Source organism: Georgenia sp. EYE_87 (assembly GCF_023148685.1).
Lineage (GTDB): Bacteria > Actinomycetota > Actinomycetes > Actinomycetales > Actinomycetaceae > Georgenia.
On the sequence record NZ_JAHXNL010000009.1, the window covers coordinates 1 to 57,671 of the forward strand.

Below are 57,671 nucleotides of genomic sequence, written 5' to 3' on the forward strand. Positions count from 1 at the left end.
GTCGGCTCGAGCACCTGCGCGGCTCCGCCCTGGGGTTCCGCAACCTGACGAACTACATCGCCAGAGCACTCCTGGAGACCGGCGGATTCAGACCCCGACTACACCCTCAATTCTGAAGAGCCGGTAAACCCGGCCCTCGGACGTGGTTACGACCGCGTCGCCCGGCTTCATACGGCTGAGAAATGCGAAGAGTTCGGTGAGCTTGGCTCGCCGTTGGTGGTAGCTCAGGTGGGAGTAGTCGGCCTCCACTGCCGTGCGGAGCTCGTCGTAGCCGCTTCCCCCTTCGAGAGGCCGGAGGTGCGCCGCTGCGAGGCTGACGAAACTTTCGCTCAGCCACATCGGCACGACATTGACGCCGGAGACGGCCGAGCCGCGCACAAGCCATGCCCGCGCTCCGGTACTTGCATCGGCCCCGAGCGCGTCGCGAAGTTCGTCCGCCGGTATCCGCTGCTCAGCGGACGCCCGTCCCGCGATGTCGAACTCAATGCCCTCGGCCGCAAGAACCTCGCGGGGGTCGTCCGTGCGGCCTGCCTCATGCCACTGGAAGTCGGCGAGGATGGTTCCCTCCTCGCCGAGCACGCGATAGTGGTGCGGGACGTTGACCGTTGCGAGGAACTCCCTGATCTCCGCGCTTCCGACGTCAATGAGGTCGGCGAGGTCCTCGTCGCTGCTCCACGATCCCTCGGCGATGAGCTCGACGGCGTCCTGGACCGTCTGCCAGCCGGGCTGGGCCCATCGTTCCTCTGTCTTGCGGGACCTGGCGAATGCCCGGTAACGGCGGGACGTCACCTGATATACGTCGGCGGCGTGCTCGCGAAGTCCCGTCCGACCTTCGTCCGTGATGCGCCAGCCGGCGTCGGACTTTTCGATCCATCCGATCGCCCGGAGCCAGCCCGAGGCGAACCGGACGTAGGTGTCAACGCGCGGTCTGCCGCTCTTGTTGAGGCTGCGCTCAAATTCGGTGAGCTCCACACGCTTGGCCACCTCGGCGAGGACCTGACCAGCAGGCACCGGCGCGTTCGCCTCGGCAAGAATCTCCAAGGCGGTGCGGAGCAGCAGGTCACGACGAAACTCCCTCACAGTGACTTCCTTCCCCACGGGAACCTTGCCCGCGTCATGGACCACGTTTCCCGTCATCGTGCTCAGGCGGTCGCGGAAGGTGCCATCGACCGGATACTCGCGGGCGCCGTCGGGCCCGACCCTGATCTGGTCTCGTGGCGCGGTCCGTGTCCCGGCGGCGGGTCCAGCTGGGTCCGATAGGCCGTTCCCGAGTCAACGGCCTCCTGCATGGCGTCGTAGCGCTCAAGGACGAGCCGCTTCGTGCGAAATTCGCCGTGGTCGCGTTCGTCGTACTTGCGCACCACGAAGAAGGAGTCGAGCACGTGCTCAACCTCGGGTCGGTCGAGTCCGTAGATGTGGAACATGGCGGCGTCGAGCTCGGCTTTGAGCACCTCGCGACGGTTTGGAATCCACCGGAAGGGTGGTCCGTCGTCGCCCAGGTCATGGGCGTATGGGGCGATCCGATAGGAGGTGTAGGTCAGTTCGAGAACCCGAGGCTTGATGAAGTCTGCGAGGGCCGCGCTCGGATCCCAGGGAGCGGCGCTGGCGAAGGTCTTCGGTGCGGGGCACGCCAGTTGCTCCATGATCCCGTACGTCATGTGAGTCCCGCTCAACTTCTGCCTCGCAACGTAGTCACACACCAACGACGACCAGGTCGCTTGGAGCAGCGGCGCACCATCCGGATTGGCAGGAAACGCGATCGGAAACACGTGCCCGACCGCGGAGCGGGGCAGCACGGAGGGCACGAAAGTTCGTTCGTTGCTGGCGTTGGTGATGTCGCGCCAGCCGAGAAACCATTCTCGGTCCCAATGGTCACCAACGGCAATGGTGACTGCCTCGTCTGGAAGCCAATATCGGGTGAGGGTCTCGACCGCTGGGCTGTCGTGGGCTTCTAGGCTAATTTTCGGGAGAGTGCCTTTGTTGAGGTGTGCTTGGGTGGCGTCCGCGTAGGTGGAGTAGCGGTGGTCGTAGTGGAAGAGCAGCTTGGCTTCGTAGAGGGGTAACCAGCGGCGCTCCCCGTCGTTCCATGCCCAGCCGTCGAACTGGGCGTCCTCGGCTGCGAGCTGGTCGGCGGTGCTGAAGATCTCGGAGTCGTTAGCCATGTCGAAAAGGCGGGTGAAAGCGAGCCCCCAGGGGTTGCCGCTGGGGTCGCCGTCGCGGATCAGGACGGGCTGCCGGCGATAGATTCCGAGGGTGATCTCCGCATCCGCTCGGGACCGGAAGACCGGCAGGGTGCCGGTGTTGGGGTTGAGGAGCAGAACCTCCTCTGGTGCGAGTTCGAACCGGCGTTGTGGCACGTCCTCGATGAAGCGGGTGTAGAAGGCGAATCGCACGCGGTCGACTCGGCTTCCGCCGGTGATGCTCGTGACCGCGAAACGGAACTGGTTGTGCACGCTGGGGAAGATTTTGGCTTCGTTCTCGAAGTCGTAGAAGGCGGCGAGCCGTCCTTGGGAGAGGGTCTCGGCGAAGAACCGGGCGGTGGTGGCGTCGGTCGCGAGGCCGGTGGGGGTGATGATGCCCATGCGTCCGTCGGGCCGGATGGTGGTGCGCATGGTCTCGGCGAAGACGCTGTAGGTGTTGACGTCGCCGCGGCCGGTCAGCGGGTAGTGGCCGGAGTTGCGCAGGAAGTGGCTCTGGCCCTCTGAAGTTCGCAATGTCTGCTGAAACTCGGCGAGAAGTGCAGGACTCCGCTCGGCGAGACCCTTGATGAGCTTCTTGCGGGAGGCAGCGTTGCCAGCCGCCGCGATCTGCGGATCGCGGGAGGCGAAGAACTCCTTCTCCTGGATCTTCACCCGTTCCCAGGGTGGGTTGCCGATGACGCACGCGAATCCGCCGTGCCAGCCGGTGTCCGTGTCGGGTGCGCCGCCGTCGGGGACCGAGAAGATGTCGGGAAACTCGAGGTGCCAGTGGAAGAAGCGATACGCGGCGGCGAGGGTATCGACCGCACCGATAACTTCGGGCCGAAGATCGTGGATTGGAGTGGTGAGCGTCTGGTGGGTGATGGCTGCTGTACCGGCGGATTTGTGCTGGACGAAGGCTGCGCACCAGGCGTCGGTGGTAAAGCGGGCCTGTCGCATGCCGGGGGATGACTCCAGGGCAGCGAATCTGCTGGCCTGGAGGTGGACGTCGCCGAGCGAGAGTGCCCGGTTCGCCGTGATCCGGGCGGCTTCTGCACTCAGGGCTTGGTTGCCGGGGTCGATCTGCTGGACGTCGAAGAGGTCGCCTTGGCCCGTGGCGTCACGTTCGGTGGCGTTTCGCTTGCGGAGGGCGGTGGCGTACTTCTTGTCGTCGCCCTCGATGGGGGTGAAGGCGATGTCCGGGATGCCCGCGGCTAGGAGGGCCGGCGTGGTGGCGAGGAGGGAGTTGCCGACCTTGATGTGAGCGTCGAGGAAGCTCAGCGGGTGGCCGGGGCGGAGGGCTTCGATCCAGAGGCTCACCTTGGCGAGCTCGGCGGCCATGGGATTGAGGTCGACGCCGTAGATACATTGCGCGATGACGTCGTGGAGAGCCTCTTTGAGGTGCGTGGGGCTCGGATCGGTGTCGGCACCGCGGACGGTGGCGAGGCGTTGGGCGATGCGCCGTGCCGCCGCGACGAGGAAGTGGCCGGAGCCACAGGCGGGGTCGCAGACAGTGAGGTTCAGGAGCGCTTCCTCGGGGTTATCCGACCTCTCGGCAGAGTCGAGCAGGGGGTCGAGGGTTGTGTCGAGGACGAGGTCGATCAGTCCCGCGGGCGTGTAGTACGAGCCGCTGGTCTTGCGGTCGTTGCCGGCGAGATTCTCCAAGGTGAAGGTGCGCTCGACGGCGTCGACCCGGGGGATGAGCTCGAGGAGGGACTCGTAGATGCTGCCGAGCTCTTCGGCGCCGAGGTGGCGGTAGTCGACCATCCGCCGGGGCTGACCCTTGGGCTGGACCACAGCGAGGCGACGAATGGCGGTCAGCAGGGACTCGTTCGCCAGAGAGAGGTCGCTCGCTACGTCGGCCGGGCCGCGTTCGAAGAGCCCACCCAGGGCAGGCAGACCGAGTGCGGGAAGTCCTCCTTCGCGGCCGAGGCCATCCATGACGATGGTCAGCGCCTGCCAGAGGTCACCGTGGCGCGTGCCGCGCCGCCGGGTGGCAAGGCGGCGTAGCCGGGCGGTGGCGAAGTAGTCCCGGTAGCGGCTCCGGGCCAGCGGTTCGGCGTGCGGGTCGAGGAGGGCGTCCCGGTCCTCGGCCACGAAGAGGAAGAGGAGGCGGTAGACCAGGCGGAGCAGCGCCCTGTGGTAGTCCTCCAGGCGCAGCTCGCCAGAGCTCAGTCGATGGACCAGAGCGCCGTTGTCGGGGTGGCGCAGGAATCCTGTGCCCAGTGCCTCGATGGCGTCCTGGACCCCGTCGCGGAGCAGACCCAGGGCCCGGGTGCCGGACTCGACCGCGGCCGTGCGCCATCGCTCGAGCCAGCACTCCGACGCAGGTGCGCCTTCCGACAGCGGTTCGACCCGTGACTGGTGGACCAGCATGTAGAGGACCACGAAGTCGGAGAAGACCTCGCCGTCGAACATGGCCTCGAGATCGAACTCGAGATAGCTCTGCCCGACGAGCGAGGTCGAGTCCCGGAGCAGCCGGAGGGTGCGCCCGTTGGACAGCACCCCCCACAGGTAATCGTCGCTCCGGTTGAGGAGTTCTTGGACAAGGGCGTGGGGTGCGCGGCCAGCCGCGCCGGGCACGCCAGGAGTACGCCGGTCCAGGTCGACGCCCCACCCGAGAAGGTGGATGGGCGTGCGTTCCCAGAGGTGGGAGACAGGGTATGCGGTGTCCGCGGCGCTGAGACCGCCCGCTGGTGCGGTGGGCAGACGGCCGTAGCCGAGCTCACGGAAGAGCAGGGCGAGCCACTTCTCTCTGGTGAGGCCGACCGCCGGATCGGTCGCCGACAACTTCTTGCGGGCCGCAGTGAATGAGGCCCAGGTGCCGGTGAGGTAGGACCAGGCGCGGTTGGCGGCCTCACGTACCGACTCCCCGTCACCGAGGTGGTAGTCGCCGGCGCGGAGCCCCGGCAGGTCGGAGTCGCCGGCCAGGACGCGAGCGAGAAGGTCGGGCGGTAGAAGGCCGCCCACCGACCGGATGGTGGTGAAGGCGGTGCTCACGAGGCACCTCCGCCGGCGGTAGGCAGGTAGATGTAGACGCCGAGGATGTCGGTCGGCTTCTGTGCGGTGACGACGAGTCCTCGACGTGCGGCGCCGGCCCCTGCGCGGACGCGACGGTGGCTCTGGAGCAGCGTCGCGGCGAGGTCGTCGGCCGTGGCGTTGAGGTGATCTTCGACGGCGGGGAGGGTGTCGATGACGCGTTCGGCGAGCGTGGCGGCCTGGTCGGCGGGCATGTTGGCTCCTGGAGTCGCCGCGAGAAGGCTGCTCACCGCGGCGTCGTCGAGCCATGCGGCGTGGTCGGGTGGGCCTTGGAACGCCAGCAGCTGGGCGTCCTCCGCGACGAGGGGTCTGGTTCCGGTTGCGGTGGGGATCTGCAGATGGAATCGGAACCTGACAAGCAGCAGCGTGGTGCGGGTAGTGACGGCGGTCGTGCGCATCACGCCCGCGCGGGTGGCGGGTCGGGAGTCGGGATCGCTCGCGCGGTCGAGGGCTGAGTCGAGCACGTGCCGGGCGAGAGCCTCAACAGTGGGGTCGGTGCGGGACAGGAGGGCGTGGCCACGCTTGACCGGGAGCTGAGCATGGAAAGGCAGCGGCTCGGCGTGGCCGAGAGGGAGTGCATCGCGGACGCCTGCAGTCAGGGTGGTGGTCACGGCGGTGAATCCGTCCTTGGTCGGAGTGACGGAGGCGCCGAGCGCGCGTAGCACCTCATCAGTGAAGGCGGCGACGTCGTCGTGCGTGCCGAGCGCGGCGCGTACGGCCGCGACCTCGGCGGCGACCTCGCCGGGGTGGATGCTCCGCTGCGCGTACCGGGTGCGGGACCGCTTCTCCTTCTCGGCTGCCGACTCCCAGTCGCGGTGGAGGTGCTCGATCTTCTCGGTCAGTCCGAGGTCGAGGGTGAGCTGCTGGGGGTCCTGTCCGCGCAGCAGCAACCCCTCCAGGAGGGCCTGGATGACGCCGTCGGACTGGTCGGGGACCGGGACTGAGACACCGGTCGCCTTGGTGATCGCGCGGTGCTTGCGGATGAGGGTGTCCAGGACGATGCCGTCGATGCGGTTGTCGGTGCCGTAGATCGTCACCGCGCGCACGATGTTGGCCCGCTGGCCGAACCGGTCGACCCGGCCTTCGCGTTGCTCGTGCCGCGTGGGGTTCCATGCGAGGTCATAGTGGACGACCGCCTGGAAGGCATCTTGAAGGTTGACGCCCTCGGAGAGGCAGTCGGTGGCGACAAGGACGTGCCGGGCGTCGGTGGCGGTGAGGTCTCGGATGCGCTGCTCGCGCTCGCTCGGGGGGAGCGTGCCGGTCACGGACGCGATGTCGACACCCTTGCCCAGCGCCCCAGAGAGATGCTCAGCGACGTACTCGGCGGTGTCGATGTAGCGACAGAAGACGATCGGGTCGTACCCGTCGGCCAGCAGCGCCTTGACCTCCTTGGTCAGGGTGGCCAACTTGCGGTCCTGAGCCGGGCCGGCCAGGGCCTCGGCCTCCCGGGCGAGGGTGAGGAGGCGGCGATGGCGCGGGTCGCTGGTGCTGGCCTCGCCGGTGGTGTCCGCGCCCGGGATGGCGTCGAGGGACTCCAGGGCCTCGTCGTCCGCGGTGTCCAGGATGCCCGCGCGCCCCAGCGCGTCGGCCTCGGCGACGTCGACCGCCTCGGCGGAGGCGGCGCGAGTTCGCAGGGTGGCGGCGGCAGCGTGCGGTGAAGAGGCGATGGTGCGCAGCAGGGCCAGGGCCGACCACCAACGGACCCGCTGGTGGACCGTGCCGCCCGCGGTGTCGCGGACCTGCTCGCGGGCATAGGCGAGGACCTTCTCGAACAGCGCTTGGTACGCCGGTGAGAGCGCGTAGGGAGCCTCACGGCTCTCCCGGTCGGCCGGGAACGCGGTCTCCTCGTCGAGGAAGGTACGGATGTCGGCGCGGCGACGTTGGACGAAATGTTTGGCGAGGAGTTCCCGGTCCGACTGGCGTTCGAGGTCGAGGCTGGCCAGAGCGGGGTTGAGCAGGCCGACAAGGTTGCGGAAGCCGGCGTCCTTGCCCGAATGGGGGGTGGCGGTGACCAGCACCAGGTGTCGGTCGGGGTCCTTGGCGAGGCCCTGGAGCAGCTCGTAGCGCTGGTGTCGGGTGCGCCCGCTGCCGCCGTCGTCGGCCACCGCGGTGTGCGCCTCGTCGACGATGACGAGCTCGGGACAGCGGTTGAGGAACTCGTGGCGTCGCTGGGGGGACTTGATGAAGTCCGTGGAGACCACCACGAAGGGGTACTTGTCGAACAACGACTCGTCCATCATCAGCCCTCGCTCGAGGGATCGGACGGTGGAGGTGAGAACGAGCTCGGCGTCGATGTTGAACTTCTCGCGCAGCTCGTGCTGCCACTGCTCGGCCAGGGCTGGGCTGCACAGCACAGCCAGGCGCTGCACGGCGCCCTGCGCGAGCAGTTCGGCGGCGATGAGGCCGGCTTCAACGGTCTTGCCGATGCCCACGTCGTCGGCGACGAGCAGGCGCACCACGTCCTGGCGCAGTGCCAGCATCAGCGGGACGTACTGGTAGGCGCGCGGTTCGACGGCCAGACCGGCAACCGAGCGGAACGGTCCCGCGGAGGAGCGGAACCCAATCCGCAGTGCCGTGCGCAGCAGCGCGGCGCTGGTCGCGTCGCCCAGATCTGACGGACTCGGTGGTGGGAATGTGGCCGGGGTGACCGCCTCGATCGCTGGGAATACCCCCGCGATGTCGTCGCGTCCTCCCCCCAGCGGTCTCAGGACGAGGAAATCGGGGACGCTGTCGGGGAGCACCACCCATTCCCTGCCTCGTGTGCGCACGAGCGAGCCGGCGGCGTATGTCGTCGTCACGGTGTGGGGTTCTCCCTGCTGGTGCCGAAGATCGATGGATGCTTGGTGACGACGGCGTGCCACGCGGTTTTGTCGTATCCGACCCGGACGACCATCCATCCGGCGTCGATCAGTCGCTCCTCGGCCTCGCGGTCGCGTTCGGCGACTGCGGCCGAGTCGTGCACCGGTCCGTCGACGAAGACCGCGACCGGACTGCCGGTCAGGTCGTAGATGAAATCAGGCCGCGCACTTGCCTCCGGGATCCGGACCTGGGCACGGTCCGGAAGCCGGAGTCCGCGTTCGTCGAGCCAGTCGAGAAATCTGCGCTCGAGCCCGGAGTCGGCGAGGTTGGCGAGCTGATCGCGCTGCTCTGCCCGGGTGCGTCCGCCGGCGCCGGTGGTCGTCGTCGAAGTCGCCATGGTGAGGAGGAGGTCACGAATGGTGTGGCGGTCGATCTGGGCGTGGTCGAGCTGGTTGTTGTAGGAGAGCAGGCACTCGTAGCAGGCGTGCTCGCACCGTTCCCGGGCGCCGTCGGCGTGCCCGAGGTCGGCTCCGGTCTCGGGGTCGAAGTGGGCGATCATCAGCGCTTTGCGGGCGACCCTGGCCATCGCGTCTGGTTCCGTGACGAGGCGGCGCAGCGCGCCGGCGCCACCCTCGGCGGACTCGGTCAGCAGCAGCCGTCCGCGGTGCGCGTCGTCGGGCAGCTCCTGACTCTCCAGCTCCGAATCCTCGAGCTGGAAGAGCGCCTCGGCACCGCGTTCGAGGGCGTAGCGCAGAGTCGTGGCGACTGCATCGTCCACGCTCTGCGCCAGGCGCATGACGAGAATGTTGCGGCGGTCCTCGACGTAGGGGATGACCTTGGCCTTGCGTGCGACATCTTCTGCGGCGTCGAGTGACTCGGTGTCGACGGTCGTGTCGGTGGCCTGCTTCTCCGAGAGCCACTTTCCTTCGCCGAGGTCGAGCCAGAATCCGCGGTCGTGCGGGTTCTTGCGGCGGCGGCGTCCGACGTTGGCGATGCGGATCATGGCGCTGTCACCGTACGTCAGATTGGCGAGCGGGCCGTCCGACGTGTCCGCGGTGAGGGCCTCGACGCGGCCGGGCCGGTCCCCGTGATCGTGAAAGCGGTAGGAAACCTCGAGCTCGAATCCTGAGCGGCGCCGTTCCTCCTCGTCGCTGGAGATCCGTTCGCGTCGCCGGGTGAACACGGTCTGCAGGCGCAGCAGGCCGTAGGTCTTGCCGCCCAGCGGCTCACCGCAGGAGTCGCAGACATCGGTGCCGACGCCGACCGGATGGTGGTAGCCGCAGGCGCCGCACCGGCGAGCGTCCTCGGTGACCGTGCCGGTGGCATCACCGGGGCTGCGGGGAAGCTGGACCCGGACGACCTCGTAGCGGGCACCCTCGTGATAGATCAGGGCACCGGGGCCGAACTCACTGATGGCGAGGAACCGGGGTCGCTGGATGTAGTCGCCGTCCCGAGGACCACGGCCTGCCCGCCCGCCGGGAATGTACGCGGCGAGCGGCAGCCGCGGGAAGGAGTACCCAGGCAGGAAGCCCTCGGAGGCGAGGTACCGGTAGGAGTAGAAGTCAGTCTGGCCCAGCTCGCTGTCTTCGTTACGTAGCAGCACGAGCTGGCTTCGCGCGTCGCCCGCGCGTCGCGCAGCGACATCCCGGAGCCTGCCCGGGGCCTTCGGGTCCACCGCAAGCTTGCTCTGGTCGTTGTACTCGGCCATGGCGGCGCGGTACAGGCTGCGCCACCGGTCCAGGGCCTCGTCCAGGCTCTGCGGTGCCCGGGCCACCTGGTCAGCCACCCAGCCGTCGTACCACCATGACACCGCCTCACCAGACGCAGCCCACGTTCGCCGCAACTCGTCGAGCACGTGCTCGGCACGGTGGGTGGCCCGGCGGCGCGCGCTCTCCTCGGTCAGCGCCCGCCAGATCTCCGGCAGGATCGTCAGCGTGGGGTTCTCCCCAACGGCGTCGACCACGTCGGTGAGGCGCGAGCGCATCGACTGGTCCGTCTCGGCCAGCCAGATGGCGTGGACATGGGAACGCACCAGATCCTCGTTCCCCAGGTCAAGGCGTGGCGCGACGACCGACCCGGCCACCATCTCGCGAGAGTGGCGGAAGTAGTAGCTGTCGTGTGCGTTGCCGGTCGCGCAGTATGTGACCACGAGCGCTGGCTGCCCGCTGCGCCCCGCGCGTCCAGAGCGCTGGGCATAGTTGGCCGGCGTAGGCGGCACGTTCCGCAGGCCGACGGCGTTGAGACTCGCGATGTCCACACCGAGTTCCATCGTGGGCGAGCAGTACAGCAGCGGCAGCGTGCCGGCGCGGAAGTCCAACTCGCGGGACTGCCGCTCATCCTGGGGCACCTGGGCCGTGTGCTCCTTCGCCCGCAGCCCTGAGAGGTTTACGCCGAGGTCGCTGTACAGGCTCCTGAAGAACGGGTTCACGCGCGAGACGTTCTCGGCGTCCAGGCTCTTGCGGAGTGGGTCCTCGGCGCCCTTGGTGCCATCACCGGCGAGCCACCGTAGCGCCGAGGCCTTCACCCGGTAGCCCTTCTCACCGTTCTCGGTCTCGACCACGGCGGTCAGGAGTCCCGTGGTATCGAGGACTCGGAAGAAGTCGCCGATGATCTGCTGGGCGTCGTCAACGGTGAGTTTCGCTCCCACCCCGACGTCAGAGCGGCGCAGATAGCGGCCGAAGGCGGACCTGCCGGAAACGTTGAGGTCTCCGCGGTACCCCCCGACCTTGCCGGACCGGGCAAAGGCGGTGCCCACCTGGGCGACCCGCTCGCCGTCGGCGATGGTCCATGCCCCGACCAGGTGCTGCCGCGATTCTCTGACCAGCTGATCGAAGCCCGCCTGGGTCAACGACGGCACGTCGATCGCCAGTGCGCGCCGCATCTCGTCGAGCAGGATGTGCGCGAGCTCCTCGCGCAGCTGAGGGCGGGCGTCCTGGAGGGCGGGATGTGCCCCTTCCCAGGACTCACTGTCGGCGGCGATCTCCGCGAGGTCGGCGTAGCGGACCTTGAGCAAGCCGGTCTGCTCAAGATTGGGCATCGTCACGCGCCAGCCGCGCTGGAGGTCGGTGTAGAGCCGGTACTCCACCACCTCTCGCAGCGCCCGCTCGGCAAGTTCCTTGGCGGAGAACTTCGCTGCAGGGTTGGCGGCGTAGTCCGCCGTCGTCAGGCCGAGCGCCGCGGTGACTCGGCTGCCGACGATCTCGTGGGTGAGGCCTCCGGGAGCGCTGACCATCGCAGCGTGCAGCGCGCCCCGGAGCTGAGCGACCTGGACGAAGTCGTTGAAATGCCCGGCCTGGAGCGAAGCGTCCTGGCGGTTGTCCACGAACGTGAGGAGTTTGCGCGCAGCGGGGTCGAGTGCGTCGGGGCCGAGCGCCTTGAGGGACCGGACGATGCTGGCGCTGACCACGGTGACCGCGGACGAGCGCCCCTCCTGGTCGAGCGTGGCCAACTTGGCGAAGTCACTGCCGCGGACCTGCTCATAGGACACCCGGCACCGCATGCAGAACGCGAAGGGAGTCGAGATGAACCAGGCCTGCAATCCATGCCCCGGCTCGGCCAGGGATCCGTCTGGCTCGAGCCAGACTTCGGCTGGGAGGTACTTCTCCTTTGACTTGATGACTTCGCTCTCGCCCGAGTCAGTCACGGTGAGCCAGTGGTCCGGCACGCGTGCCTCGCTCACAGGGTCGTGAGGCCAAGGCAGGTCGCTGGAGATGTAGAGGTACCCGGTCACGGCGTCACCGCCCGACGCGTCTCGGTCCTGGCGGGGGACGAACGTGACGTCGCCGTTGCGGGAGGTGCGAGAGACCACCAGGTACTCCTGACCGCACTCTCGGCAGAAGCCCAGAGGGAGCAGTGCCTTCTCCGGGTGGCCGGGGACACGGACCTGGTAGGCGTCGGTGATGTGGCGGGCGTCCTCCGGCTCGAGCGAGACGTAGACAGTGTCGCCCTTGGAGAGGAACTGGTGCAGACGGAAGGCGAACATTGGTCGGCCGGTCTGCGGGTCCGTCGCCTCCGAGCCTTCCCCGAGCAGAGCGCGGATGGCGGCGGCGGCCATGCCCTCGTCGGTGCCGACTATGGCGGCGAGCTCCTTGGCTGCCCGGGGGACGGTGGTGGGCTTCCTCCGGATCAGCCGATCGGTCCCCTGCTCGACGTCGAGGCCGAAGGTTGTCTCGATCCAGGCCGCCAGTGGGTCGACCGCCAGCTCGGCGTAAGTCCGAGAGTGCCCGAGCCCATGGGCAAGTGCGACCTCGACCGACAGTGCCAGCGAATCCGCTGCGACCCTAGTCAGTTCGGTGGCACGACGCAGGGACTCCCCGATGACCCGGTCGGGAGTGACCTCGGCACCGAAGAGCCGCGATGCGACGTCCGCGACCACTCGCTGCTGGTCCGCAACGGTGCCACCTGAGGCCATTGTCGCCGAGGTCCCCACCGCCTGGAGGTTGGGAGACTCGCACACGTCGCGCAGGCGACGTACCAAGAGCGCCACATCAGCCCCTTGGCGACCGCGGTAGGTGTGCAGCTCGTCCAGCACGAGAAATCGCAAGCCTTTTGCTGCCCTGATGAGGTGCGCTCGCTCATCCGGACGCGTCAGCACCAGCTCGAGCATCACATAGTTGGTGAGCAGGATGTCCGGCGGGTCTGCCAGGATCGCGCGGCGATCGTCACTGCTCTCCTGACCGGTGTAACGGGCGAAGGTCACCGGCTCTCCGCCGGTTGAGTAGCCATATCGCAGGAACTTCTCGAGTTCGTGGCGTTGGGAGTTCGCCAGCGCGTTCATCGGGTAGACGATGATCGCCTTCACTCCGGGTGTGCGCTGCCCGCCGTTGGCCGCACGCTCGCGGAGCACGCTGTCCACGATCGGCACGATGTACGCAAGGCTCTTGCCCGACCCCGTGCCGGTGGTCAGGACGTAAGACTTGCCGCTGCGGGCAGTCTCGATCGCCTCGCGCTGGTGTCGGTGGAGGGTCAGCGGCCTGGTGCCTGGGTCCGTGGGGGCCTCCTTGACCCGGAAGATCCGTTCGCACTCAGCTTCGAGAAGTCCCTCAGTAACAAGTTCGGGGATCGTGCCGCCTGTCTCAAAGCTTGGGTTGAGGCTGAGCCAGGGGTCCGGCCATTGCACACCGTCCTCAAGCTGGCTATCTACAAATCGCCTAATTCGGGGATCCCGCACATCAACGAACCCCGAAGTGAAGGCTCGATAGTCGGAGATCAGCTCACGATGTACTTGAAAAACGTCCACGTTCTCCCCGCCTGGCGCCTCGTTCGGCCGAAGCCTCGACTGCCAGGTTAGCCGGAACGACGCACTTCACGCGGCGCTTCCGACGGAACTCGCCCGTTTTGTTCCGAACCTCAGCGAGCCTCAGGTGCTCTGCGCGCGCGTCGCCGCGATCCCCTCTGCAGAACGTGCTGCCACGGAAGCGTTGAACCGGTGCGTGAGTCTCAATGCTCGCTCGTCTCGGATTGTGCGTCTCCGCGAATGCTGGCCTACCGCTGGCCCGCGACGTCACTAACCTGTGGCCGGTGACTCTTCGTCTACAGGTTCACATACTCGGAAGTATGTGACGTCGACTTTCGATAACCGGCCGGCCGCGAACTCGTTGCGACACCGGGCGGGCTGTAATTCCTGGCGGCGGCGCACGGTCCGCAGCACCACTTCTAACCAGTGCCGTTCGTCGGCTACGCAACGAACTACCGCAGACCAGCGGCTTTCGGCGGTGTGCACGGCGACGGTCTAGAGGGAACTGTGCTCCTACCCTCGCGGCGTTGAGGCAGCAGCCCGGCGGTTATGGGCCGATTCCGAGACAGTAGCCGATAGATTTGCAGCAACCGGGACAGGACGATGATGTGGGGGTCGGTTGTGGTCAAGGCGGTCGAGACGAGTCTGCGCGAGCTGCTCGAGGGATCGAAGCAGTACCAGGTGCCGTTGTACCAACGGACGTTCTCATGGAAGCGGGCCAACTTCGACAGGCTGTGGGACGACGTCAGTCAGCTCGTGGAGGACCGCCAGGGCAACGGAGCTGGAACGACTCACTTCATGGGTTCTTTGGTGCTGGCCCCGACGCCGAGTGTGGGGCCGGCCGGTGTCTCCCGGTACCTGGTAGTCGACGGACAGCAGCGGCTGACGACACTGACACTGCTCCTCGCCGCGATCCGTGACCATCGGGCAGAGACCGAGTCTGCCGAGCACCGAGACCGCCTGAATGAGCAGTATCTGATCAACAAGTGGCGCGAGGGTGTGGATCGGCCGAAGGTCCTACCGACGCAGGCCGACCGAGCGTCGTACCGAGCCTGCGTCGAGGGCGGCCACGATGAGGGCTGGGCAGACGGGGTGGGCGAGGCGTACCGATACTTTCGAGGACGACTGGCCGACCACGACGATCCGGACGACGACCACGACATCGCTCGCATGGAGGAGGCGGTCCTGTCGGGTCTGACGTTGGTATCGGTGACGACCAGCCATGACGACAACGTCCACCGCATTTTCGAGTCTCTGAACAACACTGGCCTGCGGCTGACCCAGGGCGATCTTCTACGGAACTACCTTTTTATGCGGCTGCCTACCCGCGGAGACGTGGTGTACGAGACGCAGTGGATGCCGCTGCAGGAAAGGTTGACCAACGAGCAACTCGAGTTGCTGTTCTGGCTCGACGTCGTCCAGACCGATGAGACCGTCAACCAACGCGACACCTATCAGGCCCAGGTCGCACGCATGGATCGTCTGCTCACCGAGGAGGAGATCGAGGCCGAGGTAGCGCGGTTCAACCGTCTGAGCGGACTCGTCGAGCGGATCCTCAACCCAGCGAAAGAGCAGGACCCGCAGGTACGGGAACGACTGACCCGGCTCAGTTCGTGGGGGACCACGACCGTCTACCCGCTGCTGCTGCACCTGCTTGACCGGCGGGAACGTGGCCTGGCCAGCAGTGAGGAGATCGCCTCGGCCATGCTGTACGCGGAAAGCTATCTTGTCCGTCGTGTGTTGATCGGGCGGGCGACTGCCAACCTAAACCGAATCCTGCTTCGCGCGGTCCCGGAGATCGCGGGCGCGGGTCCTGCCGACCAGGCGCTTCGAACCTTCCTGTCGACGGGGCGTAAGTTTTTCGCCACCGACGACCAGGTCCGTGCCGCGGTGAAGTCGACGGCGTTCTACTACTCAGGTCGCGCCTCCCAGCGCAAGCTACTGCTGACATGGATCGAGCAGACCTTCGCCAACAATGAACCCGTCGACCCGGAGAAGTGCACTATCGAGCATGTGATGCCTCAGACGATCACCTCCGCGTGGCGGCAGATGCTCCGTCCGGATGTCGCACCGGACGAGTCGCTGGGTGAAGTCTACGACAGCCTCGTGCACACCCTCGGCAACCTAACCCTAACCGGGTACAACTCCGCCCTGGGCAATAAGCCGTTCAGCGGTAAGCGGGAGGCGTACCGGAAGAGCGGTTTCAAGATGAATCAGGAGATTGCGAACCAGCAGGTGTGGTCCCGCCCCCAGATTCTGGCCAGGGCGGACAGGCTCGCCGAGCGTATCGTGGCGTACTGGCCGGGTCCGGATCCCACGGCCGTGCAGGAACCCATGACCGAGGCCTGGGGATTGATGAATCGCGCTCTGGCCGAGCTGCCCGCCGGGACGTGGACCTCGTACAGCGCGGTTGCCCAGCTCATTGGCAGTCACCAGGTGCCGGTCGGGCAGCGGATCGCCAACCATCCCGTACCCAACGGGCACCGGGTGCTCCAGGCCGCTGGCACCACGTCGCCGGGGTTCCGCTGGCTTGACGGGGATGAGCGCACAGAGACTCAGCGCGAGGCGTTGGAGGCCGAAGGAGTGAGCTTCGACGAAGCTGGGCGGGCCGACCCTGCCCAGCGAGTCGACGCCGACGAGCTCGCCGTCCTGGCCGGGGTAGAGCTGCTCGGTGAGGAGCTGTTGTCGCAGCCCGACGACGGCACTGGACGTTCGGAGTCCTTCCTCACCCAACTCGCCGAGAACCACTCCGAATCAACGGTCCATGGCGTGATCGCGGTGATGGACACCTGGGTTGGTCTCGGCGGGCGGTTGCAGTACGGCGAGTTCGCGGAGACGACCTGCTTCCTCATCCTCGACACCCCAGCCGGAGTGACCTGGCCCGCCGCGATCTACCCGAAGGGAAAGTTCGAGGTCGTGTTCCAGTACCTCAAGGACCGCCCACCCTTCGATGAACTCGGCAACCGCCGTGAGTTGGCGAAGCGGCTCAACGCGGTCGAGGGCGTAGAACTGCCGGAGGGCAAGCTGGCGATGCGGCCCGGTTTCACTCTCGACGTGCTCGGGACGACGAATCTGAGGCAGCGGGTGATCGAGGCGCTGGAGTGGTTCGTGGCGACGCAGCGCGAGACCGAGCAGCCAGAGGTCAACGTCCCGGTGTGACCCCCTGCGGTCACTGATCGGTGCGCTACTCCACCCCGCGGGGCGTGGTGGTCGGGCGGAGGTCCGGGGCGCGTCGCCGGGACGGAGCTGATGGATCGTCACCCACCTAACGCTCTGCCCCTTGTGCCGGACTGGGCCGCAGGCAGGCGCTGGCTCGTCGAGGTCGCCCCGCACCGGCTCTCGACTCCGGCCAGGCCTTCTGTCGACCTGGCGCACCACCCAACCACCCGGAAGAGCCGGATGGTGCATCGCGCCCGCCCCAGCCGAAGGCCCGCAGCGTCGCGGAGCGGGACTTCCTCGCACTTTGCGAGGGCGCACACGCCGGGCTGGTCGAGGCCTCCGCAGCCGGCATGGTCCGGGTAGTGGCGAAGCGGTCGAGCTCGTCGCACTTGTCGGTGACCAGGTCGTCGACGCCGCTGGGCGTCGCCCCGGCCCCGGCCGGTTCGGCGAGTGCGACCTGGCTGCGAACTTCGACCACCACGCTGCCAGCGCGACGTCCGCGGAACTTCGTCATCGCCGCCGCCGTCCGAAGCCCTCACGCCGGTGACTGCGGCGCCTGAGAATGGCGTACCTGCGCGCCGCGTCCACCGAGGCTTCGGCGACGGCGAAGGCACAACGCTGGGACACCACCGGGCGGTGGATGTAACTAGACGGGCCACCTATAGGAAGGCGTCGGAGCTCTCCGTCTCCGACGTCGCCCCCCGCTCATCCACGGGCACCATGAAAATCGTCAGGTCCTGAGGCGCGAGGCGTCGCGACAGGTCCACGCGAACTGCCGTCGCACCTTCTGCCTCCTGAAGGCGGACGGTGGAACTCTTAGCCTCTGCCGCATGTGCGTGCGCCGCGCGCGGCAGCCACGCGGTCACGTGACTGGCGTAGTGGCGATTCTGAGTCCGGGCCACAGTTCCGAAGGCGTCCAGCGCGAAGGTGGTGTCACTCGTCGCGATCGCGGCGAAGTAATCGAGCTCCTCCTGCCACTGCCCGTCCGAGTGCGCCCCGGCCCGCCGCACTTTCCTCATCGGCAGCTGCAGGTCGCCGTCGGCGGCGAGCTCCCGGAGACGCTCGGCTCGTCGATCGGAGAGCAGCTCCCGGGCTTTGCCGGATCGCCACAGCGTGACGAGTTGGCCTCGAGGCGAGAGCTCTGTCGCAGCCGCGTCGACATCGACATCGAGGTAGCCGGTGGACGCCATGAGCAATGCGTCGTTCGCAAAGGCCTCGTACGCCTCGTCGAACGCCTGCTGAGCCCAGCCTTCTTGGTAGATCGCTTCGTACCCGTGGACAAGGAGTAGCGGGGGCAGCTCCACGTGCTCCCGCTCCTGCCGCGCCACCGCCATAGCCGCAGGGAACTTGCCGACGACCTCGTCCGACAAATCGTCGAACTGTCGCGCGGGCGGTTGCCACGGGCGGTGCAGGACCTCGGCGATGACGGTAGTCCAGTCCCGCCAGCCCTGGTACAGGACGCTGAGCCGGGCATGCTCCTTCGCCTCCCACAGGTACCGAGCGGCCCGGTTGCGCTGCTCCGCGAGAGCGTTCGCCACCTGCCACTCATACTTGCGGAACGCCTTGTAGAACGCGTGGTTGAAGCCGATGAGCAGGGCCAGCGTGACGAGGACGATCCCGCCGGCCCACATCGCGGTGTCCTGCCAGTCGCGGTTCTCCTGCTCGCTGACGACCAGCACCAGAAAGCCCAGCGCCAGCGCGCTGAGGATCGAGGTGAGCCACCAGCGCCGCAGGAGGCGCTTCTTCGCGGCGGTTAGCTCCTCAGTCGCCGGCGCCGTGACGTCGCGGTGCTCTCGATACGACTGCCGGCCGGCTGCATACTCACCCAACCTCCGAGAGACATCGTCGCCCACCTGCCACAGGACGCTGGTGGACACGTCCGTGAACCACCCATGGAAGGCCGCGAGCGCCGCCTCTGCCTCGTCGACTCTTGCCTCGGCCGCCTGCAGTAGCTCCAGAATGTCCCTTTGTTCCGCCTCCCAACGGGCATGGGCCTCCGCATCAGTGGCATCGGCCGCGGCCCCCGACGGCTGCAGGCGCTCCATGTCGTCGAGACGGCGACGCAGCTCCGCTGCCTCCGTTAGGAGCGCATTGAGGGACGCCTCAAGGTCCTCGAGGTACGCCCGCATGGCGGGCGGGTCCGTCGCCTCGATGAGGTCCCCGCTCCGGGTCTCGTAGGCGGCACCTGGAGGAGGCGCGACGTGCTGGGGCGCCAGTACCTCGCGCCGCCCGAGCTGACGCGGCGCATCCATGTCGTCCATCTCGCCGCCGTCGGCGAGGGCGAAGCACAGGTGGCGGAGCTTGCTCCACGTCGTCGGGGCAGGAGGTGCCCCTCGGGTCGCCTCGTAGGTGATCGATTCCTCCAGCCTCGCCCTCTCCGCCTCGAGGATCCCCTCACTGATGTCCGTCATCCGGCCGACGGCGCGGGGTCCGACGGTGACGATGGTCCCCGCCCCCGCGCCGACCAGGCGCTCGGTCGCGATTCGGTCGGCAGTGTCGCGGCCCCGGCTGAAAGACCACGCTGCGACGGCGGCTACGGTGCGGAGGCTGAAGCGGGCGGCACGTGCGAACGCGCCGGTGGTCTGCTCACGCTGGTGTCCGGGCTCGTCGAGGTCGACGGCCGGCGACGGCGCCCACTCGGGCGCCGTCAACAGCGTGCGGGTGGCGCGGTCGATGACGACGCCGGGTTCGGCCGCAGGGTTCGCCCACGTCACGACCTTGCCCGGGCCGCCCGGGGTTAGGGTGCCGGGGTCGAGCACCCTGCGGGTGATGACATCCAGGACGTCCTCGCCCACCACGGTCCGGATGGCGATTCGCGCGACGAGCACATCCTCCGGGCGGGTGGAGGAGTCCGAGGTCACCCGGTCGAAGACCCCCTCGCTCACGCCGCGCACCAAACCGGCCACTGCCGACACCGCGGCCGCGGCATGGCCCGCGTAATTCGTCGCCGGTCGCACGAGCACGGACGAGCGGTCGAGATCCGGTCGGTCTTCCGGGGAGATGACGACGTTCGCCTCCCAGGCGGGCAGGAGGATCCGGCGGTCGACGCCGGCCACGTCGCTGGCCGGGACGAGGAGGAGCGTTCTGTGCAGCCGGGTCTGTTCCTTACCCGAGGGATGGCGCGGCAGAGCAGACCGGATCATGTCGGCAACATGGGCTCCGACGGCGGAGACCGCGGGGTCGGCCTCGTCGCCTGCGGCCGCCAGCTGGGCAACAACTACGCGGATCGCCTGGAGCCGGAACCTGCCCAGGTGGGCGAACAGGTCGACCTGCTCCTCGCCGTCGGCCGTGACGACCGAGGCGAAGACCTGTGCCGGCTGGGACTCGGTGTGCACGTCGGCCGGGCGCACCCACAAAGAGAACCCCGTAATCCCCGCTCGGGTCCAGTCTCCGACAAGGGATCGAACCGCCGTGGCGGCAGAGGTGTCGCCCGTGACGACGACGCTGATCGAGCGCATCAGAGGAACGCCCTATCAGCGTCGGGGCGGTAGTCGACGACCACGCGATGCAGGTCGCGCAGCACGGCCCGCATGAGGTGGCGCAAGTCGAAGGACCCTGGGTATCCAAGCACGTCATGGCGCGCCTCGAGCGCCTTGAAGTGGCGGTCGAACGCGTCAGCCACACCCTCGATCCGCTGCCGGGCGGCCGCTTGCCGTTCCGTGACGGTGCGGGCATCCCGGCCCGCGTCCTGGGCGCGCTGGCCGGTCTCGATCCATTCTTTGAGCTCGCGCGGGAGTGAGCCCGACTCGCTCGTGCCGAGGTCCAGCAGACGGAGGTACGGCCTCATCGGCTCGAGCGATTCCTGGGTATTGACCCGCAGCAGGGCGAGCACGAGCGACTCGAGCACCGCCGGCAGAGCCTCCGGCCCCTCGCTCGTGCCGACCAACAAGGGGTCGTCGAAGGTTGCGAAGCCGGCGGGGCCGCCGCTGCTCGCCGGCACGTACAGCGCCAACGGCGGCTGCTGCTTGACCTGCTCGAGCAAGCCTGCGACGAACCACCCCTTGACGGCGGCGGCAAGCGTCTCCGGGTGGAGGGGGAGCGACTCCTGCAACGAGCGCGCCCGGCGCCACCGCCAGAATTCCTCCCGGCCTTCCACCGAAGCCTTCCGGGCGCCCCAGTCGCTCGCGATGGGGCGCATGAGACTGTCGAAGACGACCGGTTCGTACGGCTCGCCGAGCACCGTGAAGATGTCGATGAACCCTGCCTCGGAGTCGGAGAACGACTGCTCGACCTTCGGCCCGTACTGGCCGCGGCCCTGGAGGGTGCGCACGAAGGACTCGCGTGCCGCCGAACGCTCCGGCAGCGGGATTTCGCTGAAGTTCTGCTGGTAGGTGACGCTCGAGCCCCCGTGAACCCGGGTGAGCACCGCCGCGTTGATGCTCACAAGTGGCGCGCCGGCGTTCAGCGCCGCCAGCAGCTGGCCTTCGAACGTGCGTAGCCGGTCCGCTCGTTCGCTCGGAGACGTCGACTCCTCGGCGAGGTACCCTCGCAGACCTTCGTCGAGGTAGTTGCCGATCGCGGTCCCAGGCCGCGTCGCCCATCCGGTCGCGCGCCTGAGGATCGCCGACGAGGAGCTCGCCACGCTGATCGTCGCCCGGGTCGCGGACTGCATCGCGCTGTTGTGCAGCCGGGTGTCGGCGGGCACCCAGGGCTGATCGATCGTGACCAGCTGTTGGCGTTCGCCGTCGGCCGCCCCGAGGAGCAGCTGCCGCTCGGCGGTCGCCCGCGAGACGAGTGGTGTCTCACCCGCGACCGTGCGGGCGATGACGTCCCTGAGGATCTGCGGGAAGGTGTCGACGCTCTCCAGGAGAAACTCGTTGGGCGCGGGCTTGAGGCGACCGGGGACGATGTCACCCGTCGGCCACGTCGAGATGACGGAGCCGCGCCCGTCGAGGCCACCGGTCCGCTCGACGGCGAGGCCGTCCACGGCGTGTTCGACCGCCTCGGTGAGCGGCTCCAGGAAGTTGCTGCGCAAGTCCGGGATCAGGAGGACCGCAAGGTCGCGGACCTCGGCCTCTTGCTCCCACTCGAGGGTCTGGACGGCGCGGTCGACCGCGCTCTCGATCTCGTCCTCCGTCACGCTCCGCCCCGTGCCCAGGACACCCGAGATCTCGTCCTCGAGGTTCGCCGCCCAACGCCGACGGTGCTCGGCCTCCGAGCGCAGCTCCTCACCAACCTCGTCGACCTCCTTGACGAGTCGTCGGAGCATCACCGTGGCAACGCGACCGCCATGTTTCGCAATGGCGTCCGCGAGGGCGTCCGCCACCTTGCGCTGAATCTCCGCCACCCACGCGACCGCCTGCCGCTCCCTCGCAGCCCGCTGGTCCGCTGAGAAGCGGGACCGGCGATCCAGGACCTCGTTGCGCACCCGTATCCGCGCCTCGTCGGTCGTGAAGCCCTTGGCCGGCGCGGACGCGCGCACCGCAGCGAGCACCTCCGCGCCCAGCGCGCGGCCGGCAGCTGTCAGCGCGGCTTGGTCCTGCAGCGCGTCGATGATGTTGTTGCAGTCCTCCCCGCGCTCGTCGAGCCCGGTCTGCACGAGGAAGGCGCCGAACGCGTCGCTCGCCTGCTCCTGGATGAGCTGCATCGAGGGGCGCTCGTCGTCGCGGGCGCGCAGCCGCTCGTGACGCTCGAGGACCACCTCGACGACAGAGCGTGCAAGGTGCTCCGAGGCGTAGCTTCGGAACCTGTCCCGTCCCAGGCCTACGCGTGACGACCCGAGCGCCGTGAACGGAGTCTCGGTGCCGCTCGGGTGGAGGCGCAGGTGGTCCGTGACTGCACCGGCGGTCGCCGCCCACTGGGCGTGGAGGTATCCGGCCATGCTGTCCTGGAGCGCCGCACTCGACACCCAGGAGGCGATCGACCGGCCCATTGCCCGGTAGACGTCGTTTTGCGTCTTGTAGGTGACGGCCTCGTTACGCGCGCCCACGAGGAACGGGTAGCGCGGACCGAGCCGACGGCTGGCCCCGGTGGAGATTCCTGCGGCCTGGAAGAGCTCGCTGGTGCTCTCGGTCGGACCCTGGGTGTTCCAGTACCCGCTCATCAGCTCGGCGAGGGCGGCGAGCGAGTTCGCGCGGACACCCCGGCGAAGCGACTCCTCGATGTCGTCGAACACGTCAGGGCAGTAGAGGATGCCGACACTCTCGGAGGCCCACTTGTCCGGCAGTGCGCGGATGACGTCGCACACGTCCAGGACGGCTCCCGACCCGCTACCGCCTGCGATGGAGGAGACGACCACGACCTCCGGAGCCGGCGCGGTCGTGCGAGCCTTCCCGCCGAACTTCTCGGTGAGCCGCTGCAGCTCGCCGGTCACCTCGGCGCCTGTCATCCGTCGTCGGGCTTCGCGCACGGCGTTGTCGATACGGCTGAGCTGGGACAGCGATATGACGCGACCCAGGGCGCGGAACTGCCCGGCGCCCTTGCTCGCGGGGACGTTCACCCGGTCGCGATCGGGCCGCCAACCCCCCAAGGCGTCACGTGCGTGCGTGCCGGCGGTCTGCAGCAGCGCGTCGTCCACCGTCCGGTAGTCGATCCCCGAGCCGATGAGGCCCTGGTAGTCGCGCTCAGGCAGCTGACCGGGCAGGTCGGGGTCGTTGCCGTCCGCCGTCGTGGGGACGTCGATGTGCAAGAACTGCCAGGCATCGGGGATGCCCCCCGTCCAACCGACCTGATCCAGGCGGCGCTCGAGATCATCGCGGACGACTCGCAGTGTCTTTCCACCGGACCCGCCGACTCCGACCAGAAGGAAGGGACGAAGCATGAAGAAACCTCAGTTCAGTGATTGGGGTTAAGGACAGGAGTGGGTCAGCGGCGCGGGGGAGGGGGTGGCGGGGTTCCGCGACCGGGTGGCGGGTCCGACGGGAATGTCGTCCCACCACGGTGGCTCCGCTCCGAAGGAGGTGCGACGCCCTCACGGGGCTTTCGAGGAGGGGGCGGGCCTGCGGGGCCGCGTGGACCCCTGGGCGGGGGAGGGGATGACGCGGGCGAGCCCGAACGCGGCGGCGGGGGGCCCTGCGTTTGGCCGCCGGAATTGTCTTCCAGAGCTGCCGCACGGGGCGGCGGAGCGACGGCACCCACCGCACCGTCGCTGCGGTCGCGGGACCCTCGCGGCGTCCTCTTCGGAGCGGACGACGCAACCTCCGCCCACGCGTTGCGAGCGCGGGTGACTTCCCGGTCCCACGTGACGCGGCCGAACTCTGCCAACCGGTGGGGCAGCAGGCTCGCGACGCTGTCCCGTCCTGGGTCGACCACCATGACAAGAGTGCCGCGCAACTCGTCTTCGCTGTGGTGCGGTTCCGGCCGCTCCGTGACAACGACGAAGCCGGCGCTCCCAGGCAGCTCGGTCCGCCGGACCACGGGGTTGCGGTGCTCCTTGATGACGTGCGTCATAGGCACGCGCCCTGGGGACTCGACCAGGGCTTGCGGCTCAGCGAGCGGGTTCCACGGGTAGTGCACGCGGTGAGTGACGGGGCCGGCCTTGAACGTGCGGTGCTTCCCCTTGACGGACAGCTGACGGAACTCCTCGGACGACAGCAGTGCAGTCGCTCCGTCGGTGCGCTCGATTCCACGCGGAGTGATCCGGACCGGTACTTCGGCGAACTTCGTCTCGGTGCCGAGGTTGAAGCGGCCGAGCCAGCGGCGCGCGAGGACGGCGCTCGCGTACGCGAGGGCCAGGGCGACGGCCGTGAACGCAGCTACCAGCCACAGTTGTTCCGCGACGTCGACGGGGCGCACCATCGTGGCAGTGACGCGCACCTGCGCCTCGATCGGTTCTCCGCCGTCGACTCCGTGCAGCGTTACGGGCAGCGTCCCACTCACCCGCCCATCTGCCACGTCCTGCGCCGCGAACTCGACGGTCACGTCGCGCGAGGCGCCGGCCTCTATATCCACGCAGTCGGCGTCGGCGGTGAGCGTGACGGTTCCCGCCCGCTCGGGCGCGGAGACGACCCCCGGGGCGAAGCAAGCACGCGTCGGACCACGGTCGGAGCCGGTCAACGTCACCACGGTCTGCGCCGAAGTCGCGCCGTCGAGGCGTCCGAGGTTGAGCTCCGCGGGGGTCAGGCCCGGGAACGACGGGGGGAATTGGGTAACCAGGAGGTCCTGCACGGCGACGGGACCGAGTCCGAGCCCACTCGGAGTGGTCACGGCGGTCGCTCGTCCGCTTATCGCCACAGAGGACGCTGCCGCGTCGGCAGGGACGGCAATCTCCCCGGCCCAGCCGTCGCTGTCGGCCCGGAAAATCGCGGGCTCGCCGTCGATGGTCACCTCTATGGCGACCGACTCGTAGAGGTTCAGCGGGATGGGTGAGCCGTTGGGCGTCCGCGGGGTGATCCGCACGGGACTCACCTCACCGATGACGACGTCATTCGGTGCTTCGACGGTCAGCGTCACGCCCCAGAAGTGGTAGAGGTCGATCACGGTGGTCGCCGTCGGATCGGTGATGAGCGTCCACGTCCCTGTGAGCGAACCCACCTCCCGCACGTCGATAGTGGTGAGGCTGCCGTTCACCAGGACGCTGGATACGGCGCTGCCGACCTGAACCGTTGGTGCCTTGAGGACAGCTGTAGAACCGTCAGGTGCCACGAGTTGCATCGGCGCCGCGCCCTCCGCGCTCTGCGCCACTACGCGAAAGCCTCCGACGCCGGCGTCCACCGGGATGGCGAGCCGGCCGTCGACGCAGTCGTCGTTGGGGCAGACATAGGTGGCCGTTGACTGGCCGCCCTCGAGCAGTGCTCCCATCTGTGCGAAAAGCCGTGCGAGAGCGCCGGCGTCGTCCGCGTTGAGGAAGGCGCCGTTCGTGACGTCGGCGGCGACGGGAACGGAACCGCAGGCCTCGGCGCCCCCACTCCCTTCCGCGATCGCCTGCAAGCGGTCACGATCGAGCGGGGTGACGGCACCCGCGCCCTCGAGCGTCATGAGTCCCATTGCGATGATGGCGACATCGTCTGCGCGCAGGCCGTCGACGATGCCGCCGGGCTCGCACAGCTCAACGCGAGCGGATTCGGTGGCAGGGCGGTCGCCACGGCCGTCGACGTCCAATTTGCCGTCGGTCAGCCAGAGGATGAGCTTGCACGACGTGCCGCCCACCTCGGTGGCTCTGTCATCGAGTGACTTCTGGGCGTCGGCGAGTGCACGTCGGTAATCGGTGAGGCGTGCGCCGTCACGGGCGGGCAGCTCGTTCCGCGCCGCGGCGCGCAAGCTCTCAAGGTGCGCGCCGTCCGTGGAACCCCAGTCGACGAGCGTGGTGGTCCGCTCGCCGAAGACGGCCAGGCTTGCCTGAACGTCGAGCTCGCCGCGGCTGTTGGCAGTGAGTCGTTCGAGCGAGTCGAGCGCGGTGACGATCGCATCAACCCGGAGGTCGTTCGGGTCGGTACTGCGCAGGCTCAGCGACTCGTCGACGACGATGGCGGCGAGTAGATGTTCGGAATCCGCGGCGCACGCGGCGACCTCTGAGAAGCTCTGGGAACCCGCCGGTGACAACTCGTCGACCGCCGCGGCCGGGGTGGCTGCTAGAAAGCTTGCGGCGAGGAGACTTGTGAGAGCGGCCCACGCCCACGGGACGTGGTTCACCACTTTGCCAGTTCCGTCGCGACAAGGTAGCCGCAGTAGAGGCCCACCACCAGGCCGCACACTGCAATCAGCTGGCCGGTCCGGTCCAGTCGCGGATTCCTTCGGAAGGACTTGCTGCGCCGGAGCGAATTGATCGACCGGTACAGCGTTAGCAGGAACACCGAGACGACCGCGCCCAGTAGATATCCGGCGATCGCTAGCTGCCAGGGGCCGTCATTGAGGGATACATGCCATGCAAGGGCCGCGGCTCCGGCCAAGGCAACACCCTGAGCCACAACCGGCCAAGGGGTGGGCGTGGTGGTCGATTGCCCACTCGCCATCAGAGTGCCGATCCGTGGGTTTGACCGGATTCGGGTGAAGTGGTCGTATGCAAATTGCTTCCCCCGAACGCGCCAGTGAGATGTTTCGTGTGGAGTCTAGCGGCGGCACAGGTAACGTGGGATGCATTCCGCCGCAGATAAATCGAAGTCGCGGCATCCGCCCAAACCGGCAGGAATTGATGCGCCCCAGCGACTCCCGTCCGCCGCCTCCTCGGTCTCCGCGCCTGACTTCGCCAGAAGCGGCTCCGGGCTGGCGCCGAGTCCAGCTCCCTGATGGTCCCGCACCGCCGCCCCGGCGCGTTGCCGCCCAAGGACGGCCAGACACGACGCATCACCGCACCCATCGTCCGGCAAAACGGCTGTGGGTCGGCGGCGCCGTGAGTGGTGCAGTCGTCACGGCGATCGTCGGCCTTGCCGTCGCAGTGGGGCACGGCAGTGCGCCCGATCACGAGAGGGTCGGGGCTGCTCCCACGGTTAGCGCAGTGGCAACGCCCCGGCACCCAGAGGCCACTGATACGGAGGCGGACCGTGCGGAGCCGAACCTCAGCGGTCCTTCTACACCGCCGGTCGGCCCGACCGAGCCCGCGCCAACGGCAGCCGACGGAGTCGACGGCCGTTCCAGCGCGCTCGACGCCGTTGCGCAATTACCGGTCAGCGGGCGAGCGCCCATGACCAGCTACGAGAGGGACCTTTTCGCATATCGGGAGGTGGACCACGACCGCAACGGGTGTGATGTTCGGAACGACGTGCTCCGACGCGACTTGACCGACGTCGTGATCCGCGAGAACTCGAACGGCTGCACGGTCAAGCGGGGAACTTTGGCCGACCCGTACACCGGTGCCGATATCGAATTCATCCGAGGAGTGGGTTCCTCGTCCGAGGTGCAGATTGACCATGTCGTGGCGCTTGGTAACGCATGGGCGATGGGCGCCCAGCAGTGGGATGAAGCCACTCGCCACAGATTCGGCAACGACCCCCTCAACCTGCTCGCTGTAGACGGCCAGTCAAACCAGGAGAAAGGCGCTGGTGACCTCGCGACGTGGCTGCCATCCAACGGGGCCTTTCGGTGCGAGTACGCGGCGCGTCAGGTCAGCGTGAAGATGGCATACGGGTTGCGGGTCACGGTCGCGGAGAGGGACGCGATGGAGCGGATCCTCAGCACCTGCCCCGGCGAGCCATTGCTGACCTCAGAGGACACCAAGACTCCATGAGCTGACACGCGGGCACCGCTCGGCGACGTCGCCATTTGGCCACTTCGCTGGTACCTGCGCTCACGGCACGTCAATTGTCATGCGCCGAGCTTTGCAGTCAGTGACAACAGGACGTCGGATATGGTCTGCCGTCCATGATCGCCCAAATCTGAGCGTCTCACGGCACCCATCGTGGTCTTTGTGGACACCCGTGCCGACCGCCAGCCCGTCGTCAGAAGCGGTGCGATGTAAGCGGGCGATGCACTGCAGGCACTATTTCTGATCGCTGGTCGCGACCTGGTCACTCGACTTCGTCGGCAGCGGGTCAGTCATCTCTCTTCGTGCCCGGCTCGATCTGAGCGTGGAGTCCCTCGATCAACTGCTCACGTTCCACGTCGGGGATAGTCATCGACTCTGCAAGCACGGCCGCGAGGGCGTCCACCTGCGTGCTGTCTGAGTCAGCGTGGAAGGCCCACCGAATGTCGGCGTCGCGCGTGATGAGGTCGATCGTCGAGCGCACGTTTCCCTCCGGCGACGTCCTGGCACGGACGTACCGAACTCGGTCAACCGGGATGTCTTGGCTGATCTCGCCGTTATGACGGAAAGCGCTCGCCCTTGCCGTGATGACGCGCCGGTCCGTGACGGCGACCAGCGTTGCCCACTTCTCCGGGTCAAGCCGGCCCAGAACGCTTTGTCCGACAGTCTTGACGACATCACCTTCTCCGAGCTGATACGGGAAACTGAGGCACCGCAGTGACTCCTCGTCCTCGATGAACCACCGCAGGACTCGCATGTATGGGTCAAGATCCAACTGCTTGGGCGCGCAGACGACCTTCGGTAGTTGCAGGGGAGGCGCAGGCGGACGGAGAGCGTCGGCGAGAGGCTCCATCGCCTTGAGAAGTTCGGCGCTGGTGAGCCGGGCCGCCTTCGAATCCCTCCGTTTCCGCGTCAGCGGCAGTGTGGCGCGCCCGGGAAGCTCAGCGACGATCCGCAGCTCCCGCGTGAGTGAATCGACTAGGCGAGCTGTCTCGGCGAGGGCGGAGTCGAACTCTGTGCGAGTCTCCCTCGCGATGATGTCGACGAGCCGCGCCTCATCCTGGTCGTCGGCGCCAGCGACTCTTGCCTTGCCCGCGTGGAGTGCCTGATGTGTGGTCCAAGCCTTCAGCGAGGACATGAGGGCGTTGACGTCGAACAGGATTGCCTCTGCGTTGGCATCGAGATACTCGCGACGGCGTTGTGTGCCGAGACGATCGATCTCTTTGATGTGGTTGCCGACGTTTCGCCGGTAGAGGTCAAGTTGCTTTCGCAGCGCGGCTTCATTGCCGGCGACGGAGTCCCACAGTGACGCAGGAACTGATCCGATCTCCCGCGCCTTGTCCAGCGCACGATCGGTGGCCGCGACGAGACCGGTGAGCTCGGCCCACTGTTCGTGGCGGATCGTGGTGAGCACCTGGCCCGTCAGAGCAAGGTTGGTGCTGACGAGGCCGGAAATCTGACTTAGCTGCATCTGTAGGGCGACCATCGCCAGGGCCGGGCCGATTGCGGCCACCGTCTGCGCCGCGGTCACCGACACAGGGATAAAGCGCGCCTGCGCAACGACCTTGCCATTTGCGAATACCGCTCCCAGGTTCGCGCCATCCTTGACTGCGAGCGCTGCGCCGTTGTCCAGGAGGGCCTGTGTTGCGCTGTTCACCCTGTAAAGGCCCTGCGCGCTGGAAATCGCATTGGCGAGGTTGCCGCCCGCGGTGGCCGTGTTTCCCACGACGGAGGCGAGTGCTGTGGCGAGCTGAGTTCGGTCGCCCGTCGGCACGAGTCCAAAGTCCACCAGATCGAGTTTGAGCGCCGCTGGCACCTCACCGAAGACAACGGCAACTCCCGGGAGAACTTCTGCTAAGACCGTGGACGTCGTAGTTGCCGAATCGCTATCGGAGACCGGTGGCAGATCGTCCGCCGGAGGTGAGTCAGGCAGTTCGCTGTGGTCGCTAACGTCGGCCCGATCGATCTCCGACGAGTCCGATAAATCCTGCATGGATTCTCCTCCTGGCAAGAGCATGTAACGGCCAGTTGTCGTCGGCGCGTTCGCTGCCGAAGTCTATGGGGCAGAGCACTCGTCAAGTGCTGAATCCGCTTGTAGCCGCCGCGGCGAGTTCGCCAGCAGGGCGGCCCCCAGGAGCAGGTCCGGCGTCGTCATGCGCTCCACCGTGCCGAGGCGCAACTTCCCATCGCGGACCTCTATCTCGAGGATCCGACGTATTCCATCGACCTTGTCTTGCACGAGCTGGCCCCTCGGCCAGGTCGCTAAGTGATACCACTCGCCGAAGCAGTCCCGTTCAAGGGCCGTCAGGTTCGGGGCGGGCGGCAGCAGCGTCTGCACGACGGACCCGTGCGACTACGGCGTCGGCCACCCGGTCCACGGACCCCGGAGCCGCGTCGAGGTAGAGGTTGGGCTCGACCGCTTCGAGCTCCATCAGCAGGGGAGCGCCGCCATCGTCCGCCACCATGTCCACCCGCGCGTAGAGGGGCACGTATCGGAAGCGGTCGGCGACCGCCTCGACGATCCGGGCGGCGAGGCGCAGCTCGGCGTCGGTGGCCTCCCCGGCGGTGACCAGGGCGGGGTCGTACATCGCCTCGGCGGCGCCCAGCCCGTCCTCACGGACGGGCGCGACCTCGTCGGCTCGCAGCACGGCCCGTTTGCGCAGGACGTTGCTGACCACGCCGTCGACCAGCACGACGGCGGTCTCGCCGCTCGTGTCGACGGCGCGCTGATACGGCTGGATCATCGCCGTCCGGCCGCTCCCGTGGATGCGCTCGACGAGCCGCCGCGCGAGGTCGTGGAAAGCCTCTCCGAAGCGGCCGGTGTCCCGCGCCCCGGCCGACACGGTCGGCTTCACAACCACCTCGCCCCGCAGCGCCGGGACCGGGTCGCCCGGGGCGACATAGACAGTCGGCACCACCGGGACACCGGCATCGACGAGGTCCTGCAGGTAGCGCTTGTCGCTGTTCCAGCGGACCAGGTCTGGCGCGTTGTGGAGCCGGTCACCGACCGTGTCGGCCCAGGCGACGAACTCCTCGCGGCGCGCCGAGTAGTCCCAGGTTGAGCGGATGACGACGGCGTCGAAGGCCCGCCAGTCCACGCCCGGCTGGTCCCACGGGAGCTGGACGGCGTCGGCGCCGCGGAGGCGAAGCGCCTCCGCGAGCCGACGGTCGTCGTCGAAGCTCGGCGGTATCTCCGCGATGGTGGCGATGGCGATGGCGATCTGCACCTGCCGAGAGTATCGGCGGGCGAGCGTCGCTCAGCGCGCCGGCGGCGCGCCCACCTCCAGCGGCAGGGATTCGTCCGCCGCCCACTCGGTCATCGACCCGTCGTAGACGGCGACGTCGTCGCGACCGAGGCGGGCGAGGTTGAAAGCCAGGTACGTCGCGGCGATGCCGCTGCCGCAGTAGGTGACGATCTTCTTGTCCTCCTCGAGCGCGCCGGCCGCCTCGAACGCCGGGCGGACCTCCTCGGCGTCGCGGGCTCCGCCGTCGGGGGAGACGAGCTCACGGAAGAAGACGTGGCTGGACCCGGGAATGCGGCCGGGGCGGGCGTAGGTGACGCGGGTGCCCTCGTAGGTGGGCCCGTCGAGGGAGTTGACGAGCTGGACGTCGTCGCGCTCGAGCGCGGCGAGCACGTCCTCCTTCTCGGCGAGGAGCTCGGGGCGGCGCCGGGCGGTGAACGTCGCGGCCGGGCGGGTCTCCTCGCCGGCGACCACGGGGAGGCCGGCGTCGCGCCAGGCACGGAAGCCGCCGTCGAGCACGGCGACGTCGTCGAAGCCCTCCAGGCGCAGGTTCCACCACAGGCGGGTGGCCCACATGTCCGCGCCCTGGTCGTAGACGACGACGCGTGCGCCGTCGCCGACACCGAGGGCGCCGATCCGCTCGGCGAATGTCTCGGAGTCGAGGGCGGTGAAGGTGGTGGGGGCGTCGGTGTCGGCGAGGTCGGTAAGCAGGTCGGCGAAGACGGCACCGGGGATGTGGCCCTTGCGGTAGGCGTCGCGGCCGGAGGCGACGTCGTAGTAGCCGTCGCCCTCGGGCTGGGTGAGGAAGGTGGTGGCGTCGACGACGACCAGGTCGGGATCGTCCAGGTGAGCGTGGAGCCAGGCGGTGTCGACGAGCAGCGGGAGAGTGGTCATGGCGTCGACGTTACGGACCGGGACGACGGCGTCGCGCGGCGAGCCGGGATCGGTCTCGGCACGTGGACGGCGACACGGCCGTTGGTCGACGGGACCGACGGTGCGGTTCGGCTTCCGTGAAACGAAGCCGGAGCTCTGGAGGGCTCGTGCTTGTAGTCTGGCGCTGCTGGCGCCAAACTGGCGCCATGGCGACGATCCAGATCAAGAATGTGCCGGAAGAGACGCACGCGGTGCTCCGGCGACGGGCAGCGGCGGCGCACATGTCGATGCAGGAGTACCTCCTCAGCCGCTTGATTGAGGAGGGGTGCCGCCCAACCTTGGACGAGGTGCTCGACCGGGCAGGCGGTCGAGCCGGCGGGGCGGTCTCGCTTGCGGACGCGGTGACCGAGCTGCGGAGCGAACGTGCTGGTCGTTGATGCCAGCGTGCTCGTCGTCGCGCTCGCCGACGACGGTCGGGACGGTGATGCCGCCAGGAAACGGTTGCGAGGCGAGCGGATGGTCGTGCCCGAGCTCGCCGACCTCGAGGTCGCCGCCGTGCTCCGTCGGCATCTCCGCACGGGCTCGCTGGACGAGAGGCGGGCGCGTCTGGCGCTTGACGACCTGCTCGCCCTTCCCGCTGAACGCGCACCGCACGGACCGTTGCTTGACAGGGCGTGGGAGCTGCGCGGGAGTCTGACGGTCTACGACGCCGTTTACGTCGCGCTCGCCGAGGCGCTCGACGCGGTGCTGCTGACCGGGGACCGGCAGCTCGGCAGGGCGCTGGGTCCGAGATGCTCGGTCGAGATTCTCGACCCCGCAGCCTGAGGTCGGTTGCGCGGGTGCTGATACCGTCCTCGGCAATGCGCGTCGAGAACACACGGGACAAGACCGACCAACGTGCCCGCGCCGACGCGCCGCTCTCCGGGCAGCTGCGGGAGGGCACGCGGGCCGAGCACCGGGCCGCCGAGTCGCAGGAGTTCGTTGAGCGCCTGCTCGCCGGCGAGCTCGACGTCGCTGCCTACGCCGACCTCGCCGCCCAGCAGCTCGAGATCTACGGTGCCCTCGAGGACTCTGACGCGGCCATGCGGCGCGACCCGCGGAGCGCCGGCCTCGTGATGCCCGATCTCGAGCGCGTGCCGTCCATCGAGCGCGACCTCGCCCACCTCTATGGCGCCGGCTGGCGCGACGCGATCCGCATCCTGCCGGCGACGGGCGCATACGCGGCGCGGCTGCGCGACGCCGCCGCCCGGCTGCCCGAGTACGCCGCCCACGCCTACACCCGCTACCTCGGCGACCTCTCCGGCGGCCAGATCATCAAGCGGATGATGCAGCGTCGCTACGGCATGGGCGCCGAGGGGCTCGCCTTCTACGACTTTCCCGGGATCCCCAGGACCAAGCCGTTGAAGGATCTCTACCGCGAGCGGCTCGACGCCCTCGGCCTCGACGTCTCGGAGACCGCCCGTGCAGTCGCCGAGGCGCAGGAGGCGTTCCGCCTCAACCGTGCGATGTTCGACGAGCTCGGCGCCGTGCACGTCGCCCGGTGCGGAGCAGCCGGTCGCGCGGCGCGGGGAGCGGTGGCATGAGACGGGACGACCCGGCGACGGCGGCCGGCGCGGCGCTGCCGGACGGCACAGCCATCGTGGACGGCGGGGCGGCGGTGGACGGCACGAGCATGGACGGCGTGGAGCTGGAGGCGTGCGAGGCGGAGCCCATCCGCGTGTCCGGCAAGGTGCAGTCGCGCGGCGTGCTGCTGGTGGTCGACGACGGCGTGGTTGTCCAGGCCTCGGAGAACCTGTCGGAGCTGCTCGGCGTCACCGTCGACGACGCCCTCGGCCGCCCGCTGGCGGAGGTGCTGGGGGCCGAGGCGGCGGCGGGCGTGCGGCTGGCCGACAGCCGCGCCGGCGGCCCGCTCGGGGACTCGCTGCAGCAGCTGACGATGCACGGCCGCGACTGGCTGGTGGCCTCCCACCTCGGGGGCGACGGCTCCGTGCTGGTGGAGGCTGAGCCCGCGCCGCAGTCGACCGGCGAGGGCGAGCCCACCACCGCGATCTTCCAGCAGACCCACGCCGTGCTGCGAGAGGCGGCCACGGCGTCGAGCGTCGAGGAGGTCTACGCCCTCGCCGCGAGCGGGGTGCGCCGGCTGACCGGCTTCGACCGCGTCATGGTCTACCGGTTCGACCGCGACTACAACGGCCAGGTGGTCGCCGAGGACGTCCGGGAGGACCTCGAGCCGTACCTCGGGCTGCACTACCCGGCGTCGGACATCCCCGCCCAGGCGCGGGCGCTGTACGAGAAGAACTGGATCCGGCTGATCTCGGACACCGAGGCGCACACCGCCCGCCTCGTGCCGGAGCTGCACCCGCGGACCGGGGCGCCGACCGACCTGACGTTCGCCACCCTGCGGGCCGTCTCCCCGGTGCACGTGGAGTACCTGCGCACCATGGGCGTGCGCTCCTCCATGTCCATCTCGCTGCTCAACGAGGGGCGCCTGTGGGGCATGGTCGCGTGCCACCACGTCTCCGGCCCGCACACGCCGTCGCTCGAGGTGCGCGCCGCGGCGGAGACCCTCGCCGCCGGGCTGTCCCTGCAGGCCGTGGTCCGCGCGGCCGCCGACCGCGCGCACCACGCGCAGGCCGTCGCCGACGAGCTGCGCCGCCTCATCGGCGTCACGGAGACCGAGCCGCTGGCCCAGGCCGTGGCCCAGCCCCGGCTCCTGGAGCTGCTCGACGTCGACGGGCTGATGCTGCGCGTCGGCGGCGCCTCGGCCGCCGTCGGGCTCGTGCCCCAGGACGCGGACCGGGTGGTGCGATCGCTGATCGGGGCCCGGGAGGCCTCCGCCGTCGCGGACACCGCGGGCGTGCTCACCTTCGACGCGCTCCCGACGGCGCTGCCCGACCTCGCCGGCGCGCTCGGCGAGGTGGCCGGCGCCCTGGTGGTGCCGCTGCCCGAGGGGGACGCGCTGGCGCTCTTCCGCCGCGAGGTGGCGCGCGAGGTCGCCTGGGGCGGCGACCCGGGGGACAAGCCCGTCACCGTGGGCGACGACGGCGTGGCCCGGCTGGGTCCGCGCCGCTCGTTCGCGAAGTGGCAGCAGGTGGTGCGAGGGACGTCGCGGCCGTGGACGGTCGAGAACGTCGAGGCGGCCGTCGCCGCGCGCCGCCTCGTCGTCGAGGTGCTCTACCGCCGCACCCGCCCGGACTTCGGGGCCGCGCTTGCCCTGCAGCGCTCCTCCCTGCCGGACCGCCTGCCGCAGCCGGCCGGGTGGCACGTCGCCGCGCGGTACCGGCCCGCCGACGGCGGCCGGGTCGGGGGCGACTGGTACGACAGCTTCGAGCTGGCGTCGGGCCACCTGGCCCTGGTCGTCGGCGACGTCGCCGGCCACGGGCTCGCGGCGGCGTCGTCCATGAACCAGCTCCGCAACGGCATGCGGTCCCTGCTCGTGGCGCACGATGGCGCGGTGGCGCCGGCGGTCGAGGCACTGGACCGGCTGGCCAAGCAGCTGCTGCCCGAGGAGATGGCGACTCTGTGGGCGGGCGTGCTCGACCCGGCCACCGGCGTCGTCGACTACGTCTGCGCCGGGCACATGCCCCCGCTGCTGGTGAGCGACCACCACGCCGCGTGGGTCGAGGTCGAGCGCAACCCGCCGCTGGGGTTCCTGCGCGCGCGTCCCCGCGGCGGCACGCTGACCGTCGCACCGGGGGAGTCGCTGCTGCTGTACTCCGACGGGCTGGTCGAGCGGCGGGCGGACCCGATCGTCGGCCGGCTGGAGGAGCTGCGGGCCACGGTGGAGGTCACCCTGGACCTGGAGGTCCTCGAGCACCGGCTGGCCGGGCTGGAGTCCGAGGACGACGCGACCATGCTGCTGGTCACCGCCCAGTCACGGTAGCCAGGGACGCACGACCGCGTGGACGGGTCGGTGTCCTTGTGGTCTCGGCAGACTAGGATGTAGTCACGTTCTCGAGGGAGGCAACGTGGCGAGCGTCGGGATCCGTGCGCTGAAGGCGCAGCTGAGCTCGTACGTAGAGCGTGCGCGCTCGGGCGAGGTCGTGGTGGTCACAGACCACGGAAGGCCGGTCGCCCAGCTGACTCCGATCACGGGCGAGAGCGTGCTCGAGCGCCTCGTCTCCGAGGGGCTCGCCGTTCGTCCGGCGGGGGCGGCCGAGTTGCCCGTGCCGATCCGTGCCACCGGCACCGTGAGCGACCTCGTCGGCGAGCAGCGTCGTTGAGACCCCGTCGATGCTGCTCTACGTCGACACCTCGGCGCTCGTCCCGCTGATCGTCGACGAACCGTCCTCCCCCCTCTGCCGGGACGTCTGGCGGCGTGCCGAGACGCGGTGCTCGTCCGTCCTCCTTCGGGTCGAGACGGCCGCCGCGCTCGCCCAGGCGCGTCGCATGGGACGTCTCACGGCCGAGCAGCTGTCGAATGGCCTGCGCGCGGCGGAGGCGCTTCTGCGAAGCATGTACCTGGTCAGCGTCACGCCCGGCGTCGCCACGGCCGCCGCCGACATCGCCGTCGCGCACGATCTGCGCGGGTACGACGCGGTACACGCGGCCACCGCAGTCTCCGTCGCCTCGCCGGATACCGCCGTCGTGTCGGGCGACCGCGCGCTCCTGGCCGCGTCCGTACGGCTCGAGCTGACCGTGATCGCCGTAGCCTGACGCCCTGCCGGTGACCTACCGGGTGCGCCTGGACCTGCTGGACGCGCAGACTCCTGTGTCCGCCGTTCCCAGCTGGGCCGAGTTTAATGACGGCCGACCCCTGGCTCAGCACCGGTCGAGGAGCGATGCTGTGCGGGTGGGCATCGAGGACGTGCTCGCCGGGGCACGAGCGGGTGTCAGGCGGCTGCAGCCGCTGGAGGTGGTGGCGGCCGTCGCCGCCGGGGCGCTGCTGGTCGACACGCGCACCGAGTCTCAGCGACGCGAGCAGGGCGAGCTCCCGGGTGCGCTGGTGATCGACCGGACCGTGCTCGAGTGGCGGCTCGACCCGGCTTGCCGCTGGCACATCCCCGAGGCGACCAGCTACGACCAGCAGGTCGTGGTGGTCTGCCGCTACGGGTACAGCTCGAGCCTGGCGGCCGCGTCGCTGCGTGCGGTCGGTCTGCACCGGGCCACCGACATGGTCGGCGGCGTCGAGGCGTGGCGGGCCGCCGGCCTGCCGATGAGCCAGGGGCCGGCCGACGTACGCCGTTGACACTTCGTGCTGGCCGGACAGGCGTGCGCGCTGGTCGACCAGGCACGACCGGACGCGCGGCGTCAGGGCGTCGGCGTGGCCCGGGCCCTCGGCATGGCCAGCACCGCCCCGGCGGTGAGGACGGCGGCGACGACGGCGGCCGTGAACACCGCGCTCGTGGCGTCGGCGATCGCGCCTGGGCCGTGGTTGCCGAGCTGGGCGTAGACGGCGTTGGAGAGGGCGCCGAACACGGCGACGCCGAACGCGCTGCCGACCGAGCGGGCGAACATGTTCGTCCCGGTGACGACCCCGCGCTCGGCCCACTCCACGCTCGACTGCGCCGCGACGATGCTCGGCGTCGAGGTCAGGCCGAGACCGAGTCCGACGACGAAGCACGCCGCCGCCACACCGAGCACGGCGGGGGCCAGGCTCACGACGAGCGCGAGGAGGGCCGTGCCGGCGATGACGACCGCGACACCGATGAGGTTGGTCGCCCGGAAGCCCAGCCGCAGGTAGATGCGCCCGGCCTGCGAGGCGGCGATCGGCCAGCCGAGCGTGAGAGCGGCCAGGGCGAGGCCGGCGACGATGGGCTCGGCGCCCAGGACGCCCTCGAGGTACGTGGGCACGTAGGAGGTGAGCCCGAGGAGGATGGCGCCGACGCCGAAGGCGATGAGCGTCGTCGTCAGCAGCAGGCGCCGGGTGAGGACGAAGCCGGGCAGGACCGGCTCGGCGGCCCGTCGTTCGACGAGGACGAAGAGGACGAGCAGGACGGCGCCGACGGCGACCGTGGCGACGCCCACGGGGGAGTCCCACGCCCACGTGTGGCCGCCCTCGAGCAGCGCGAGCATGAGCAGGCTCAGGGCCACCGTCAGGAGGACCGCGCCGAGGACGTCGACCTTGTGCCGCTGCCGGTGGACCGACTCGTGGAAGGACCTGCCGAGCATCCAGGCCGCGAGGAGGCAGACCGGGACGTTGACGAAGAAGATGGCGCGCCAGAGTCCCAGCGACGCGAAAACCCCGCCGAGGGTGGGGCCGAGGACGGAGGAGACGGCCCAGACGCTGGCGAGGTAGCCCTGGACCTTGGCCCGCTCGGCCACCGTGTAGATGTCCCCGGCGATCGTGATGGCCATCGGCTGCACCGCTCCCGCGCCGAGCCCCTGCACGAGGCGGGCGAGGATGAGCACGGGCATGCTCCACGCGAACCCGCACAGCACCGACCCGAGGAGGAACAGGCCGATCCCGAAGAGGACGACCGGCTTGCGCCCGACCATGTCCGAGACCTTGGCGTAGATCGGCACCGTGACGGCCTGCGCGAGCAGGTAGCTGGAGAACAGCCAGGGGAAGGACGTGAAGCCCCCGATGTCCTCCACGATCGAGGGGACCGCCGTCGCGACGATCGTCGCGTCGATGGCGATGAGCGCCGTGGTCAGCATGAGCGCGACGAGGACGGGGCCGCGCTCGGAGCGGAAGCCGACGTCGCGCACGGCAGGCGACGTCGTCGAGTCCTTGGCCTTGTTCATCGTCCCGTCGGCGGTCTGGTCACGGCTGGTCAGGAGACGCACCCTACGCCGACCCTTTCCCGACGGTGGCGCGGGGACTGTCGGCGCTGGTCAGTGCCGCGTGCGCGCCCCGCGGCCGGTGTGCGCCTCGACCCGGCGCAGCGTCGTCACGAGCAGGATCAGCGCCACGGCCTGGCTGAGCGCCACGACCACGACGAGCGTCGGCAGTGACGCCTCGTACAACCAGCCGACGACGCCGCCGCCCACCACGGCCAGCGCCCCCTGGATCCCGGCGAAGACCCCGTAGGCGGTGGCGCGGCGCGGCGCTTCGACCAGCTCGGCGACGAGCGCCTTGACGGTCGAGTCCTGCACCCCGAAGGCGAACCCCCAAACCACCACGCCGACGAGCACCGCGGCGAGCCCGGAGGAGAGCGCCAGCGCCGGCACCAGCGCCACCAGCACCGGCACCACGTAGAGCACCCGGACACCGACCCGGTCGTACGCCGAGCCGACGACGAGCGCGGCGAGCGCCTCCACCGCCATCGCGCCGGCGTAGACGAGCGGGACGGTCGCCACCGGCACCAGGCCCTCCGTGGTCAGGTGGAAGGAGATGACGCCGAAGGTGACCAGGCCGCCGGTGGTCAGGCTCGCCGCCGCGGCGTACCGGAAGAACTCGGGCGGCAGCCCGGCCCCGACCGACTCCGCCAGCCAGGCGCGGAGCCCGCGCCGGGTCCGCGCCGTGGGGTCCGGAGCCGACGTTGTGGGAAGGAGGTTCGTCTCGTCCTCGGGCCCGGCGGAAGGATCCGCCGCGGAAGCGACCGGCGCGGGACGCGCCGAGCCGTCGTACACGGACGGGTCCGGCACCCGGGCCCGCAGCACGGCGAGCAGGACCATCGCGGCGGCCCCCGGCACCGCCAGCACCAGGTACGCCGGCCAGATGGCACCGGAGACGGCCAGCACGGCGGCCACCACCAGCGGCCCCGAGAACGCCCCCACCTGGTCCATCGCCTTGTGCACCCCGAAGCCGCGACCCCGCCCCACCTCGACGGCGACGTGCGCGAGCAGGGCCGACTTGGACGGGCTGCGGACCGCCTTGCCGGAGCGCTCGAGCAGGATCAGCACGATCCCGACGGCGAGACCCGCCCCGCCGAGGAACGGCGTCACGGCGAGCAGCGGCACGCACACCGCCGTCATGCCGTAGCCGAGGATCGTCAGCGCCCAGTACCGGCCGGTGCGGTCGGCGAGCGGGCCGAACACGAACCGCAGCACCAGCGCCATCGCCTCGCCCGCGCCGGTCACCAGGCCCACGACGAGCGCGCTGGCGCCGAGCGCGGCGAGCAGGGGACCGTACATCGAGCGGGCGCCCTCGTAGACCATGTCCGCGGCGAGGCTGACCCCGCCGAACATGACCACGACCCGCCACGGCGTCCAGGCGCGGGCCGACCCGCCCGTCGAGCCGTTCACCGGCGGTCGGCCCCGGCCGGCGGGTCGAGACGGAGGAGCGCGAACCAGCGCGAACGCATGCCGGCACAGTAGTCGGCGCCCCTGCTGCCGGCGCGGGCTGCGCTACCGTGACACCGCGGCCCGCCACCGAGGTCCCATGGCGTCAGGCTGCGCGTCGACGGAAGGGATGACGGCGGGGCGGTACGAGGCGACTGTCGCGAACCTGGCGACGACGGCGCGGAACTCGAGACGAGCCTGGCCGCGTCTCCGGGGTCGTCTCAGGGCACGGACGGCCAGGTGTAACCCGTCGGGGTCGGAGCGTCGAAGGTGACGATCGGGCTCTCCGCCCGCGCCGTCCCCTCGAGGCCGACGTAGGCGACCTCCACCCGGGCGAGCAGCTCGTCCGTGTCGGGCAGGCGCCGATACATCGTGGGCCAGCCAGGGTAGGTGCTGACCGGGACGAGCTTGTCGTCCTCGTTCAGCGACGCGGTCGTGACCGTGACGTGCCGGGTCCGGGCCTGCGTACCGGCCGTGCCCGGGAGGCGCTGGGGCTGGAACGTGTGGAGAACACGGTCCGTCGCGTCGCCGTCGTCATCCCCGATGACCTGGACGCGCTCCTCGAGGACGAGGCCGTTGCTCATGAGCCAGACCTCGAACGGACTGACAGCGACGGAGTACTCGACGACGAGGGTTGCGCTGGTGCCGCTGGCGGAGACGGAGAGCGTGGGACCGCTGACGATGGTGGGCATCGCTACCTCCTGGGACGTGGTGCTCCGAAGGCTAGTGACGGCGGACGGCGGAACTCTCCGATCGAGTGGCAGCAACCTGTCGTGGCCGCCACCTGCCCGGCGGTCGCGTCAGCCGTCGCCACTGGCGGGGGACTCGCGCGGTTGTGCGACCCGTGCCGATAGGCTTTCGGCCGGTACCCGTCGTTCCTTGGAGATCACGCCATGTCCCCACGCCTTCGACCGATGCTCGCAGCCACCGCCGCGGCACTCCTGCTGGCCGGATGCACCTCCAGCGACGGAGGGTCCGACGGGGACCAGGCGGATCCGTCGGCCGCGTCGACCGCGGGCGCCGACGTCGCCGAGGAGCTCCGGTCGTCGGCGGCTCCCGACGCCGAGCCGCAGCCCGTCGAGACCGCGCTGCCCGTCATCGCCACCCGCGCCACGTCCGACGGTGACAACCTCCTCGAGATCGACCTGAACACGGTCTCCGTCTCCGGCGACGTCATGACGGTCGTCTTCACCGCCCGCAACGTCGGCGACGGACGCTGGCAGATCCACCAGTACTTCGACGACGGGCTGCTCTCGGCCCCGCTCGACGACGAGGGCACCCGGGGCGAGGACGCCCCGCTGAAGAACGGGGCGACGACCGACGGGGTCAGCGTCATCGACACGACGAACGGCACCGTCCACCGGGCGGCGTACGACGTCGCCGGCAACTGCGCCTGCAGCGTCAACCTGACGGTCAGGAACGTCGAGCCCGAGAACTCCCTCGTGCTCACGACGTCGTTCGCGGCCCCGCCCGAGGACGTCGAGTCGGTGACCGTGCAGATCCCGGGGGCGGGGGCCTTCGCCGACGTGCCGGTCAACCGGTGAGCCGGACCCTTCTCGCCGTCGCCCTCGCCGCGGTGGTCGCCGCGGCGCCGGCCCAGGCTGCCGGCGCGGCCGACGCAACGGCGAGCGGGTCCGCAGAGGCGACGGCGAGCGGCTCCGCCGACCCGTCGTCGCCGAGCGTCCTCGCGGTGCCGCCCGCGACCGCGGGCATCGACGTCGCGCCCGTCATCGCTCTCGTGCCCGAGCCGGCAGCGCTACGCGCCCCGGTCTCCCCGCTCATCGCCAGCACCGGCAGCGTCGACGGGGCGCTGACCGTCGACGAGGGGCAGGCGCAGAAGCAGTACACCCTCGCGGGCGACGTCTTCTTCGAGCCGACGTCGGCCGAGCTCACGGAGCGGGCCCGGACCGACCTGACCGAGCTCGCGGCCCGCCTGGCAGAGGAGTCGCCGTCGGCGGTGGCCGTGGTCGGACACACGGATGACGTCGACACCGACGAGTACAACCAGACACTCTCGGAGCGGCGGGCCGAGGCCGTGCGAACGTTCCTCGCGCAGGCTGGCGGCCTGCCGGTCACCGCGGAGGGCCGCGGCGAGGGCGAACCGGTCGCGACGAACGAGACCGACGAGGGGCGGGCGCTCAACCGGCGCGTGGAGATCACCGCGCAGATCGGTTAAACCCACGACCGCGCGACGGCGTCCCACCCGTCCCGACGTGGCCCGTAGTCGGCCTCCGACGGTTCCGGGCGACTACCCGCCGGTGAGCAGCGGGCGGCCGGCTCGAGCTCGAGGCCGATCACAGACCCGTCTGGCTGACTCCGTACTCGGCCTGCTCAGCGGTGAAGCCCTCGAAGATCAGCTGGTCGACCAGCCCACTGTGCGAGAAGGACGTGAACTCGAGGTACTGCTCCGCTGACTTGGCCGCCTGCTCGTTCCAGTCGACCGTGAGGTGGTCGACGCCCCAGGTGGCGTCCGCGGTCGAGAAGCCCTCGAACTCCAGCTGCCCGATCAGGCCGGTGCGCGAGAAGGCGGTGAACGCGAGGTAGTCCTCGGCGGACCGCTGCGCGTTCTGCTGGGCGACCGTCCCGGCCGCCGCAGCCTCGGCGGCCGCCTGCTCCGCGGCGGCCTTCTCGGCCTCGACCCGGGCAGCCTCCTCGGCGGCTGCCTTCTCGGCGGCCTCCTCCTCCGCGGCCTTCTCGGCCGCGACGCGCTCGGCCTCCTCGGCAGCCGCCTTGTCGGCCTCGGCCTTCGCCGCCTCCTCAGCGGCGGCGCTGGCGCTCGCCTCGGCGGCAGGGTCGACGACCTCGGTGGTCGGCGAGGCGACCGCGGTCGGTTCGTCGTCGGCGCCCGCGCCGCCGGCGATGCCGATGATGACGAACAGTCCCGCCACACCCGCCGGGAGGATGAATCGCTTCTTCTTGTACCAGGCGCGTGGGGCCTTCCCTCCGCGCTGGTGGGGTTGCTGGCCTGCGGGGTTCGGGCCCCACGGCTGTCCGACGGGCTGCTGCTCTCCGGGCGGGCGCCAGGGCTGTCCGGGGGGCGGCGGGTACTGGGTCACGAGGAACTCCTTTGTCTGCCTACGTGGGTCGCCATGCATGCTCTGTGCCGAGCTGCGTCAGTGCGCATCGTCACACCCGGACGCACGCGCAGTCCGGGACGATTGGCCCTACCGCCGCGGCCACGCGCCGTCGGGGGCGTCGCGGACGCCGCCGGGCAGCCGGCTGACCAACCCTTGCCCACCGGTCCGGCGGAGCGGGATAGTTGACGCACCACGCATGAGGAGCTGGTGCGGGATGCGCGTCTTCCTCAGCTACCGGCGCGAGGACAGCGCCGCTCACGCCGGCCGGCTCGCCGACGAGCTGCGCCGGCGCCTCGGGCGGTCCGACGTGTTCCTCGACGTCGCCGAGATCCGGCCGGGCAGCGACTTCACCGATGCCATCGACACCGCCCTCAGGCAGAGCGACGCCGTGCTCGTCGTCATCGGGCCACGGTGGCTCTCGGCGGCCGTGGCGGACGGACGGCCGCGGCTGGACGACCCGCAGGACTACGTCCGCCGCGAGGTCGCCGCCGCCCTCGACGGCTCGCTCCCGGTGGTGCCCGTGCTGGTGGGCGGGGCGCGGCTCCCGCGGGCCGACGAGCTGCCCGAGGACCTCGTGCCTCTCGCGCGCCGGCAGGCCATCGCCCTCGACGACGACACCTGGCTGCGCGACGTCCAGGCCCTGCTCGACCTCCTCGAGGGCCGCCGCGAGGCGCCGACGAGGCGACGGCTGGCCCTGCTCGTCGGGGCCGGCGTGCTGGCCGGGGCGGCCGTCGCGACCGTGGTCGCCGTCGCCCTCCTGCGGCCGGACCCCGGCGAGCCGGACGGGGCCAGCGGGACCGACGGCGAGACGGGCGGCGTGCTCACCGGCTGCCCCGACCCGGACGAGACCTGGGAGCGGCTGCTGGGCCCGGACGGCACGGCGTCGGGGGTGGTCGAGGAGGCCGACGGCGGAACGCTCGAGTTCACCGTGACGGACGTCTTCGCGCAGGACAACGACGACGGGTCCTGGGAGGTCGTCGTCACCTCGGTCATGACGAACAACCTCGACGAGGTGCGCAACCACGGCGACTGGGTCTACGACCAGCTCGAGGTGGCGCGGATCGCGTACGAGACGAAGACCTGCTACTCGGTGGAGTCACAGCTGCCCGAGCCCGGGCAGCGCAGCCGCGCACGCGTGGGGTACGAGGTGACCGAGGACCCGGCCGGCGGGCTGCGGCTCACGGTCGGGGACAACAACTACTACGCGAACTTCGCCCTCACGCCCGGCTCGTGAGGCGGTGGCGGCGGCCTACGACAGCTCCGCCTCCACCGCAGCCAGCGCGCCGAGCAGAGGGGCGAGCGCCGCGGCGCTCTCGCGCGAGAGCTGGAAGTCGGTGCCGACCGGGACGTCGGCCGGCTCTCCCGGCAGCTCCCGCGCCGCCTGGTCCGGATTCGCGGCGGGGACGACCACGCGGCGCACCGCGTCGCCGGACCGGAGGGTGACGACGGCGATCATCGAGTCCGGCACGATGTCGCCCTGCGTGCGCAGCGCCGGCTCGGCCGGTGGCTCGTCCGCCAGCAGGCCCGCCTCCGCGGCGGCCGCGAAGACCCGGGTGGCGACGTCGGACGGCACCGTCGACACCGTCTCCACCCGGTCCGCGCCGCCCAGCTCGTCCACCACCCGCTTCTCGGCCCCGCCCTCGGCCGTGACGGCGAGGTGGAACAGGTACCGCTCGCTCGGCGCCCCGCCGGTGATGTCGAACGAGATCTCCTCCGTCGCGCCTGCTCCGGCGCCACCGCCGGGACCGCCGCCGGTCCGGCCGCGGTCGTCGTCGCGCGCCTCGCCCGCGGCGCGCAGCCGCTCCAGCGCCTCGGCCCGGCGGGCCGGCTCGAGGGCGTCGAGGGATCGTAGGTCCGGCATGCGGGTCTCCCTGTCCGTGCGTGCCTCCCCGGCCTCCGGCGGCTCGCCGGGGCCGGACGAGGCGGGGCCGTGGCCGCAGTGGAACGCGGCGATGCGGTTGTACAGGCGTTGGACGGTCTCGGTGTTGTCGTCCATGACGGTCCCGGTGTTCACGGGCGAGCGCGAGGGGCAGGCGGTGGAGGCGTACTCGTCCGGGTGGCCCAGCATGTGGCCGAACTCGTGGGACGCGACGTCGCCCGAGTCCGAGGTGTCCCAGTTGGTCATGTTCGACTGCGCCGGCCCGGGCCGGACGCGCACGACGTGGTGCGCCCCGGACGCGACCCAGTGCACGTCGAACGTGATGGCCTTGCGGTCGCCGTTGCCGGCCCGGCAGTCGAACCGGTTCGCCCACTTGGAGATGATCCCGTTGCGCCAGGTCGGTTGCAGACTGGCGATCTGGGCGGCCGTGACCCCTCCCTCGGGGACGAGCTGGATCCGCACGGTGACGTGCGTGTCCCCCTGGTGGTAGGCCGAGGTCCAGCTGTAGACGCACTCGCTCACCGAGCGCGAGATCTCCCCGCCCACCCGCCACGGGCCGGTCCACGTCCACGGCGCGCGGTCCATCCGCCAGAAGAAGTCGACGTTGCCCGCCTCGTCCCGGGCCAGCAGCTCGAGGTTGCCGGGGCTGCCGTAGTTGCCCTGGATCAGCGCGACGCCGGTGTACCGCGGCCCGCCCACGAACCGGCCCGGGGCGCTCCAGGTCATGCCGGCGTCGTTGTTGCGCCACAGGTGGGCCAGGCCGCCGTCGCGGTGGGGGACGACGACCTCGAAGTTGCCCTTGGTGCCGTGGCGGCCCTGGATGAGCGACGGCGCACCGGCGAGGCCGCTCGCGATCCGGAACGGGCCGGACCAGGTCCAGGGGGCGCGGTCCAGGCGCCAGAAGAAGTCGAGGTTGCCGGTCTGGTCGGTGGCGACCACCTCGAGGTTGCCGGGGCTGCCGTAGTTGCCCTGGATCAGGGACGCCCCGACGTACCGGGCGGTCCCGCCGAAGCGGCCCGGGGCGCTCCAGGTCATGCCGGCGTCGTTGTTGCGCCACAGGTGGGCGAGGCCGCCGTCGCGGTGGGGGACGACGACCTCGAAGTTGCCCTTGGTGCCGTGGCGGCTCTGAATGAGCGACGGCGTGCCCACGAGGCCGCTCGCGATCCGGAAGGGGCCGGACCAGGTCCAGGGGGCGCGGTCCAGGCGCCAGAAGAAGTCGAGGTTGCCGGCCTGGTCGGTGGCGACCACCTCGAGGTTGCCGGGGCTGCCGTAGTTGCCCTGGATCAGGGACGCCCCGACGTACCGGGCGGCGCCGCCGAAGCAGCCCGGCCCGCTCCACACCCCGCCGGCGTCGTTGTTGCGCCACAGGTGCACGAGGCCCCCGCCGTGCGAGGACGGGATCACGGCCTCGAAGTTGCCCTTCCGGCCGTGCCTGCCCTGGATGAGAAAGCTGCCCATGACGACCTCCCCCGGCCGGAGAGCGCCGGCCCCGCCGCCGGCGACGCTGCCGGCACCGAAAATCTTCCCACCCGGCCCGTCACCGGCGCGTTACCGGCGGTGCTCCGCGCGTACCCTGGAGACGCGGGCAAGGTCCCGCTGATCACGCCGGGAGAGAGGGCCCGGCGGCGCAAGGAGGCGCCGCCGCCGAAGCAGCCGGCGCCCCGGGGAGCGGCCCAGCGGGCGCCCGACCAGGAGACGCCGATGAGCGCTCGGGAGGAGAGGGACGCCGGGCCGCTGACGGTCTTCATCAGCTACCGGCGCAGCGACGCGGCCGGCACGGCGGGCCGGCTCTACGACAGCCTGTCCAAGCGGTTCGGCGACGAGCACGTCTTCATGGACGTCGACTCCATCCGGCCCGGCGAGGACTTCACCGCCGTGCTCACGGACGTCCTCGAACGGTGCCGCGCCGTCGTCGTCGTGATCGGGCCCGGCTGGGTCACCGCCACGGACGACGACGGGCGCCGCCGGCTGGAGGACCCGGGGGACTACGTGCGCACCGAGGTCGCCCGCGCCCTCTCCGCGGGCGTGAGCGTCTTCCCCGTCCTCGTCGACGGCGCCACGATGCCCCGGGCCGAGGACCTCCCGCCCGACCTGCAGGCCCTGACGACGCGGCAAGCCATCGAGATCTCCCCGACGCGCTACCAGTACGACGTCGGCCAGCTCGTCGCCGCGCTCCGGCACCTGCACCGGCCCTGGTGGCGGACCGGCGCGGGGCGGGCCGCCCTGGCCGTCGTCGCGGCGGCCGCCGTCGTGACGGGCGCCCTGCTGTGGCCGGACGGCGGGGACGACGGCGGCGCGGGGGCGGAGGAGGCGACGGCGACCGGCCCCACGGGCGGGCGGGGGACGACCGGCGCGGGGACCGCGACGGCGACCGAGGAGCCGACCGTCGAGCTCCTCCGGGTGCGGGTGAACTTCCAGACACCGGCGTCCGAGACGCCCGAGGGGTACCTCGCCGACTTCGGGGAGCCGTTCGGCCCGCGCGAGGGGCCCGAGCAGGGCGAGGGGCTCACGTACGGCTGGGTCCACCAGGGCACCCACGACCCGTACGACATGGTCGGGAAGGGCCGGGACCGGGACACGCCTGGCATCGAGCAGCGCCGGGACACCCTCATGCACATGCAGGCGGGGGACCCGGGGTCGTGGGAGATCGCGGTGCCGAACGGCAGGTACGCCGTCGACGTCTCCGTCGGCGACGCCGCCCCCACCGGGGCGCACAGCATCAACGTCGAGGGCGTGCCGGTGATCTCCGGCTTCGACGGCACGGGGGAGCTGTACGAGGAGAACGGTACGCAGGTGGAGGTCACGGACGGCGTGCTGACCGTCGACTGCGTCGGCGGCCAGAACACGAAGATCAACTACGTGCACGTGACCCAGCTGCCCTCGGCCTGAGGTCGCGGGCCCTCACCCCGAGCCGGGGAACAGCCGCCGCGCGACCTCGGCGTGCCGGCGCCGGACGGCGTCGGCCGCCCCGGCGCCGGGGAGCGACTCGAGCAGGGCCTCCTCCCCGGTCTCCCCGTCGGCGATCGTGTACGCCGCCAGCGCCCGGCCGTTGGCGGCGTCCTCGGCGTTCTCCTCGGCTGCCCGCTCCGCCTTCTCCACCCGCGCGGACTGCACGGTGACCCCGAACAGCGCACCGGCGGCGGCGAACGCCAGCGCCTGGACCGACGCGAACACGAACGTCAGCCGCGTCCACTGCTCGCTGTCCGTGCCCGTCCGGGTCAGCAGGACGATCACGAAGCCGAGCCAGACCAGCACCGCGCCGACGGCCACCACCATCGGCACGCCGGACAGCCCCGGGCGGGGCGGGGACTCCTTCTTCCCGGGCGTCGGGCCGGGCTGCTTCCTCTCGGGCGTCGTGCCGGACATCGTCGTCCTCCGTCTCCGCGCCGCCGGGGCGCGTCACCCGCCCGCAGAGCCGCTCACGCCGTCGTGAGCCCCGCGGCTGCCGTCCATGCTCCCGGCGGGCCCGGCGGGCTGTCAACGCAGCTCCCGGCACCGGTGGCGCCACCCCTTGACAGCCGCCCCCGGCAGGTCCAGCGTGAATCACGGCCGGGCGCGACGGCGCGCACCGGCGGAGGCTGGGGTGCGTCGTGGTCACGAGCTGGCGCGAGCTGAACGAGCGTCTCGCCGACGCCCTCGCGCGGTCCGACGACGCCGCCGTCGAACGCTCGCTCGCGGGCGCCCTGACCCGGCTCGCCGGGCGCGACGGCGCCACCGCCGACGTCCAGCCCGCCGCCACCGACCTCGCCGGCCCGGAGCCCGAGCCCGCCGGCCCGGTCTCCAGCCTCGCCCTGCTGCGCAGGCACCGCCGGTTCGACCTCGTCGAGCGGCTCGCGGAGGCGGTCGTGCAGGCGGGCGAGACCTCGGGCGCCGTGGTGCACCACTACGCGCTCGCCCTCGTCGAGCGCGGCGCGCCGGCGGCCGCCCTCGCCCTCCTGCGGGGCCTGCTCGACGACGACGCCCGCGCCACCCCCGAGGCGCGCGGGCTGGAGGGACGCGCCTGCAAGGAGCTGTTCCTCGCCACCGACCCCGGCGCCGCCCGCCGGCGCCGGGCCTACCTCACGCGCGCCGTCGACGCCTACCGCTCGGTCTACGAGGCGGACCCCGGGCACCTCTGGCACGGCATCAACACCGCCGCCCTGCTGCTGCGGGCCGAGCGGGAGGGGCTGCGCCTCGACGCCGTCCCCGACCCGGGGGCCACCGGGCGCGACATCGCCGCCCGGGTGGCCGAGGCCGTCGCCCGGCACGACGACGGGCCCTGGGAGTGGGCGACCGCGATCGAGGCCGAGATCGCGCTCGGCAACACCGACGCGGCGCTCGCCCGGCTGCGCCGCCACCCGGTCGGGGTCGGGGCGTTCGAGCTGGCCAGCCTGCGCCGCCAGCTCGTCGACGTCTGGCAGCTCACCCACGCCGAGCCGCCCGGCGCGCTGATCCTCCCGCCCCTCGAGGCGCTGCTGCTCACCAAGCCCGGGGCGACCCTCACCCTGGCGCCCGGCACCGGGACGGCGGTCGCGCGCACGGAGGCCGCCGTCGCCGGCTTCGAGAAGGTCTTCGGCGCCGAGGGCGCGCACACCCAGTCCTGGTTCGAGGAGCTGCTGCGCCGCTGCCGAGCCGTGGCCCGGATCGAGAACGCGTACGAGGAGCCGGTGGGCACGGGCTTCGTCCTCGCGGGGGCGGACCTGCACCCCTCGTTCCCGGAACGCGTGCTGCTCACCAACGCCCACGTGATCCCCGACGCCGTCGCTGCTGGCGACGCCCGCCTCACCTTCCGCGGGCTGCGGACCCCGGACGGGACCGCGGCGGTCCCGGTCGGCCGGGTGCTGTGGACCTCGCCGGTCGGCCGGTTCGACGCGACCGTCCTCGACCTGCCCCGCGTGCCCGCCGGCGTCGAGGCCAATGCCCTCGCCGGCGCCGTCCCGGCCCTGGGGGGCGTCCCGCCCGCGCGGGTGTACGTCGTCGGTCATCCGCTCGGGGCGGCGACCGTGAAGATCTCGATCCTCGACAACGAGCTGCTCGACGCCGACGCCACCCGGCTGCACTACCGGGCCCCGACCCAGCCGGGCAGCTCCGGCAGCCCCGTCTACGACGCGCAGTGGCGGGTGGTGGCGCTGCACCACTCCGGCGGCGACCGGCTGCCGCGGCTGACCGGCGGCGGGGTCCACGCCGCCAACGAGGGCCTGCGGCTCGACGCGATCCGCGCGGCGATCGCCGCCGCGCTCGCGCCGCCCGAGCCGGGCGAGCCGTCGGCAGCGCCGCCCGCGTCGTCGGCCGCGCCGGGCACGCTGGGAGCGACGCCGTGACGTTCAGCGCCTTCATCAGCTACTCGCGCCGGGACAGCGAGGCGGCCGACCTCGTCGCCGAGGTCCTGGAGGAGCAGGGCTTCTCGGTGTACCTGGACCGCGGGCGGGTGCGCGGCGGCCCCTTCCCCGCCCAGCTGGACCACGCGATCGCCGCCTGCGACGTGTTCGTCGTCCTGCTCTCGCCGGCCGCCGCCCGGTCGCAGTACGTCAACCGCGAGGTGCACGCCGCGGCCGACGCGCACCGGCGGCCGATCCTCCCGGTGCAGGTCGAGCCCGGGGACCTCGGGCCGCTCCGGTTCCTGCTCGGGCCGCTGCACCGCGTCGACCTCACCGACCGCACGGACGAGCAGCTCGACGCCGTGGTGGACGGCGCGTACCAGGCCGTCTACGCGGGGCACCAGCGGGTGGAGGAGCCCGGGCGGGCGCTCCGCGCGGTGGGCACGATCATCGCGGTCGTCGGCGTCGTGCTGCTGTTCGCCGGGATGGGCTACCTCTTCCTCCTGATGGGCGAGGCGTGGAACGCCCCGCCCGGGACCGGGCCGCCGGCGGAGATCCCCACCGGGTTCGGCATCTTCTTCGTCGGGATGGTCGTCGCCGGCATCGGCGAGGGCCTGCGGCGGGCCGGCCGGAGGCGGTGAACCGTGCCCCAGCCCGTGGCGTTCATGGTGATGCCGTTCAACCTCAAGCCGACCGGCCGGGGCGAGTCCACCGTCCCCTCCGAGATCGACTTCGACCTGCTCTGGTTCCGCGTCTACCGCCCGGTCCTCGCCGAGCTCGGGTACCGGCCGGTCCGGGCGGACGCCGACGTCGGCGCGCTGATCATCACCGAGATGATCCAGCGGCTCGTGCTCGGCGACCTCGTCGTCGCCGACCTCTCCCTGCCCAACGCCAACGTCTACTACGAGGTCGGGGTGCGCCACGCCGCCAGCCGTGTGGGCTGCGTGCTCGCGGCCGCGGACTGGGCGCAGCCGGTCTTCGACCTCGCCCAGCTGCGCCAGGTCCGCTTCCCCCTGCCCGACGGCACGGTCCCGCCCGCGGTCGCCGAGGTCGCTCGCGGGTACCTGGCCGAGGGGCTGCGCCCGCTCGCGGCCGGCGTCTCCCCGGTCTTCGCCGCGGTGCCCGGCTACCCCGAGCCGCGGGACCCGGAGCAGTTCGCCGCCTTCGCCGACCTGGCCGACGACCTGATGGCCTTCGACGCCGACGTCCGGGCCGCCTACCTCGCGCCGCGGCGCGAGCAGCGCTTCCGGGCCGAGGCGGTGCTGGCGCGGCACGGTCACAAGCACGCGGTGCGCCAGGCGGACGCCCTGCTGCTGCTGCGGCTGCTGCGCGACCTCGTCGGCTGGCAGGCGGTCCTCGACTACGCCGCCGGGCTCCCGCCGGAGGTGGCCCAGCACCCGCTGGTGCTGGAGCAGCGGTGCCTCGCCCTGGCCAAGATCGGGGACCCGGCGTTCGCGGTCGCGCAGCTCGAGGCGCTGCTAAGGCGGTACGGCGAGACCTCCGAGCGGCTCGGCCTGCTCGGCGGCCGGTACAAGCAGCTCTACCGGGTGGCCGCGAGCGCGGCCGAACGCCGCCGCTACCTCGACCTCGCCGTCGACGCCTACGAGCGCGGCATGCGGGCCGACCTGAACGACTACTACCCGACGAGCAACCTGCCCCTGCTCTACCGGGCCCGCGGCGCGGACGGCGACGAGGCGCGCGCGGCCGACGCCGAGGTCGTGGCGCTGGCGGCGTGCCGGCGGGCCCTGGAGCGCGGCACCGCCGACGAGTGGGTGCGCCCCACGATGCTGGCGCTCGCCTTCCACCGGGGGGACCTCGCCGAGGCGCAACGGCTGGCGGACGCCGTCGCCGTCGAGGGCGCCGCGGCCTGGCGGCTGGGGACCACGGTCCAGGACCTGCGCGACGTGGTGGCCGGGCTGGACGACGGCGAGGTCGCCCGCGGGCTCGGCGTGGTGCTGGGACGCCTCGAGGGTCTGCTGGTCGACGACGGCGCCGGCGAGGCCGCGCCGCCCGCCGACTTCGTCGCGCCCCGCGTCGGCGTCGAACCGCCGGGCGTCCTGGGCACGCCACCGCACCCCGGCGGCGCCACATCATGACTCGCCTGGAGCAGATCTTCTCGAGCGCCGAGCTCCGCGCCGTCCTGGCCCCGCTGGCCGGGCCTCGCGGGCGGCCCGTGCTCGTCCTCGTCGGCGGCGCCGGGGGGATGGACGCGGAGCAGGAGGGGGCCGTGCGGGCGGTCTTCGCCGACCAGGTCGTGCCCGTGCTCGCCAGCACCGGCGCGGTGGTCGTCGACGGCGGCACCGACTCAGGGGTGATGCGCGCCATGGGCACCGCGCACCACGCCGCCGGGGGGACGTTCCCGCTGGTCGGTGTGGTCGCCCGCGGCTGTGTGACCCTGCCCGACGAGGGGTTCCCGGGAGACGCCGCCCCGGACGCCGCCGCAGTCGACCGGCACCACGACCTGGTCCTCGTGGTGCCGGGTCAGACCTGGGGGGACGAGTCCCGCTGGCTCGACGAGGCCGCCACCGCGCTCGCCCAGGGGCGCCCGTCGGTCACCCTCGTCGTCAACGGCGGACCGATCGCCCTGGACGACGTCGCGCTCAGCCTCGCCCGGGGCCGTCCCGTCGTGGTCCTGGCCGGGACGGGACGCCTCGCCGACGACGTCGCCACCGCCGACGCGAGCAGCGCCGCGGCCGTCCGGCAGGTCGCCGAGTCCCCGCTGACGCACCTGGTCCGCCCCGGCGACGACGACGGCGCGCTGGGCGCGGTCCTGCGCACCACGCTCGCCCGGGAACGCGACGCGTCGTGACCGGCGCAAGGCCGGTGCGCGCCCGGCCCGGCGTCAGCCCACGACCTCGACGCAGGACCCCTCGACCGGCGGCACCCGGTTCCCGCAGGTCGAGCCGAAGGCCTCGTAGTCCGAGCCCAGGGGTGCGCTGAGGAAGAGCGTGTCGCACGAGGCGGCGTCGCCGGCGGCGCAGGCGTTCCACAGTGCGTCCAGCGTCGGGTCCAGGCCGGGCGGGGCGGGGACGGCGGAGCGCTCCGCGCACGTGCCGCCATCGGGCGGAAGACGGCCTCCGCACGTCGCTCCGAGCTGCTCGTACTCGGTGCCCGGGGCGGCGCTGTCGAAGAGCGCGTCGCAGGCGGCCATGTCCAGGGCCTGGCACCTGGCGAGCAGGTCGTCGAGCACGGCGTCGTCGCCCGGCCCCTGCGGGACCGAGGGCTCCTGCCCGCCGAGATCGACCGTCTGACCGCCGGGGTCGGCCGGCTGGAGGTCCTGGTCACGAGGAGCCCCAGGCTGCTGAGGTGTCTGGATCCCCGGGTCGGGCGAGGGGCCGCCGCCCGACACCAGCGACCCGGCCAGGACGAGACCGCCGAAGAGCAGCACGACTGTCAGGACCAGGACGGGCCAGACGCGATGCCGCCGTGCCGGCGGCGCGACCGCGCCCGGGGCGCCCTGCCAACTTCCGCCGTCGACGACCCGTGGGGGCGGCGGTCCCGACGGTGCGGCCGCCGTCCGCACCGGCTCGACCCGTGGTGCGACGCGGGTCGGGCCCCCGTCGGGCGCCGTCCTGTCGGCGTGGGGCGATGGGGCCGGCGGGACGGTCGGGGGCGGCGCGACGTGCCCCGCCCCGGCCCCGGCCGCCGGACCGGCGGGGGCTCGGGGCGGCCCGGCGGGTGCGAGCAGTGCGTCGATGTCCGCCGCGACCGTCGCCAGCAGGTCGCGGCGCCCTCGCAGGATCCGCAGGATGGCCAGGCACTCCTCCCGGTCCGCCGGCGTGCGCAGCCCGTGCTCCAGCTGGTGCAGGAGGCTGAACTGCTCGTCCGGGGTGAGGTCGCGCTCGCGGTGCGCCATGGCCATGAGGTTGGTGGTGTAGCTCAGCGGCACGGGCGGTGGTGCCGGCGGCGGGTCGGGGGGCGGAGGTGACGGCGGCAGGTGCTCGACCGCCTCCCGCAGGCGCAGGTAGGACGGCTTGTCGGCGGGCAGGTAGTCGGTCCACTCGAGGGAGGCGAGCAGGGGAGAGGTGCGCCGTGGCTCGACGGTCAGGTCGATCCGCACCGGGAGGATCTGCTTGCCCAGGGCAGCGGCGTACTCGAGCTCGCGCGCGCAGGGAAACGACTCGAGCGAGGACACGCTGATGAGGAAGACGAACACGTCGGCGGCCTCGATCGACGCCAGCACCGTGTCCCACCACGCCTGCCCGCCCGAGAGCTTCTGGTCGCGCCAGGCGTCGACACCGAGCGAGGCGAGGTCGCTCTCCAGCTCGGCGGCGCACGTCTCGTCGACGCGGGAGTAGCTGATGAACCCGCTACGGCGCGTCATGCCACGCCTCCACCACCGTCGGTGAGGGTCATCCCGGCGGTTGTCGGGGGGACCGGGTCCGATGCTACGCCGGTGAGCCCCGTGCGAACAGGGTGCGCCGCGAGGTGTTCTGCCCAGTGAGGGTGGGTAGGCGAGACGGGGCCTCGCCTCGGCCCGCTCGTACCATTGGCCTTGGTCTCTCCACGCAGAGGGGGCGACCGGCGGGCGCCGGGACGAGCACGGAGGCGGTCATGACGAGACGGGCGCTGTGCGTGGGGATCAACCGCTTCGGGCGCATGCCGGAGCATCTCTGGCTGCGGGGGTGCGTCAACGACGCCGAGGACTACCGGGCGCTCCTGACCGGCCAGTACGGCTTCGCGCCGGACGAGGTCACCGTGCTGACCGACGACGCCGCCACCCGCACCGCCGTCCTCGGTGCCCTGCGCGACCTCGTGGCGGCCGCCGCGGCGGGGGAGGTCGACCACCTCGTCGTCACGATGTCCAGCCACGGCACCCAGGTGGTCGACACCACCGGCGACGAGCGTGACCGGGTCGACGAGGCGTTCGCGACCAGCGACCTCGAGCAGGACGGGGAGCGGTGGAGCCAGGACACCCTCATCCTCGACGACGAGCTGCGTGCGCTCTTCGCCCGCGTTCCCGAGCAGGTGCTCCTCGACGTCGTCCTCGACACCTGCCACAGCGGCTCCGGGCTCGAGGTGCTCTCGCCGACGCGCATCCCGCGATTCCTCCCGCCGCCGGCGGAGGCAGCCCGGTCCGCCGGCCAGGCCCACGCGACGGCCGGGACGCCGTCCGCCGGGTCGAGCGGCCCGGACCGGCCGCAGGCCCCGCCGCACGTGCTGCTGGCGGCGTGCCGCTCGGACGAGACGGCGTCGGACGCGCTCTTCGACGGCCGGTACTCCGGCGCGTGCACGCACTTTCTCGTCGAGGCGCTGCGCGCCGACCCGGAGGCGTCCCGGGGCGAGGTGCTCCGCCGCGTCCGCGAGCGGCTGGCCGCCGACCGGTTCTACCAGCAGCCCCAGCTCGACGCGCCCGAGGCGGCCCTGGCCGTCCCGTGGGGCCGGCCGTACCGGCGGCGCTGACGCCGGTGGGGTCAGACCGGTGCGAACACCGCGATCGGCGTGACGACGGCGTCCCGCTCGGCGGCCGCCGTCGCCCGGGCGCGCAGCTCGTAGCCGCCGGGCGGCGGGGCTGCGAACGTCGTCCGGTAGACGCCGTCGCCGTCGTCGAGCAGCTCCCGCCGCTCGGCCGGCACGCCGGGGGCCGCGCCGTCCGCGCCGTCGAGGACGACCTCGATCGCCAGTCCCGGCACGGCCGTGACGGTGACCTCGAGCGGCTCGCCGGCCAGCAGGACGTCCTGGGCGAGCACCCCCACCCGGAACGGCTCGACCCGGCGCGGGATGTCGGGGGAGCCGGTGAGCACCCCCTCGAGCTCCACCTGGATGACGTCGCTCGCCGGCAGGTGGCCGTGCTTGTCCATGACGTAGCGCAGGATCGGGTCGTCGGAGGCGACGCCGTACGGCGCGGCGGACAGCCGGGGGACGGTGCCGTCGCCCTTCTGGTCCTGCCCGTCGATGGTCAGCAGCGGCTCGACCCGTCCGTCGACCAGCCGCGCCGTCGTCGCGGTGGGCTGGGTGCGGGCGAGCACGGGGTGGGCGTCGACGATCGCCGCGGTGCCCCGCGCCCCGTCCTCGAGCTCACGGTGGAACGCCATGGCGTCCGCCGTCATCGCCGTGTCGAGCTCGGGGACGGTGGTCTCGGTGGTCTTCAGCAGCCCCGACGGCCCGACGATGCACGCGTACTCCGGCAGCAGCTGGTACAGCGCGGGCAGGCTCCGGGAGAACGCGCTCAGGTCCGTTCCGACAGGCCCGAAGCCCTTGCGGACCCCGTTGACGAGGGACTCCAGCGCGTTGAGCGCTCCCCGGTGCGGCGTGCCGAGGGTGACCACCTTGCGGGTGACCTCGTGGCCGCCGAGGACGTCGACGTAGTAGCGCACCACCAGCCCGCCCATGGAGTGCGCGACGAACACGATCCCCGCGTCCGCGTTCCCGGGGACCGCACGCAGCCGCTCGAGGACCGGCTCGACGGCGTCCCCGAGCGCCCGGGCGTTGTACCGGTTGGACAGGCGCCAGTCGTAGGGGAACTCCAGGTAGTTCGCGGGCCGCTCGGCGGTGGCCTCGGCGAGGGTGACGACGTCGAAGGTCCGGCGCAGCCACTCGCGCAGCGCCGCGTAGCCGATCTCCACGCTCCACAGGCCCGGGACGACGTGCAGGTCCGGCATGAGGGCGGTGGCGCGGACGCCGTCGCCGGGGTGGTCGTCGCCCACGCCGGCGGGCAGCTCCAGCGCCCGGATCCGCCGGCCGAAGGTCAGCAGGCCGCCGATGACCGCACGCAGGGAGGTCGACCACACCTCCCGGCCGTCGCGGTCCTCCAGGACGCTGCCCATGATCCCGGGGACGACCACGACGAGGTGGCCGAGAGGCTGTGCCATCACGCGCTCCCGTGGTTGTGTCGGGCGACGCTGCCCGTCGCCGTGAGTGTCCCACGCGCGGGCCCGCCGGACCAGAGCCGACGGCTGAGCCCGACGTCGAGCAGGATCAGCGCGAGGTTGGCGCCGGCGACCGCGCCGAGGACCGCCCCGGCCAGGACGGTCAGCCCGGTTCCGGCGTCGTACCCGAGCCAGGCGCCGACGCCGGCGCCCACGGCCGCCGCGGCCACCCCGGCACGCCGCTGCCGGGCGGACCGGCCGGGGCGGGTCCACGCGAGATACGTGCCGAGGCCGACGGCCGTGCCGACGGAGAGGGCGACCACCACCTGGTCGTCGACGCGCGCACCCGGCAGGAACGTGAGCACCACCAGCGCGCCGAGGCACCAGCCGCCGGCGCCGAGGATGACGGCCCCGACCGACCGCAGCAGCGCCGCCACCCACAGGCGCGCGGCCGGCGCGGGGGTCCGGCGTGCCCGACGGGCCAGCAGGAGCAGCATCACCACGGTCAGCGCCCCGAGGCCCACCATGAGGCCGACGATCGTCCTCGCCACCGCGCCGTGCGTCCTGTCGGGCGTGAGGTCGAGCCGTTGCGGCTGGTAGCGCGAGTCGTCGACGGTGCCGGTGTCGAAGTACTCGTTGATGAGCCAGGTGCCGGCCTCCGGCTGCTCGCCGAACACGCTGCCGGTGTGGCCGAAGCCGGGCAGGACGACGTGCCGGCCGTTGGGCAGGTACGGCAGGAGATCCGCCTCGGCGACCTGCGGCGGGGTGGAGACGTCCAGCTCGCCGCTGATCACGAGCGTCT

At 71.1% G+C, this 57,671-nt stretch carries 38 protein-coding genes (1 of these 38 running past the window's edge); 18 read left to right on the forward strand and 20 right to left on the reverse strand.

The window, feature by feature from the left end; all coding sequences use genetic code 11:
• Positions 1-87: 87 nt before the first annotated feature.
• From KZX45_RS13465 to KZX45_RS13480, 4 genes are read right to left on the reverse strand one after another with little or no spacing between them, the layout of a single operon-like run.
• Positions 88-1,137 (reverse strand): winged helix-turn-helix domain-containing protein, encoded by a 1,050-nt coding sequence (locus KZX45_RS13465; RefSeq protein ID WP_248258265.1) that lies wholly within the window; start codon positions 1,135-1,137, stop codon positions 88-90.
• 5 nt (positions 1,138-1,142) lie between these two features.
• Positions 1,143-5,177, reverse strand: coding sequence for an Eco57I restriction-modification methylase domain-containing protein (locus KZX45_RS13470; RefSeq protein WP_248258266.1), 4,035 nt, complete (start codon positions 5,175-5,177; stop codon positions 1,143-1,145).
• Positions 5,174-8,014 (reverse strand): helicase-related protein, encoded by a 2,841-nt coding sequence (locus KZX45_RS13475; protein ID WP_248258267.1) that lies wholly within the window; start codon positions 8,012-8,014, stop codon positions 5,174-5,176. Before KZX45_RS13475 ends, KZX45_RS13470 begins: the two co-directional genes overlap by 4 nt.
• On the reverse strand, positions 8,011-13,254 hold the full coding sequence (locus KZX45_RS13480) for a DEAD/DEAH box helicase (RefSeq protein ID WP_248258268.1): 5,244 nt from the start codon (positions 13,252-13,254) through the stop codon (positions 8,011-8,013). The genes KZX45_RS13475 and KZX45_RS13480 overlap by 4 nt, the downstream gene beginning before the upstream one ends.
• 618 nt (positions 13,255-13,872) lie before the next feature.
• Between KZX45_RS13480 and KZX45_RS13485 the strand changes: the two genes are divergently transcribed.
• Positions 13,873-16,410, forward strand: coding sequence for a DUF262 domain-containing protein (locus KZX45_RS13485; protein WP_248258269.1), 2,538 nt, complete (start codon positions 13,873-13,875; stop codon positions 16,408-16,410).
• A gap of 659 nt (positions 16,411-17,069) precedes the next feature.
• Here the strand turns inward: KZX45_RS13485 and KZX45_RS13490 are convergent.
• The 4 genes from KZX45_RS13490 to KZX45_RS13505 are packed head-to-tail and all read right to left on the reverse strand — an operon-like array spanning position 17,070 to position 26,237.
• On the reverse strand, positions 17,070-19,868 hold the full coding sequence (locus KZX45_RS13490) for a hypothetical protein (RefSeq protein WP_248258270.1): 2,799 nt from the start codon (positions 19,866-19,868) through the stop codon (positions 17,070-17,072).
• Positions 19,868-23,170, reverse strand: coding sequence for a tubulin-like doman-containing protein (locus tag KZX45_RS13495; protein WP_248258271.1), 3,303 nt, complete (start codon positions 23,168-23,170; stop codon positions 19,868-19,870). The genes KZX45_RS13490 and KZX45_RS13495 overlap by 1 nt, the downstream gene beginning before the upstream one ends.
• A 44-nt stretch (positions 23,171-23,214) precedes the next feature.
• Positions 23,215-25,983 carry a VWA domain-containing protein gene (locus tag KZX45_RS13500; RefSeq protein ID WP_248258272.1) on the reverse strand — a complete coding sequence of 923 codons (2,769 nt, stop codon included), beginning with the start codon at positions 25,981-25,983 and terminating at the stop codon, positions 23,215-23,217.
• On the reverse strand, positions 25,977-26,237 hold the full coding sequence (locus tag KZX45_RS13505; RefSeq protein WP_248258273.1) for a hypothetical protein: 261 nt from the start codon (positions 26,235-26,237) through the stop codon (positions 25,977-25,979). The genes KZX45_RS13500 and KZX45_RS13505 overlap by 7 nt, the downstream gene beginning before the upstream one ends.
• Before the next feature lie 731 nt (positions 26,238-26,968).
• Here KZX45_RS13505 and KZX45_RS13510 point away from each other — a divergent pair.
• The gene (locus KZX45_RS13510; RefSeq protein WP_248258274.1) at positions 26,969-27,511 is read left to right on the forward strand and encodes an HNH endonuclease family protein; all 543 of its coding nucleotides are present in this window, start codon (positions 26,969-26,971) and stop codon (positions 27,509-27,511) included.
• Between the two features lie 304 nt (positions 27,512-27,815).
• Here KZX45_RS13510 and KZX45_RS13515 read toward each other — a convergent pair whose 3' ends face one another.
• From KZX45_RS13515 to KZX45_RS13525, 3 genes are all read right to left on the reverse strand, one after another.
• Complete coding sequence (locus tag KZX45_RS13515) at positions 27,816-29,519, reverse strand: hypothetical protein (RefSeq protein ID WP_248258275.1); 1,704 nt, start codon at positions 29,517-29,519, stop codon at positions 27,816-27,818.
• A gap of 301 nt (positions 29,520-29,820) precedes the next feature.
• The gene (locus tag KZX45_RS13520; RefSeq protein ID WP_248258276.1) at positions 29,821-30,753 is read right to left on the reverse strand and encodes a RimK family alpha-L-glutamate ligase; all 933 of its coding nucleotides are present in this window, start codon (positions 30,751-30,753) and stop codon (positions 29,821-29,823) included.
• Between the two features lie 30 nt (positions 30,754-30,783).
• Positions 30,784-31,662 carry a sulfurtransferase gene (locus KZX45_RS13525; protein WP_248258277.1) on the reverse strand — a complete coding sequence of 293 codons (879 nt, stop codon included), beginning with the start codon at positions 31,660-31,662 and terminating at the stop codon, positions 30,784-30,786.
• Between the two features lie 185 nt (positions 31,663-31,847).
• Between KZX45_RS13525 and KZX45_RS13530 the strand changes: the two genes are divergently transcribed.
• From KZX45_RS13530 to KZX45_RS13560, 7 genes are all read left to right on the forward strand, one after another.
• A complete protein-coding gene (locus KZX45_RS13530; protein WP_248258278.1) occupies positions 31,848-32,078 on the forward strand; it encodes a hypothetical protein in 231 nt (76 codons plus the stop codon).
• Entirely contained in the window at positions 32,065-32,466 is a 402-nt protein-coding gene (locus tag KZX45_RS13535; RefSeq protein WP_248258279.1) for a type II toxin-antitoxin system VapC family toxin, read from the forward strand. The genes KZX45_RS13530 and KZX45_RS13535 overlap by 14 nt, the downstream gene beginning before the upstream one ends.
• A 35-nt stretch (positions 32,467-32,501) precedes the next feature.
• Entirely contained in the window at positions 32,502-33,224 is a 723-nt protein-coding gene (locus KZX45_RS13540) for a heme oxygenase (biliverdin-producing) (RefSeq protein ID WP_248258280.1), read from the forward strand.
• Positions 33,221-35,524, forward strand: a complete 2,304-nt coding sequence (locus KZX45_RS13545) for a SpoIIE family protein phosphatase (protein WP_248258281.1) — start codon at positions 33,221-33,223, stop codon at positions 35,522-35,524. Before KZX45_RS13540 ends, KZX45_RS13545 begins: the two co-directional genes overlap by 4 nt.
• 85 nt (positions 35,525-35,609) lie before the next feature.
• Positions 35,610-35,864 (forward strand): type II toxin-antitoxin system prevent-host-death family antitoxin, encoded by a 255-nt coding sequence (locus tag KZX45_RS13550; RefSeq protein ID WP_248258282.1) that lies wholly within the window; start codon positions 35,610-35,612, stop codon positions 35,862-35,864.
• Positions 35,865-35,874: 10 nt separating this feature from the next.
• Positions 35,875-36,297, forward strand: a complete 423-nt coding sequence (locus KZX45_RS13555; RefSeq protein WP_248258283.1) for a type II toxin-antitoxin system VapC family toxin — start codon at positions 35,875-35,877, stop codon at positions 36,295-36,297.
• Between the two features lie 130 nt (positions 36,298-36,427).
• Entirely contained in the window at positions 36,428-36,829 is a 402-nt protein-coding gene (locus KZX45_RS13560; protein ID WP_248258284.1) for a rhodanese-like domain-containing protein, read from the forward strand.
• 62 nt (positions 36,830-36,891) lie between these two features.
• Here the strand turns inward: KZX45_RS13560 and KZX45_RS13565 are convergent, their stop codons facing one another.
• The 3 genes from KZX45_RS13565 to KZX45_RS13575 form a co-directional block, all read right to left on the reverse strand.
• Positions 36,892-38,328 carry an MFS transporter gene (locus KZX45_RS13565; protein ID WP_248258430.1) on the reverse strand — a complete coding sequence of 479 codons (1,437 nt, stop codon included), beginning with the start codon at positions 38,326-38,328 and terminating at the stop codon, positions 36,892-36,894.
• 90 nt (positions 38,329-38,418) lie between these two features.
• Positions 38,419-39,771, reverse strand: a complete 1,353-nt coding sequence (locus KZX45_RS13570; RefSeq protein ID WP_248258285.1) for an MFS transporter — start codon at positions 39,769-39,771, stop codon at positions 38,419-38,421.
• Between the two features lie 257 nt (positions 39,772-40,028).
• Positions 40,029-40,499, reverse strand: a complete 471-nt coding sequence (locus KZX45_RS13575; protein ID WP_248258286.1) for a hypothetical protein — start codon at positions 40,497-40,499, stop codon at positions 40,029-40,031.
• Between the two features lie 222 nt (positions 40,500-40,721).
• Between KZX45_RS13575 and KZX45_RS13580 the strand changes: the two genes are divergently transcribed.
• Positions 40,722-41,351 carry a hypothetical protein gene (locus KZX45_RS13580; RefSeq protein WP_248258287.1) on the forward strand — a complete coding sequence of 210 codons (630 nt, stop codon included), beginning with the start codon at positions 40,722-40,724 and terminating at the stop codon, positions 41,349-41,351.
• Positions 41,348-41,983 (forward strand): OmpA family protein, encoded by a 636-nt coding sequence (locus KZX45_RS20325; RefSeq protein WP_248258288.1) that lies wholly within the window; start codon positions 41,348-41,350, stop codon positions 41,981-41,983. The genes KZX45_RS13580 and KZX45_RS20325 overlap by 4 nt, the downstream gene beginning before the upstream one ends.
• A gap of 118 nt (positions 41,984-42,101) precedes the next feature.
• Here the strand turns inward: KZX45_RS20325 and KZX45_RS13590 are convergent, their stop codons facing one another.
• Positions 42,102-42,863 (reverse strand): Ltp family lipoprotein, encoded by a 762-nt coding sequence (locus KZX45_RS13590; RefSeq protein ID WP_248258289.1) that lies wholly within the window; start codon positions 42,861-42,863, stop codon positions 42,102-42,104.
• Positions 42,864-43,098: 235 nt separating this feature from the next.
• On the opposite strand from KZX45_RS13590, the gene KZX45_RS13595 reads away from it, so the two are divergent.
• The gene (locus tag KZX45_RS13595) at positions 43,099-44,118 is read left to right on the forward strand and encodes a toll/interleukin-1 receptor domain-containing protein (protein ID WP_248258290.1); all 1,020 of its coding nucleotides are present in this window, start codon (positions 43,099-43,101) and stop codon (positions 44,116-44,118) included.
• Between the two features lie 15 nt (positions 44,119-44,133).
• Here the strand turns inward: KZX45_RS13595 and KZX45_RS13600 are convergent, their stop codons facing one another.
• On the reverse strand, positions 44,134-46,221 hold the full coding sequence (locus tag KZX45_RS13600) for a hypothetical protein (protein WP_248258291.1): 2,088 nt from the start codon (positions 46,219-46,221) through the stop codon (positions 44,134-44,136).
• 243 nt (positions 46,222-46,464) lie between these two features.
• On the opposite strand from KZX45_RS13600, the gene KZX45_RS13605 reads away from it, so the two are divergent.
• The gene (locus tag KZX45_RS13605) at positions 46,465-47,652 is read left to right on the forward strand and encodes a toll/interleukin-1 receptor domain-containing protein (RefSeq protein ID WP_248258292.1); all 1,188 of its coding nucleotides are present in this window, start codon (positions 46,465-46,467) and stop codon (positions 47,650-47,652) included.
• A gap of 12 nt (positions 47,653-47,664) precedes the next feature.
• Here the strand turns inward: KZX45_RS13605 and KZX45_RS13610 are convergent, their stop codons facing one another.
• Positions 47,665-48,129: a hypothetical protein gene (locus tag KZX45_RS13610; RefSeq protein ID WP_248258293.1), complete on the reverse strand. Its 465-nt coding sequence runs from the start codon at positions 48,127-48,129 to the stop codon at positions 47,665-47,667.
• 224 nt (positions 48,130-48,353) lie between these two features.
• Between KZX45_RS13610 and KZX45_RS13615 the strand changes: the two genes are divergently transcribed.
• Genes KZX45_RS13615 through KZX45_RS13630 form a run of 4 tightly spaced genes read left to right on the forward strand, consistent with a single transcriptional unit; the run spans position 48,354 to position 52,869 of the window.
• On the forward strand, positions 48,354-50,063 hold the full coding sequence (locus KZX45_RS13615; RefSeq protein ID WP_248258294.1) for a serine protease: 1,710 nt from the start codon (positions 48,354-48,356) through the stop codon (positions 50,061-50,063).
• Positions 50,060-50,701 carry a toll/interleukin-1 receptor domain-containing protein gene (locus tag KZX45_RS13620; RefSeq protein WP_248258295.1) on the forward strand — a complete coding sequence of 214 codons (642 nt, stop codon included), beginning with the start codon at positions 50,060-50,062 and terminating at the stop codon, positions 50,699-50,701. The genes KZX45_RS13615 and KZX45_RS13620 overlap by 4 nt, the downstream gene beginning before the upstream one ends.
• A gap of 3 nt (positions 50,702-50,704) precedes the next feature.
• On the forward strand, positions 50,705-52,156 hold the full coding sequence (locus KZX45_RS13625; RefSeq protein WP_248258296.1) for a tetratricopeptide repeat-containing protein: 1,452 nt from the start codon (positions 50,705-50,707) through the stop codon (positions 52,154-52,156).
• Positions 52,153-52,869: a hypothetical protein gene (locus tag KZX45_RS13630; RefSeq protein WP_248258297.1), complete on the forward strand. Its 717-nt coding sequence runs from the start codon at positions 52,153-52,155 to the stop codon at positions 52,867-52,869. The genes KZX45_RS13625 and KZX45_RS13630 overlap by 4 nt, the downstream gene beginning before the upstream one ends.
• 33 nt (positions 52,870-52,902) lie before the next feature.
• Here the strand turns inward: KZX45_RS13630 and KZX45_RS13635 are convergent, their stop codons facing one another.
• Positions 52,903-54,384 carry a toll/interleukin-1 receptor domain-containing protein gene (locus KZX45_RS13635; RefSeq protein ID WP_248258298.1) on the reverse strand — a complete coding sequence of 494 codons (1,482 nt, stop codon included), beginning with the start codon at positions 54,382-54,384 and terminating at the stop codon, positions 52,903-52,905.
• 230 nt (positions 54,385-54,614) lie between these two features.
• On the opposite strand from KZX45_RS13635, the gene KZX45_RS13640 reads away from it, so the two are divergent.
• Positions 54,615-55,463, forward strand: a complete 849-nt coding sequence (locus KZX45_RS13640; protein WP_248258299.1) for a caspase family protein — start codon at positions 54,615-54,617, stop codon at positions 55,461-55,463.
• An 11-nt stretch (positions 55,464-55,474) separates the two neighbouring features.
• On the opposite strand, the gene KZX45_RS13645 is transcribed toward KZX45_RS13640, so the two are convergent.
• Both KZX45_RS13645 and KZX45_RS13650 read right to left on the reverse strand, forming a co-directional pair.
• A complete protein-coding gene (locus KZX45_RS13645) occupies positions 55,475-56,872 on the reverse strand; it encodes a triacylglycerol lipase (RefSeq protein WP_248258300.1) in 1,398 nt (465 codons plus the stop codon).
• Positions 56,872-57,671, reverse strand: the final stretch of a protein-coding gene (locus KZX45_RS13650) for an alpha/beta hydrolase (protein ID WP_248258301.1). The gene runs 1,261 nt beyond the window's last position; only the last 800 of its 2,061 coding nucleotides appear in the window; its start codon lies off the right edge, out of view — the gene reads right to left on this strand; the stop codon is at positions 56,872-56,874. The genes KZX45_RS13645 and KZX45_RS13650 overlap by 1 nt, the downstream gene beginning before the upstream one ends.

Excerpts from the sequence above, each read along its gene's own strand:
- KZX45_RS13510 (WP_248258274.1), top strand. The coding sequence starts at position 26,969 with ATGACCAGCTACGAGAGGGACCTTTTCGCATATCGGGAGGTGGACCAC.
- KZX45_RS13635 (WP_248258298.1), bottom strand. The coding sequence starts at position 54,384 with ATGACGCGCCGTAGCGGGTTCATCAGCTACTCCCGCGTCGACGAGACG.
- KZX45_RS13595 (WP_248258290.1), top strand. The coding sequence starts at position 43,099 with ATGCGCGTCTTCCTCAGCTACCGGCGCGAGGACAGCGCCGCTCACGCC.
- KZX45_RS13465 (WP_248258265.1), bottom strand. The coding sequence starts at position 1,137 with ATGACGGGAAACGTGGTCCATGACGCGGGCAAGGTTCCCGTGGGGAAG.
- KZX45_RS13640 (WP_248258299.1), top strand. The coding sequence starts at position 54,615 with ATGACGAGACGGGCGCTGTGCGTGGGGATCAACCGCTTCGGGCGCATG.
- KZX45_RS13645 (WP_248258300.1), bottom strand. The coding sequence starts at position 56,872 with ATGGCACAGCCTCTCGGCCACCTCGTCGTGGTCGTCCCCGGGATCATG.
- KZX45_RS13555 (WP_248258283.1), top strand. The coding sequence starts at position 35,875 with ATGCTGCTCTACGTCGACACCTCGGCGCTCGTCCCGCTGATCGTCGAC.
- KZX45_RS13575 (WP_248258286.1), bottom strand. The coding sequence starts at position 40,499 with ATGCCCACCATCGTCAGCGGTCCCACGCTCTCCGTCTCCGCCAGCGGC.
- KZX45_RS13495 (WP_248258271.1), bottom strand. The coding sequence starts at position 23,170 with ATGCTTCGTCCCTTCCTTCTGGTCGGAGTCGGCGGGTCCGGTGGAAAG.
- KZX45_RS13610 (WP_248258293.1), bottom strand. The coding sequence starts at position 48,129 with ATGTCCGGCACGACGCCCGAGAGGAAGCAGCCCGGCCCGACGCCCGGG.
- KZX45_RS13525 (WP_248258277.1), bottom strand. The coding sequence starts at position 31,662 with ATGACCACTCTCCCGCTGCTCGTCGACACCGCCTGGCTCCACGCTCAC.
- KZX45_RS13530 (WP_248258278.1), top strand. The coding sequence starts at position 31,848 with ATGGCGACGATCCAGATCAAGAATGTGCCGGAAGAGACGCACGCGGTG.
- KZX45_RS13540 (WP_248258280.1), top strand. The coding sequence starts at position 32,502 with ATGCGCGTCGAGAACACACGGGACAAGACCGACCAACGTGCCCGCGCC.
- KZX45_RS13580 (WP_248258287.1), top strand. The coding sequence starts at position 40,722 with ATGCTCGCAGCCACCGCCGCGGCACTCCTGCTGGCCGGATGCACCTCC.
- KZX45_RS13630 (WP_248258297.1), top strand. The coding sequence starts at position 52,153 with ATGACTCGCCTGGAGCAGATCTTCTCGAGCGCCGAGCTCCGCGCCGTC.
- KZX45_RS13600 (WP_248258291.1), bottom strand. The coding sequence starts at position 46,221 with ATGGGCAGCTTTCTCATCCAGGGCAGGCACGGCCGGAAGGGCAACTTC.
- KZX45_RS13490 (WP_248258270.1), bottom strand. The coding sequence starts at position 19,868 with ATGCGCTCGATCAGCGTCGTCGTCACGGGCGACACCTCTGCCGCCACG.
- KZX45_RS13545 (WP_248258281.1), top strand. The coding sequence starts at position 33,221 with ATGAGACGGGACGACCCGGCGACGGCGGCCGGCGCGGCGCTGCCGGAC.
- KZX45_RS13515 (WP_248258275.1), bottom strand. The coding sequence starts at position 29,519 with ATGCAGGATTTATCGGACTCGTCGGAGATCGATCGGGCCGACGTTAGC.
- KZX45_RS13565 (WP_248258430.1), bottom strand. The coding sequence starts at position 38,328 with ATGAACAAGGCCAAGGACTCGACGACGTCGCCTGCCGTGCGCGACGTC.
- KZX45_RS13605 (WP_248258292.1), top strand. The coding sequence starts at position 46,465 with ATGAGCGCTCGGGAGGAGAGGGACGCCGGGCCGCTGACGGTCTTCATC.